We start from the raw sequence: 57671 nt of genomic DNA on the forward strand, positions 1-57671 counted from the left end.
GCGTCGTTCTTCACCCGGACGGTCCCGGGCCAACCGTGACACGCAGCGCACTGTGTGTGGTTCGGTAACGCATGCAACTTTTGCGGGCTGGCGGAGGCTGCGCAACGCCCAGGTGTGATCTGCGAGAATCGGCCGTCTTTCCTATGGATGCCGATCCTCGATGACTGCCGCCACGCCGCTCGCCACGCCCATCAATTCGCCTGCGCGCGTGCTGTTCGCCAGCCTGATCGGCACCACCATCGAGTTTTTCGATTTCTACATCTACGCCACCGCGGCGGTGCTGGTGTTTCCCACGTTGTTCTTCCCGGCCGGCGATGGCGGCGCGGCCATGCTGCAGTCGCTGGCGACGTTCGCGGTGGCCTTCATCGCGCGGCCGGTGGGCTCGGCGGTGTTCGGGCACTTCGGCGATCGTGTCGGGCGCAAGGCCACGCTGGTGGCAGCACTGCTGACGATGGGCATTTCCACCGTGGCGATCGGGCTGCTGCCCAGCTACGCGCAGATCGGCGTGTTCGCGCCGTTGCTGCTGGCGCTGTGCCGGTTCGGCCAGGGGTTGGGCCTGGGCGGTGAGTGGGGTGGGGCGGTGCTGCTTGCGACCGAAAACGCGCCACCCGGCAAGCGCGTGTGGTACGGCATGTTCCCGCAATTGGGGGCGCCGCTGGGCTTTTTGCTCTCCACCGGCACCTTTCTGGGCATGGGTGCGCTGCTGGACGATGCGCAGTTCATGCGCTGGGGCTGGCGCGTCCCTTTCCTGGCCAGCGCCGCGTTGGTGCTCACCGGTCTGTGGGTGCGCCTGAGCATCACCGAAACCCCGGACTTCCAGAAAGCCCTGGATCGCAACACCCGTGTGCGGCTGCCGCTGGGCACGGTGATTACGCAGCACTGGCCGGCACTGATCATCGGCACCTTGGGCGCGTTTGCAACGTTCGTGTTGTTCTACCTGATGACGGTGTTTGCGCTGGGCTACGGCACCAAGACGTTGGGCTACGACAAGGAGCAGTTCCTGCTGCTGCAGATGGCCGGCATCGTGTTTTTCGCGCTTGGGATTCCGATCTCAGCCAAGTTCGGCGACCGCCACGGCGCGCCGCTGGCAATGATGCTGGCCAGCGTGGCGATCGTGGCCTTCGGCCTGGCGTTCGCGCCGTTATTCCAGGCCAATCACCCGCTGCAGGTGCTGGCGTTTTTGTCGCTGGGGTTTTTTTTCATGGGCCTGACTTACGGCCCGTGCGGCACATTGCTGGCCGAGTTGTACCCCACCGAAGTGCGTTACACCGGCGCGTCGTTGTCGTTCAATTTGGCCAGCATCCTGGGCGCGGCACCGGCACCGTATGTGGCCACCCAATTGGCCGCACGCTACGGCGTGCAGGCGGTGGGTTATTACCTCGGCGGTGCGGCGGTGTTGAGCCTGTTTGCGTTGATGCTGGCGCGTCGATCGCGACGCTGAGGTAGGCCCGCGTTTTGCGCGCTTGCGCGCGATGGGCGTTACCGACGACGGTTGGTCGCGCGCGAGCGCGCTCCTACCAGGCTGCTGGTTCTGATTGAAATGATGTGCCGAGAGCGTGCGCGCAGTTGATGCACCGTGGCGCTGAAGAAGATGGGCCACGCTTCCGTAGGAGCGCGCTTGCGCGCGATGGGCGTTACCGACAACGGTTGGTCGCGCGCAAGCGCGCTCCTACCAGGGCTGCTGGTTCTGATTGAAATGATGTGCCGAGAGAGTGCGCGCAGTTGATGCACCGTGGCGCTGACGAAGAGGGGCCACGCTTCCGTAGGAGCGCGCTTGCGCGCGATGCGGCATTACCGATAACGCCCCGTCGCGCGCAAGCGCGCCCCTACGCTGGATCCGCGCGGCAATGCATCAGCGAAACAAGCGCTTGAGCGTTCGTCCGAGCCAGGTGCCGTGTTGATGGGTGCGGCTGAATTGGTCCAGGTGCGCGATCACCTGTGGGGCGTAAGCCTGGTCGTCGCCGCGGATGTGGTTGAACAACCAGCGCGAAAGCATGTTGCGGAGTTCGTCGCTGACATCTTCGCCCGCCTGGAAACGCAGGCGATAGTCGCCAACGCGCTTGGCGAACACGGCGTGCACGCGCTGGTGGGCGTGGCTGAAGGGGTAGCCGGCTTCTTCCATCAGCTCTTCTTCGAAGGCGAAATGCGACAACGTGTAGTCGATCAATTCGTCGATCACGTCCGACACCACCAACCGCTGCAGGCTGGTCTGCGCCACGTACAGGTGATTGATCATCTCCACGATGCGGCGGTGTTGGTGATCGATCACCTCGATCCCGGTGTTGAGCTCGTCCTGCCAGATCAGCAGTGCCATCGATATGCCTTGCCCCATGCGATGGGCGCACGATAGGCATCACGCGCGCCATGCGCGTTGATCTGGATCAAGCCAGCGCTGCGGCTCAGCTGGCCAGGCGCACCTGGTTGCGGCCGCCGGCCTTGGCCAGGTAGAGGTATTTGTCTGCTTCGCCCAGCAGGTGATGCAGCGACTGGTCGCGCTGGGTGGCGATGCACACGCCGATGCTCACGGTCATGCTCAGCGTCTCGTCGCCGATACGCACGCGCAGGGCACTGATGCGCTCGCGCAAGGTTTCGAAATAACCCGTGGCGTTGGCGGCATCCAGCCCCGGAACCAGCAGGCAGAATTCTTCGCCGCCGAAGCGGGCCACCAGATCCTGCGGGCGGGCGTGCCCGGACACCGAGGCTGCCACCGCACGCAGCGCCTGGTCGCCGGCTTCATGGCCCCAGGTGTCGTTGATGTGCTTGAAGTGGTCGATATCCAGCATCGCCGCGGTGACGGTCTGGTCTTCCGAGAGCAACTTGGGAATCACCCGCTGGCTCTGCTCCAGGAAATAGCGCCTGTTGGGCAGGCCGGTGAGGAAGTCACGGGTGGCCAGGTCCTGCAGCGTGCCGATCAGCTCCAGCTGGTCCACGTTCTGCGAGACGCGGCAGAAGAATTCTTCGCGCGAGAACGGCTTGCGCAGGAAGTCATTGGCGCCGTTCTTGAGAAAACGCGGGATCAGCGACGAATCGCTGTTGCCGGAGATGCCGATCACCGCCACCTTGTCGCGCGAGCGGATCGCACGCAGCCGGCGGGTGAATTCCACCCCTTCCATGCCGGGCATTTCCTGGTCGACGATGGTCAGGCGGATGCCGGGGTCGCGTTCGATCGCCTGCAGCCCGGCAGCGCCGTCGGCAGCCAGCACCACGCGGTAGCCATACATCGACAACAACGCCGCAGCATAGGTGCGTGCAGACAACGAGTCGTCCACCACCAGCGCGCCAATGCGGCGGTTGCGCTCCAGACGCTGCACCAGCCAGGCGAGGTATTCGATGCTGCCTGGCGCGTTCTTGAGGACGTAATCGATGATCTGCTGTTGCAGCACGCGCTGGCGCAGGTCTTCGTCGTAGACGCCACTGACCACCACGGTGGGCAGGTTGCGCGAGAGGAAGAACTCCACCACCTTGTCGCGGTCGCCGTCCACCAGCACCAGTCCGGTCAGGACCAGGAACCAGCCACTTTCTTCGTCCAGCACGCGCGCGGCTTCGGCCAGGGTCGATACGACCGTGACCGGCAGCTCCACGCGTTGCTCGATGGCCTCGCGCAGCATGCTGGTGAACGTGCGCGAGTTCTCCACCAGCAGCACGCGCTGCGGCAGGACTTCGCTTTCACTGTTGCGATGTAGGGTGCCTGGGGACATCGGTCAGCCGTCTGGATCGAACCGTCAGGTCAGCTAACGGCTCGGTTCGGCAGAACTTGAGCACTGCGTCGCACTCACCACAGCGCATCGCGCAGCCGGTACCAGCTCATCGCCGCCATCAGCAGCGGGGTACGCAGCAGCCGGCCGCCGGGAAAGGGCGCGTGCGGAATGCGGGCGAACACGTCCAGGCGCTGGCTCTGGCCGGTGATGGCCTCGGCGATGACCTGGCCGGCCAGCCCGGTGGCAGCTACCCCGTGGCCGGAAAAGCCCTGTGCGAAATACAGGTTCGGGGCCAGCCGGCCCCAGTGCGGCGCCCGGTTGGCCGAGATGTCCACGTAGCCGCCCCAGACTGTTTCCAGCGGCACGTCGCGCAGTTGCGGGAATACGGTGTGCATGCGGCGGGTCATCAGCCGCGCCAGCCCCGGTGGGGGCAGCGACGAATAGCTGGCCCGCCCGCCGAACAGCAGCCGGTGGTCGGCACTGAGCCGGTAGTAGTCCAGGGCCCAGTTGGTGTCGGCCACCGCCATGTCGTTGCGGATCAGGCTGCGGGCCCGCGCGGCGCCCAGCGACGGGGTGGCACCGACGTAGGTGCCCACCGGCATGATGCGGCGCTCCAGCGGTGCGGCGACGCCGCGCAACAGCGCGTTGCCGGCAAGCACACCGAACTCCGCCGAGACGCTGCCCTGGTCGGTGTGCAGCACGATCCGCTCGCCCTGCTGCACCCGCTTCACTGCGCTGTGTTCGTAGATGCGCACGCCGGCGGCCAGTGCTGCGCGGGCCAGCCCAAGCGCATAGGCCAGCGGCTGCAGGTGGCCGCTGGCCGGGTCGAACATGGCGCCGAGATAGAGCGGGCTGTCCAGCTCCGCACGCAGTTGGCTGCGGTCCCACCACTGCAGTGGATAGTCATAGCGTTCGGCCATGCGCACGATGCCGCGCTGCAGGGCCTGCACCTGGCGTGGCTTCAACGGCACGTGCGCGTGGCCGTCGCGCCAGTCGCAGGCAATGCCGTGGCGCGCGATGCGTTCGCGCAGCAACCGCATGCCATCGCGCGAATAGTCGAACAGCAGGCGTGCATCGCGGTCGCCGACCAGCGCTTCCAGCGTGTCCTGTTCGCAGCCATAGCCCACGATGGCCTGGCCGCCGTTGCGCCCGGAGGCGCCCCAGCCAATCCGCCGGGCCTCCAGCACGGTGACCTGGTAGCCGGCCTCGGCCAGCGCCAGCGCCGCGGTGAGCCCGGTGTAGCCGGCGCCGAGCACGCAGACATCGCTGCGCTGCGCACCGTGCAGCGGCGCCTGCGCAGGCAAGGGCGGCGTGCTGCGCGCATACCAGCTGTCGGGATACCCGTTGCCCGGTGCGTCGGTCGAGCCGGCGGGCAAGGCGGTGGCCATCAGACCGTCCGCAGATACCGGGCGTAGTCCAGGTCCGGCACCAGCGCCTGATAGTCGAGCAGCTCGCGCTGCTTCTGCTGGCCGAACACATGCTGGAACTGCGTGCCCAATTGGGTGGCGATGAAGTCGCTGCGCAGGAACGCATCCACCGCGCCCTGCCAGGTGCGCGGGGTGAAGGTCGCCTGCGCGTAGGCGTTGCCCTGCACCGGGGCGGTGGGTTCGCCGGGGTGCTGCAAGCCGTCCAGCATCGCGGCCAACACAGCCGCCGCCACCAGGTAGGGGTTGGCATCGGCGCCGGCGATGCGGTGTTCGATACGGGTGTTGTGCGCATCGCTGTGCGGGATGCGCAAGGCCACGGTGCGGTTGTTGAAGCCCCAGCTGGCGTCCAGCGGCACGAACGCATTCGGCACGAAACGGCGATAGCTGTTGGCATGCGGCGCGAACAGCAGCAGCGATGCGTCCGCATGCCGTTGCAACCCGGCAATGGCATGGCGCAGGGCGGCGGCCGGCGCATCTGCTGTGCCGTGCAGCACGTTGTGGCCGGCGGCATCGAGCAGGCTGACGTGCACGTGCAGCCCGCTGCCGGCCTGGCCGGCGAATGGCTTGGCCATGAAACTGGCCAACAGGTGTTGCTGCTGCGCGATCGCCTTGATGGTGCGCTTGAGCAGCAGCGCCTCGTCGCATGCGGCCACCGCATCGGCGCGGTGCTGCAGGTTGATCTCGAACTGCCCGGGCGCGTATTCGGCCACCGCGGTATCGGCCGGAATGCCTTGCTGCCGGCACGCCGCAGTGACGGCATCGGTGAAGCTGCGGTGGTCGTCCAGATCCTGCAATGCATACACCTGGGTGCTGGTGTTGCGCTCGCCGGTGTGTGCATCGCGCGGCGTCTGCGGACGGCCCTGGGCATCGGCCATGGCGTCGAACAGGTAGAACTCCAGCTCCACGGCGATCACCGGCGTCAGGCCCAGCGCGGCGAATCCTTGCACCACGCGCTGCAGCACCGCGCGCGGCGCGACCTCGAACAAGGCACCGTTGGGGGTGTGCATTGCCAGCAACAGCTGCGCCATCGGTTGCGGCGCCCATGGCACCGGGCGGAGCGAGCCGGCGATCGGGCGGCAGATGCGATCGGCATCGCCAATGGCGTAGCCCAGGCCGGTTTCTTCCACCGTATTGCCGGTGATGTCGGTGGCGATCAGCGACATCGGCAGGCACACGCCGTCGCGGTAGACCTTGTCGAGCGCCTCTCGGGTGACACGCTTGCCGCGCAACACGCCGTTGGTATCGGGCAGCAGCAGGTCCACCAGCGCACAGCCCTCGATCGCGGCCAGGGCGGCGGCATCGATGCTGGGCAGGGACGCGACACGGGTTTCGGTTGCCATGGGCCACACCTGTGAAATCGCGGGCCAGCGTAGCAAAGCGGGCGTGAGCAGGCGCAGGAGTTGCGTGCGCACGGTGGCAATGCACCGGGCGGCGCGCTAAGTTCGAAGGACCGCCAGCGGAGTACGTTGATGACCATGGTTCCCCTGGTCGGGTTGCCGACCGACCGCAGCCTGCACGGGCCCCACCCGTTCCTGGCAGCGGGCGAGAAATACGTGCGCGCGGTGGTGGAGGCGGCCGGTGCACAGCCGGTGCTGTTGCCCAGCCTGCAACCGCCGCTGGATGCCGGCGCGTGGCTGCAGCGGCTCGACGGCCTGCTGTTGACCGGGGCGGTCAGCAATGTGGAACCGCATCACTACAGCGACGAACCCAGCTGGGAGGGCAACCCGCACGACCCCGCGCGCGATGCCACCAGCCTGGCGTTGATCCCGCAGGCACTGGCGCGCGGCCTGCCGGTGCTGGCCATCTGCCGCGGGCTGCAGGAGGTCAACGTGGCGCTCGGCGGGCGCCTGCACCAGCGCGTGCACGAAGTGCCGGGCCTGGCGGACCATCGCGAAGACCGCAGCGCGCCGCTGGACATCCAATACGGCCCCGCGCATCCGGTGCAGCTGCAGCCGGGCGGTTGGCTGGCCGGCATGAGCGACACCGCGCAGGTGCAGGTGAACTCGCTGCATGGGCAAGGCATCGCCACGCTGGCCGCGGGGCTGGTGGTGGAAGCCACCGCGCCGGACGGCCTGATCGAGGCCTTTCGCGGCCCTGGCCCGGGGTTTCTGCTCGCGGTGCAGTGGCATCCGGAGTGGCGTGTCACACAGCATCCGTTCTACCGTGCCATCTTCCAGGCCTTTGGCGAGGCCTGTCGCCAGTACGCCGCCCAGCGCGGAAAGTGAGCTCGCATGTCGATCCGTACACGTTCGCGCAAGTCCACGCCCAAGCAGCCGGAGAGCGCGCTGCGCCGGTGGCTCAAGGAGCGCCACATCACCGAAGTGGAATGCCTGGTGCCAGACATCACCGGCAATGCGCGCGGCAAAATCATTCCAGCCGACAAGTTCTCCCATGACTACGGCACGCGGCTGCCCGAAGGCATCTTCGCCACCACGGTCACCGGCGATTTTCCGGACGATTACTACGCGCTGACCTCGCCGTCGGATTCGGACATGCACCTGCGCCCGGATGCCTCCACCGTGCGCATGGTGCCGTGGGCCGCCGACCCCACCGCGCAGGTCATCCACGATTGCTACACCAAGGACGGGCAGCCGCACGAACTGGCGCCGCGCAACGTGCTGCGCCGCGTGCTCGAGGCCTATGCCGAGGTCAAGTTGCAGCCGGTGGTGGCGCCGGAACTGGAATTTTTTCTGGTGCAGAAAAACACCGACCCGGATTTTCCGCTGCTGCCGCCGGCAGGGCGCTCCGGGCGCCCGGAAACCGCACGGCAGTCGTATTCGATCGATGCGGTGAACGAGTTCGACCCGATCCTGGATCTGATGTACGACTATTGCGATGCGATGGAGCTGGACGTGGATACCTTGATCCACGAATCCGGCGCCGCGCAGCTGGAAGTCAATTTCACCCACGCCGATGCGTTGTCGCGCGCCGACCAGGTGTTCCTGTTCAAACGCACCATGCGCGAGGCGGCGTTGCGGCACGGGGTGTATGCCACCTTCCTGGCCAAACCGATGGAGACCGAGCCCGGCAGTGCGATGCATATCCACCAGAGCCTGTTGCATGCCGGCACCGGCAAGAACGTGTTCAGCGGCAAGCGCGAGGGCGGCTTCAGCGACACCTTCGCGCATTATCTGGGCGGGCTGCAGAAGTACATTCCGATGGCGATGGGGCTTTTGGCGCCCAACGTCAATTCGTACCGGCGGCTGATGTTCGGCGAGGTCTCGCCAAGCAATGTGCTGTGGGGCTTCGACAACCGCACCTGCGGGTTGCGGGTGCCGATCGATGCGCCGCAGAACATGCGGGTGGAGAGCCGGTTTGCAGGCTCCGATGCCAACCCGTACCTGGCGATGGCGGCAACCTTGGCATGCGGGCTCCTGGGCATCCGCGAGAAGCTGGAGCCGACTACGCCGATCAGCAGCAACGGCAAGGAGCAGGGCTACGATTTGCCGCGATCGTTGGGGGAGGCGTTGGATGAGTTGGAGGGGTGTGAGGCGTTGAAGGAGATGTTGGGGCCGCGGTTTGTGCGGGCCTATATTTCCGTGAAGCGGAAAGAATACGAGACGTTTTTTCGGGTGATCAGTTCGTGGGAGCGGGAGTTCTTGTTGTTGAATGTGTGAGGTTGGTTGACCGGTTGACCGGTTGACCGGTTGACCGGTTGTTTGGTGGGGTGAGGTGAGTGCAGTTTTTGTGTTTTTGTACGGGCTCCTCGCGGCTGTGTGTTTTCCTTGATGCAAGATTAAGAGCGGCTAACAAAACGTAGCGAGTAGCCTGGCGGCTGCGCAGTAGTTTTGATAGTTGCTCTAAGCAGTAAGCATGGCTTTCACGCCCTACGGGCGCGAGTCACTTTTCTTTGCTTGTGCAAAGAAAAGTAACCAAAAGAAAGCACACCCCGTCCTCGCGCCCGACGCGCTGCGCGCGACGGGTGCGCAAGTCCGGCAGAAATTTTTGTAAGGGACATCCATGTCCCTTACAAAAACGTCGCGCATCCGTGCGCGCCGCCCTGCGGGTTGTATCTGCCGGCCTTGCCGCTGCGGTATGGGGCCCCGGAGGAGCGTGAGCAGGGCAGGGCAAAGCAAAGCGCAGGGCAGCGCAGCGCACAGCCGTGCAAAGCAGAGCAGAGCAGCGGCACATAGCAAAGCAAGGCAACCCTAGGTAGTTCTTACGTCGCCATGCATGCCTGTGCGCTCCATCCATGGCATGGCAACAGTGCGCGGGTATGCTCGTTGTTTCTCATGTCGGAGCGGGTCGTGGATCCTTCTGTGCTCAGGTCCCTGCAGCAACTCGATGCTGCGCATCATCTGCATCCGTTCAATGACAACGCGGCACTGGCTTCCAAGGGCACGCGCATCCTGACGCGGGGGGAGGGGGTGTATGTGTGGGATGCGGATGGCAACAAGTTGCTGGATGCGTTTGCCGGGCTGTGGTGCGTCAACGTGGGCTATGGGCGGGCCGAGCTTGCGCAGGCGGCGGCGCGGCAGATGGAGCAGTTGGCGTACTACAACAGCTTCTTTCAATGCACCACCGAGCCCACTGTGCACCTGGCTGCCAAGTTGGCGGAGCTGGCGCCGGGCGATTTGAATCATGCGTTCTTTGCCAATTCCGGCTCGGAAGCCAACGACACCATCCTGCGGCTGGTGCGGCATTTCTGGGCGGTGCAGGGGCAGCCGCAGAAGCACATCTTCATCGGCCGTCACGATGGCTACCACGGCACCACCATGGGTGGGGCCAGTCTCGGCGGAATGCGCGGGATGCATCGGCAAGGTGGGTTGCCGATTCCGGGGATCGAGCACATCGCACCGCCCAATCATTTTGGCGAGGGTGGCGAGATGGACCCGGACGACTACGGTCTGCTCGCTGCGCGCCGTCTGGAAGAGAAGATCCTGCAGCTGGGGCCCGACACCGTGGCGGCCTTTATCGGCGAGCCGATCATGGGTGCGATCGGGGTCTACATCCCACCCCGCAGCTACTGGCCGGAAATCGAACGCATCTGCCGGCGCTACGACGTACTGCTGGTGGCCGACGAGGTGATCTGCGGGTTCGGCCGCACCGGTGCCTGGTTTGGAGCGGAGTATTTCGGTTTCCAGCCCGATGTGATGACCCTGGCCAAGGGCATCACCTCCGGCTACATCCCGCTGGCCGCGGCGATGTTCAACGACCGCGTGGCCGGTGTGCTCAAGCGTCAGGGCGGTGAACTGGCGCACGGCGGTACCTATGCCGGGCACCCGGTATGCGCTGCGGTGGCGCTGGAAAACCTGCGGCTACTGCAGGACGGGGGCATCGTGGACACCGCACGCACGCAGATTGCGCCGTACCTGGCGCAGCGCTGGGCCGAACTGGGCACGCACCGTCTGGTGGGCGAGGCGCGCATCGCCGGGCTGGTCGGTGCGCTGGAGCTGGTGCCCGACAAGCGCCGCCGTGGTGTGTACTTTCCGGAGCGCGGCCGCGTAGGCGCGCTGTGCCGCGACTTTGCCCTGCGGCGCGGGCTGATCCTGCGGGCCACTTACGACGCCATGCTGCTGTCGCCGCCGTTGATCATCACCTGCGAACAGGTCGATGAGCTGTTCGACAAAACCTGGGCCGCGCTGGACGACACCGCGCAGGCGTTGGGCAAGTAAGCGCGGCGGCAGGCCTCACGCCGCCGAGCTGCGCAGCCACGACGCAGCGAGCGCCACCGCCGCAGTGAGCTTTGCCGTCTCCGACGCTGCCGCGCATCGCAGCCGTCCACCGCCGCCCGGAGGCCGCACGCTGTGCAAACCCGGACGCGGTGGGTAGGCTGGGCGCAGACCGGCCGCGATGCCGGGCCGCCCCACCGCGCTGCCCTGGAGACCCACATGACGCTGCGACTGCTCGCCCTGACCCTGTCCATCACCCTGTTGTCCGGCTGTGGCGGCGGTGGCGCCCCGGGCAAGGCCGATGCACAGGCCAAGGTGCTCAACGTCTACAACTACTCCGACTACATCGCCGAAGACACCATCCCCGCGTTCGAAAAGAGCACCGGCATCAAGGTCACCTACGACGTGTTCGACAGCGACGAAATGGTGGAAACCAAGTTGCTCGCCGGTGGCAGCGACTACGACGTGGTGGTGCCCACGCTCAACTTCTTTGGCCGCCAGATCCAGGCCGGCGTGTTCCTGCCGCTGGATAAAAGCAAGATTCCGAACCTGGCCAATCTCGACCCGGACATCATGCGCCGCATCGCCGCGCAGGACCCCGGCAACACCTATGGCGTGCCGTACATGATCGGCACCACCGGCATCGGCTACAACGTCGACAAGCTCAAGGCAGCGTTTGGCAGCACCGAGATCGCCAACAGCTGGGACCTGATCTTCAAGCCGGAGAACCTGTCCAAGCTCAAGGACTGCGGGGTCACCATCCTCGATACGCCCTCGGACATGATTCCGATCGCGTTGAACTACCTGGGCCTGGATCCGCACAGCACCGCGCCGGCCGAGATCGAAAAAGCCGCCGCGCTGATCAAGACCATCCGCCCCTACGTGCAGAACTTCCACTCCAGCCAGTACGTGACTTCGCTGGCCAACGGCAACACCTGCCTGGCGGTGGGCTGGTCGGGCGACATCATCCAGGCCCGCGACCGCGCGGCCGAAGCCGGCAACACCGTCAAGGTGGCGTATTCCATCCCGAAGGAAGGCGCGCCGCAGTGGTTCGACATGCTGGCCATCCCCAAGGATGCCAAGCACCCGGAAAACGCCTACGCCTTCATCAACTATCTGCTGACGCCCAAGGTGGCGGCCGCCAACAGCAATTTCATCCACTACGCCAACCCGGTCAGCGCCGCCACGCCGCTGGTGGATGCGGCCATTCGCAACGACCCCACCATCTACCCGCCGCCGGAGGTGACCGCCCGGATGTTCACCTACGCGATCAATCCGCCCGAGGTGGACCGCCTGTACACGCGGCTGTGGACCGAGATCAAGACGGGTCGCTAACGCGGGCTCTCTCACATGCCCTGTGCGGCCCGTGCGAGGGCAGGATTAACAAAGTGCCAAAGAGTCACAGCGGCGGCTGACCGGGTCATCACGCAATCTGTACTGGGCGGTTCAAATAATTGTATGGTTGCGCCGCCTCGCCGGGCCCGCTGATGCGGGCATGCCAGCGCGCGCGCCCAGCCCACGACACAGGACGCCCCCTTTGAGCAACCACGATCAGCAGTCCACCGATGGCCAGTCCACAGCAGCGGACGGGCAGGGCAATGCGTCCGGCGACGACGACGCGAAGAAGCCCTCGCCGTTGAAGAATCCCAAGGTGAAGTGGACGCTGATCATCGTCGGCGTGCTGGTGATGGTGCTGCTGGTGATCTGGCTGGCCTACTACCTGATCAAGGGCCGCTACATGCAGGACACCAACAACGCCTACCTACAGGCGGACTCGGTGGCGGTGGCCCCGCGTGTGAGCGGCTATGTCACTCAGGTGATGGTGGGCGACAACCAGATTGTCGACGCCGGCCAGCCCCTGCTGCAGATCGACGACCGCACCTACCAGGCCACGCTGCAGCAGGCCGAAGCCGCAATCGCCGCGCGCGAAGCCGACATCGCCGCCGCCACCGCCAATGTGGCCGCGCAGGAATCGTCGCTGGTGCAGGCGCGCACCCAGGTGGCCTCGGCCGCGGCAAGCCTGCGCTTTGCCCAGGCCGAGGTGAAGCGCTTCGCGCCGCTGGCCGCCTCCGGCGCCGACACCCACGAACACCAGGAAAGCCTGCAGCACGATCTGGAGCGCGCCCGCGCCCAGTACGAGGCCGCACAGGCGCAGGCCAAGGGGGCGCAGAGCCAGATCCAGGCCAGCAGCGCCCAGCTGGAGCAGGCCAAGGCCGGTGTGAAGCAGGCCACCGCCGATGCCGACCAGGCGCGCGTGGCGGTGGAAGACACCCGCCTGACCAGCCGTATCCACGGCCGGGTGGGCGACAAGACCGTGCAGGTGGGGCAGTTCCTGGCCGCCGGCACCCGCACCATGACCATCGTGCCGCAGCAGTCGCTGTACCTGGTGGCCAACTTCAAGGAAACCCAGGTCGGCCTGATGCGCCCCGGCCAGCCGGCCGAGATCGAGGTCGACGCGCTGTCGGGCGTGAAGCTGCATGGCAAGGTGGAAAGCCTGTCGCCCGGCACCGGCTCGCAGTTCGCGTTGTTGCCGCCGGAGAATGCCACCGGCAACTTCACCAAGGTGGTGCAGCGCGTGCCGGTGCGCATCCGCGTGCTGGCCGGTGAGGAAGCGCGCAAGGTGCTGGTGCCTGGCATGTCGGTGGAGGTCACCGTGGATACCCGCTCGGCCAAGGACGCCAAGCAGCGCGCCGAGGAGGAATCGGACCGCGTGCAGGCGCAGGAGCGCGCGCGATGAATGCCGCGGCGGCCACCGGCGAGCGTGCCGGCGGCAGCGCCGGACGCGAGAAAGCCGAACCGGGCGCGTGGCTGGCGGTACTGGCCGGCACCATCGGCTCGTTCATGGCGACGCTGGACATCTCCATCGTCAACGCCGCACTGCCCACCATCCAGGGCGAAGTGGGCGCCAGCGGCACCGAGGGCACCTGGATCTCCACCGCCTACCTGGTGGCGGAAATCATCATGATTCCGCTCACCGGCTGGTTCGTGCGCACGCTGGGCCTGCGTAACTTCCTGCTGATCTGCGCGGTGATGTTTACTGCTTTCTCGGTGGTCTGCGGGCTGTCCACCTCGCTGACCATGATGATCATCGGCCGCGTGGGCCAGGGCCTGGCCGGCGGTGCGTTGATCCCTACCGCGCTGACCATTGTCGCCACACGCTTGCCGCCCAGCCAGCAGACCATGGGCACCGCCTTGTTCGGCATGACCGTGATCATGGGCCCGGTGATCGGCCCGCTGCTCGGTGGCTGGCTGACCGAAAACGTCAGCTGGCACTACGCGTTTTTCATCAACGTGCCGATCTGCGTGGGCTTGGTGGCGCTGTTGCTGCTCGGGCTCAAGCACGAAAAAGGCAACTGGGCCGGCCTGCTGGATGCGGACTGGCTGGGCATCTACGGGCTCACCGCCGGCCTGGGCGGGCTCACCGTGGTGCTGGAAGAAGGCCAGCGCGAGCGCTGGTTCGAATCCAGCGAAATCAACACGCTCAGCGTATTCGCGCTGAGTGGATTTTTGGCGCTGGTGATCTCGCAGTTTCGTCAGCGTGCACCGGTGATCCGGTTGTCGCTGCTGCTGCATCGCAGCTTCGGCGCGGTGTTCATCATGATCATGGCGGTGGGCATGATCCTGTTCGGGGTCATGTACATGATCCCGCAGTTCCTGTCGGTGATCTCCGGCTACAACACCGAACAGGCCGGCTATGTGTTGCTGCTGTCCGGCCTGCCCACGGTGTTGTTGATGCCGATGATGCCCAAGCTGCTGGAGGTGGTGGACGTGCGCATCCTGGTGATCGCCGGGCTGCTGTGTTTTGCCGCGGCGTGCTTCGTCAACCTGTCGCTGACCGCCGACACCGTGGGCATGCATTTTGTCGCCGGGCAGTTGTTGCAGGGCTGCGGCCTGGCGCTGGCGATGATGTCGCTCAACCAGGCGGCCATTTCCTCGGTGCCGCCCGAGCTGGCCGGCGATGCGTCCGGCCTGTTCAACGCCGGCCGCAACCTGGGTGGCTCGGTTGGATTGGCGCTGATCTCCACCTTCCAGGAGCGGCGCATGACCTTCCACACCGAGACCATCGGCAGCGCCGTCACTGCAAACGCCAGCCGCGCGCAGGATTTCCTGGCCGGGTTGAACGCGCAGATGCAGGGCAGCGCCGGTGGCGAGGCGGCGATTCGCGCGGTTGCCCAACTTGCGCGCCTGGTGCAACAGCAGGCGCTGGTGATGACCTATAGCGACCTGTTCTGGATCTTTGGCGTGATCGTGGTCTGCACGATTCCGCTGGCCTTTTTGCTCAAGCCGTTACCCAAGGGGACGCACCTTGCAATGCACTGATTCCCTGCGCCTGGCGCGCATGCCGCTGGCGGCAGCGCTGGCCTCACTGCTGCTGGGCGGCTGCATGCTCGGCCCCAACTACACCAAGCCGCCCGCGGTGGCCGAAACCGCCGTGCAGGCGCCCACGCTGCATCGCGCCAGTGCGGCCGATGTGGTCGCCGCCGCACCACTGAATCACTGGTGGGAAGACCTGCACGATGCGCAGCTGACCCAGCTCGTCACTCAGGCCCTGGCCGACAGCCCCAACCTGCGCGCAGCGCAGGCGCGTCTGCGCGCCAATCGGGCGCTGGCCAACCAGCGCCGTGCCGAGCGGCTGCCCAAGCTCAACGCCAGTGCGCTGTACGCCTATGCCGAGCCGCCGCAGACCATCGTCGACACCCTGGGCGGGCTGCAGAACGGCCAGCAGGGCCAGCCGCCGGCGCAGGGCAGCCAGGCGCTGAACCTGGAAAAGACCGAGCTCTACACCGCCGGCTTCGATGCCAGCTGGGAGCTGGACCTGTTCGGCCGCCGCCGCCGCGCCGCCGAAGGCGCGCTGGCCCAGGCGCAGGCGTCCGAAGCCGAACTGGCCGACGCGCAGGTGCAGCTGGCTGCCGAAGTGGGGCAGGTCTATCTCAACTACCGCGGGTTGCAGGCGCGCCTGGCGATTGCCGACAGCAACCTGGACAAGATCCGTCAGTCGCTGGCCCTGGTGCAGCAGCGCCGCGGCCAGGGTGCCGCCTCGGACCTGCAGGTCGAGCAGATCGCCACCCAGGTGCAGCAGCAGCAGGCCCAGCGCCTGCCGCTGCAGATGCAGCAACAGGAAGCGCTGGACCAGCTGGCGTTGATGGTCGGCCGCGAGCCGGGCGCGCTGGATGCGCAGCTCGCCGCGCCGCAACCGCTGCCGATGCTGCCCACCCAGGTGCGCGTGGACGATGCCGGTGCGTTGATCCGTCGGCGCCCGGACGTGCGCAAGGCCGAGCGCGAGCTGGCCGCGTCCAGTGCGCAGATCGGCGAGGCGTTGAATGGCTACTTCCCGCAGGTCAGCCTGCTTGGCGGCCTGAGCTGGGTGGCCGGCTCGCCCAGCGATTTCAATTCCGATGCGCTGACCAAGCTGGCAGTGCCGATGCTGCGCTGGTCGATCTTCGACTTCGGCCGCACCCGCGCGCAGGTCGAACAGGCGCGTGCCGGCAATGCCGGGCGCGAGGCCGCCTATGAAGGTGCGGTGCTGGCGGCGCTGCAGGACGCCAATACCGCACTGTCGCGGTTTGGCTCGGCACGCCAGCAACTGGTGGTAGCGCGGCAGGCCGAGGCCTCGGCCACGCGCTCTGCCGTGCTCATGCAGCAGCGCCGCGATGCCGGTGCCACCTCCAGCATCGACCTGCTCGATGTGCAGCGCCAGCAGTTGTCCGCGCAGGACGCCGCCGCGCAGGCGCAGGTGCAATTGCTGGTGTATTACGTGGCGCTGCAGAAGAGCCTGGGCCTGGGCTGGAGCGAGCCGCCGCAGGCCGCCGCCCGCTAGAGCCACGCGTGTCGGCGCGCACTGTAGCGCCGGCACGCTTTTGCCATGATGCGTGCACGGCGCCACGGTGGCGCCGGCGCGTTGTTGTCACCGAGAGGATGCATGGCCCTTTCCGAAGCCGTCTTGCCCGCACCTGCCGCCGCCGATGCGGGGTATCTGTCGATCCGCGAGGTCCGCAAGGAGTTCGATGGCTTCGTGGCGGTGGACGATGTCAGCCTGCAGATCCGCAAGGGCGAAATCTTCGCGCTGCTGGGTGGCTCGGGCAGCGGCAAATCCACCTTGCTGCGCTGTCTTGCCGGCTTCGAGCGGCCCACCAAGGGCAGCATCGTGCTCGATGGCCAGCCCATCGACGCGTTACCGCCGTACGAGCGGCCGATCAACATGATGTTCCAGTCGTATGCGTTGTTCCCGCATATGACGGTGGAGCAGAACATCGCCTTCGGCCTCAAGCAAGAAGGCTTGCCCAAGGCGGCAGTGGCCCAGCGGGTGGGCGAGATGCTCGAGCTTGTGCAACTTGCGCGCCTGGCCAAGCGCAAGCCGCATCAGTTGTCCGGTGGGCAGCAGCAGCGCGTGGCACTGGCGCGCTCGCTGGCCAAGCGGCCCAAGCTGCTGCTGCTGGACGAGCCGATGGGCGCGCTGGACAAGAAGCTGCGTTCGCAGATGCAGCTGGAACTGGTCAACATCATCGAAACCTCCGGCGTCACCTGCGTGATGGTCACCCACGACCAGGAAGAAGCCATGACCATGGCCACCCGCATCGCACTGATGGACCACGGCTGGATCCAGCAGGTCGGCACGCCGGATGAAATCTACGAGCAGCCGGCCAACCGCTTCGCAGCCGAATTCATCGGCTCGGTCAATCTGATCGAGGCGGTCATCGCCGAAGACGCGCCGGATTCGGTCAGCCTCACCACCGCGGCATTCGCCGCGCCGATTCGCATCGGCCACGGCATCACCGGGTTCGAAGGGCAGGCTGTGGCATTTGCAGTGCGCCCGGAAAAACTCGGCATCGGCAAGCAGGAGCCGGCGCAGGCCTGCAACAAGGCGCAAGGCGTGATCGAAGACATTGCCTATTTCGGCAGCCACTCGGTCTACCACGTGCGCCTGCCCAGCGGCATCACGCTGATGGCGCATTTCGCCAACCGGCAACGCTGGGCCAGCGAAGCGCTGACCTGGGGCGATGCGGTGTGGGTGGGGTGGGGCGAGGACGACGGCGTGGTTCTCACCGCATGAGGCCGCGCCTGCCAAGAGTGGCCAGCAAAACTACTGCGCAGCCACCAGGGGGGCGCGGCCGGTGCTCGGAATCCTCATGTACCACACGTACACTGCGGTTCCTCCGCGCCGTCCGCGCCCCCCTGGCGACTGCTCGCTACGTTTTGCTAACTACTCTTAGTCGTGGTCTGCCGGGTGCGCGTTGGGGCGTGATCGCCGCACCGTATCTGTGGTTGCTGGTGTTCTTCGCCATCCCGTTCCTGATCGTGCTGAAGATTTCGTTTGCCGAACGCGCTACCGCGATGCCGCCGTACACGCCGCTGTTTGCGTATGCGGCCGATGGCGCAGTCAGCGTCAAGCTGCATCTGGGCAACTACCTGGCCCTGCTGCGCGACAGCCAGTACGTGGCCGCTTACCTGAGTTCGATCAAGATCGCTGCGATTTCCACCGCACTGGCACTGTTGATCGGCTACCCGATGGCATACGTGATCGCGCGCCTGCCGCTGGCCACGCGCAACGTGGCCATGATGCTGGTGGTGCTGCCATCGTGGACCTCGTTCCTGATCCGTGTGTACGCATGGATCGGCATTCTCGATGGCAACGGCCTGCTCAATCAGGCTCTGCTGGCGCTGGGTGTGATCGAGCAACCGCTGCAGTTGCTGTACACGCCGATCGCCGCCTACATCGGCATCGTCTACTGCTATCTGCCCTTCATGGTGCTGCCGCTGTACGCCAACCTGGTCAAGCACGATTCGCGGCTGCTGGAGGCGGCTTACGACCTGGGCGCGCGGCCGTGGCAGGCATTCGTGCGCATCACCTTGCCGCTGTCGCGCAACGGCATCGTCGCCGGCTGCATGCTGGTGATGATTCCAGCGGTGGGCGAGTTCGTGATTCCCGAGATGCTGGGCGGTCCCGGTACGCTGATGATCGGCCGCGTGCTCTGGGGCGAGTTCTTCAATAACCGCGACTGGCCGGTGGCCGCCGCGGTAGCCACGGTGATGCTGGTGCTGCTGCTGGTGCCGATCGTGATCTTCCACCGTTACCAGCAGCGCGAACTGGAAGGGCGGCTGACATGATGCGCGCCGCGCGCGGTGGGCGTGTGCTGGGCGGCAGCGTGCTCGCGCTGGGGTTCGGTTTTTTGTATCTGCCGATCCTGTTGCTGATGGTGTATTCGTTCAACGCCTCGCGCCTGGCCACGGTGTGGGGCGGATTTTCCACCCGCTGGTATGGCGAGTTGCTGCGTGACCGCCAATTGCTGGACGCGGCCTGGGTGAGCCTGGAAGTGGCGTTCTGGACCGCATGCGCGTCCACCGTGCTCGGCACCATGGCGGCGATGGCGATGGTGCGCATGCGGCGGTTTCCCGGCAAAACGCTGTTCGGTGCGCTGATCACCGCACCGCTGGTGATGCCGGAGGTGATCATTGGTCTGTCGATCCTGTTGCTGCTGGTCTCGATGGGCGGCGTGCTCGGCATCGCGCCGCGCGGCGCGGTCGCCATCTGGGTGGCGCATGTCACCTTCACCGTCTCATTCGTGACCGTGGTGATTTCCTCGCGGCTGCAGGAGCTGGACCGCTCGCTGGAAGAAGCCGCCATGGATCTGGGCGCCACGCCACTGAAGGTGTTCTTCCTGATCACCTTGCCGATCATCGCGCCAGCACTTGCGTCGGGCTGGCTGTTGGCATTCACGCTCTCGCTGGACGATGTGGTCATTGCCAGTTTCCTGGCGGGCCCAAGCTCCACCACGCTGCCGATCAAGGTGTTTTCGTCGGTACGCCTGGGCATCAGCCCCAAGATCAATGCGCTGGCCACGGTGATGGTGCTGGCGGTGTCGGTGGCGGCGGTGATCGGGTGGTGGTTGCTGGCGCGCAGTGAAAAACGCCGCCTGCGCGATGCGCAACTTGCGCTGCAGTCTGCTCCCTGAGGACGCGCTGGCGCTGAGGTGGCCAATGACCGCAGCGACCTGCCGCCAGATAGATGCAAACGCTAGAGCCATCGGTGTGTGCGAAAGCTGCAAGTCGATTCCGACCCCGTAGTGCGCAGTCCGGCCGATAAGCGCAACAAGTCGATCGGCGGTGCTTACCTGGCCGAAGGCGTGTATCCGCTGTCCCAGGGCTGTGGCTTGGTCAGGTAGCACTGATACTCGGCCCTGATGTCGTAGCCGCGTTGCTCCACGCTGGATTGTTCGTCGTTGCGGTCCTTGCGGTTGTCCTTGCCGTCGTTCTTGGACTTTCGCTTATCGGGAAAGATCGGGACCATGTTCGGCGACGACCGCGCGGTGATGAGTTGCCGGATGGCAGTGTCCGAGCACGCTTGCAGCGCTTCTTGCTCGCAGGGTTGCGCGGGGTCGGGCTGTAGGCTGGTGCAGCTCACAGTGACAAACCCGGCCGGGCCGGGCCGCGGGTCACGCAGAAGGTCCTGGAGGGCTGTACATCCAGCAAGGCACGCACTGGTGCCAAGTACAACCAGAACAATGAGATTCCGGCGCATCGTGGTGGTCTTCCCTGGGTGGATCAATCTGCCATTGCGGAATGCTAGAGCATTTTGCGCGGTTGCACCGTCGAACAGGGCAGGGCTGCTTTCGTTACCTTGTCTGGGCGCATCATCCCGGCTGCCAGTGATCCGCCAGCTGTGCGGTGGAGGTGCGTCACTGCGCGGTGCGGTAAACACAGCGTTGCAGCGATTTGCAGCGGTTGTGACGCGGCTGCAACTTCCCGGCGACTAGCATGGCGGGCTTGTAACAGGAGACCATCATGTCCTACGACACCGTCAACCCGGCCAATGGCCAGGTCGAACATACCCAGCACACGCTGGACGCCGCCGCCATCGAGGCGCGTCTGGCTGCTTCCGCCAAGGCGTTTCCGAGCTGGGCGGCGCTGCCACTGGCCGAACGCGGCGCCTTGTTGCGGCGGGTGGGCGAGGAGCTGACCAAGCGGCGCGAGGACCTGCAGCGCATCATGACCGCCGAGATGGGCAAGCTGCGTCGCGAAGCTCTGGCCGAGATCGATAAATGCGCACAGGGCTGCGCCTATTACGCCGAGCATGCGGCCGAGTACCTGGCGCCACGCGCCATTCCAACCGAGGCGCAGTCCAGCTATGTGCGCTATGAACCGCTGGGCTGCGTGTTTGCGGTGATGCCGTGGAATTTCCCGCTGTGGCAGGCGTTTCGCTTTCTCGCGCCGGGCCTGATGGCCGGCAATGTCGCGCTGCTCAAACACGCCAGCAACGTGCCGCGTTGCGCCGATGCGATGAAGGAGGTGCTAGACGCCGCCGGCATTCCGCCGGGTGTGTTCGACGTGCTGTATATCGACAACGATCAGGCCGCCGAGGTGTTGCGCGATGACCGCATTGCGGCAGTCACGCTCACCGGCAGCGAACGTGCCGGCCGCTCGCTGGCCGCTAATGCAGGCGATCAGCTGAAGAAGTGCGTGATGGAACTGGGCGGCAGCGATGCCTTCGTGGTGCTCGACGATGCGGATCTGGAGCGCACCGTGCAGTCGGCAGTGCAGTCGCGCTTCGACAACAGCGGGCAGACCTGCATTGCCGCCAAGCGCTTTATCGTGGTGGATGCCATTGCCGACCAGTTCGTGGAGCGCTTCGTTGCCGCCGCCGCGCAGCGTGTGCTCGGCGACCCGCAGCAGGACGCGACCACACTTGCGCCGATGGCGCGTGCGGACCTGCGCGATGAATTGCACAAGCAGGTGCAGGAAAGCGTGTCCAAGGGTGCCAAGGTGTTGCTTGGCGGCGAGCCGGTGGCGGGGTCGCATGCGGGTTACCCGGCCACCATTCTCGACCAGGTCGGCCCAGGCATGCCCGCCTACGAACAGGAATTGTTCGGGCCGGTCGCGGCGGTGATTCGCGTTGCCGATGAGGCCGAAGCGGTGCGCGTGGCCAATGACACCACCTTCGGTTTGGGCGGCAGCGTCTGGACCGCCGATGCCAAGCGGGGTGAGCGCGTTGCGCAGCAGTTGCAGTGCGGTGCGGCGTTCGTGAATTCGGTGGTGAAGAGCGATGTACGGTTGCCGTTCGGTGGGATCAAGCGCTCGGGATTCGGGCGGGAATTGGCCGAGCACGGGATCCATGAGTTCATGAATATCAAAACGATTTATGTGGCTTGAGGGTGGGGAGTTGGGAGTCGGGATTCGGGATTTGCAAGAGCAGCGTTTTCCTTTGCCGTTGGAAGAGGTGCGCGGAGAACAAATGAGGGTGCGTTGCTCTTGCAGTGCTGGTGGTGTGGATGATTCATCCGCTGATTTGTAGGCAACGTCGCTTTGGCCTCTAGCGAATCCCCAATCCCGAATCCCGGGTTGCCGCTCTTCTTGGGACGGAGGCTTCAGGCAAAAGCAAAGGCTTCCGCGCCTGTGGCGCAGGTGACTTTTGTCTTGGCAAAAATCACCAAAACCGTGCTCGCCCGACGCGATCCGGTGCGATGAAGCCGCACCGGTGCTCTGTGCTCTTCGCCACGCGCGGCACGGCGCCCAAACTGGCTACGCTCAGACAAGGGCGCCTCTTCGGCCACGCGTGACTGCGGTGCTTGGCTCGCTTTAGGGCGAAGGAAACTAAAGGCGAACAACGAAAGCGAAGACTCAAGCCAAGAGCAACGGCGAAGAGCTCAAAGCAATTAGCGGCCATGAGCAACGGCCAAGAACAACAACCGGGAACGATGCTCCTCAGCAATGCCCCGGGCAGTCGCAAGTGAAAAGCTCAGCGACCGCCGCTCTACCAATTCCCCATTCCCAACTCCCCATTCCGCCACCGCAACACGGTGGCCCTACAGCCAGCGCGCGCGCTTGAACAGGCGATACAGGACGAGACAGGAGGCAACGATGCCGCCGACCAGCAGCGGGTAAGCGTAGGGTTTGTCGAGTTCGGGCATATGGGTGAAGTTCATGCCGTACCAGCTGGTGATCAGGGTAGGGGCGGCCAGCAGCGCGGCCCAGGCGCCGAGGCGTTTGACGGTTTCGCCCTGCGCCAGGGTCACCATGGAGAGGTTGACGCTCAGCGCGGTGCCCAGCATTTCGCGCAAGGTGTCGATGGCGTCGTTGATGCGCACAGCATGATCCAGCACATCGCGCAGGTAGACGCCGACTTCGCCGTGAATCAGCGAGCCGGGATTGCGCTTGAGGTGCGAGAGCACGTCCTGCAGCGGGGCCACCACCAGCCGCATCTTGTTGAGTTCGCGCTTGAGTTCGTACAGGCGCACCACGGTTTCGCGTTTGTAGTTCTCCGCGAAAATGTCTTTTTCCAAGCCTTCCAGGGTGTCGCGGAACTCGTCCATGATCGGCAGGTAGTTGTCGACCACGAAGTCCAGCACGCCATACAGGCAAAACGCCGAGCCCATGCGCAGCATCGCCGGCTCGCGTTCCACGCGGTTGCGTACCGGCGTGTAGGAGAGCGAGGCGCCGTGGCGCACGGTGAGCAAAAAACGTGCGCCGAGGAAGGCATGCGTTTCACCGTAGCGGATCCGTTCGTTGACCAGCTGCGCGGTGTTGACCACGACGAACAATGAATTGCCATAGCTCTCGGCCTTAGGCCGCTGATGCGCCTTGAGCGCATCCTCGATCGCCAGGTCATGCAGGCCGAACTCTTCCTGCAGTTTGCGCAGTACCGATTCTTGCGGCTCGTACAGACCAACCCAGACGAAGCCGTCCGGGCGCTGTAACTCGTCGCTGATCTGTTCCAGGCTGATGTCGTGGCGCGCGCCGTGGCCGTCGTAATAGGCGCAGGTGATGACGCAGGACGGGTTTTCCGGGTGGCGACGGTTGTTCATGGCCGCATCGTGGATCAGCGCGCACGCACCGGCAAGGCGCGCGAACGCAGCGCGATGGCCAGTGCGGCGTGAATCGGCAGCAGCAGCAACACCCACTGCAGGTTGTCCTGCGCCTGGAACGACAGCCAGTGAATCACCAGCGCCAGCAGCGCGCACGCAGCGACCACCCAGCACAGCACATCGAACCAGCGCCCCGGCCGGCGGCCGCGCAGCAGCGCAATGCCACCCACGCAGAGCAACACGCACAGCGGATTGACCAGCAGCAGATTACGGTTGGCCCATGCAGACTGGTGCGCGGTGAAGCCCCACAAATACACCAGCAGGCCGCCGCCGATGGCGCACAACAGCCAGAACGGCAGCGCCACGCCGGCCAGCAAACGCTGCCTGCGGCGCACTGCCAACACGCCCGCGGCGACCAGCACGCCGGTCAGCAGCCAAGGCCACCAGTGCCGTTGCTGTTCGGCCGGCTCCGGTGCAATGCGATGCGGCAACAGCACCTGGGTGGATTGCACCAGCGGACGTCCGGCGCTGTTGTGCACCTGGGTCAGGCTGTCGGCCAGGCGCATCGGCACGAAGGCTTCTTCCCAACGCGACAGCGGGCGGTCTGCGTACGGCCCCAGGCCCAGGTCAAAGCCCAGCCACATCCAGGGGGCAGGGGAGGCCAGGCGCACCGCTTCGCTGCGGAAGGTGTTGCCGCGAGAGCGGCCGGCCAATTGCGACTTGAGCGCGCCGCCCATGGCACGGTCCAGGGTGTCCCGGACCATCGTGGCGCAGTTGGCAACGAAATAATCGTAGTGGTAGCGCGCGTTTTCCGGCCGGCTGCGCACCGCAAGACCATCGGCCAGGGCCTGCGCCTGTTCCGGTGGCAGATCCAGCCACTGAATGCTCACGCCGCGGCCGCCGTCGCGGTATTGCGCCAGGTCTTCTTCCAGCGGCAGCGCCACCAGGTAATACATCATCTCGCCGCGCGCAAAACGCGGCACGAAGTCGGGCTCACCGGGATCGAAGAAACCGAAGTTGTAGGAAGTCACCTGCTGGGTAACCGGGTCGACCACCACGATGGCGTCATGGCCGAAGCGCTCGAAGAACACTTCGCCCGGCTGCATCGTGGCCACGCCAATGCGCGGCGCCTGCGCCATGGCGCTCTGCAGGCTCAGCAGGGCGAGCAGCAGGAGTGCACTGCAGCCTGCCCACCAGGCGGCGGCGCGGCGTGCCGGCCCGCGCACGGCGGTGCTGCGCTGGCGCAGGTTCAAGCGTCGTCCTGCGGGTCGGGCGGCAGGATGGTGACGTGGAAGGCGTGCACGCGACGCGCGTCTGCCTTGGCCACGCGGAACGCAAACCGGCCCAGGGTCAGCTCCTCGCCGGTTTCCGGCAGATGCCCGATCGCATCGGTGACCAGGCCGCCCACGGTGTCGTATTCGTCATCGGGGAAATCGGCGCCGAAGCGCTCGTTGAAATCTTCGATCGGCGTCAGCGCATCCACCACGTAGCGGCCGTCGGCCTGGATGGCGATCAGTGAATTCTCTTCTTCGGCATCGTCGTGCTCGTCGTCGATCTCGCCGACGATCTGCTCCAGCACGTCTTCGATGGTGACCAGCCCGGCCACGCCGCCGTACTCGTCCACCACGATCGCCATATGGTTGCGCGAGAGGCGAAATTCCTTGAGCAGGACGTTGAGCTTCTTCGACTCGGGGATCAGCACGGCCGGGCGCAGCAGTTCGCGTACGTTGCCCGGGCCATTGTCGGCCACCACGCCGCGCAACAAGTCCTTGGCCAGCAGGATGCCAAGCACTTCGTCCTTGTTTTCGCCGTGTACCGGGAAGCGCGAGTGGCCGGATTCGACCACCTGCTTCATCAGGTCGAGGAAGCGTGCTTCCACCGGCAACGACACCATTTGCGAGCGCGAGATCATCACGTCGCCCACGGTGAGCTCGGACACGGAGATCGCGCCTTCCATCATGCGCAAGGTGTCTGCGGCGATGAGACCGTCTTGTTCGGCGGTGCGCAGCAGGGCGACCAGTTCGTCGCGGGTATGCGGTTCGCCAGAGAAGGCCGCGCTCAAGCGCTCGAGCCAGCTACGGCGTTTTTCCGGGGATTCTGAGGTTTGGCTACTGTCGTCTTCGGACATCTTGACGGGGAACGGCACCCGGCGAACCAGGCGATAGTGCCAAGTCTAGCAGGAAGCCGTGAGTGGTCTGTGGCTGGGGGCTGTGGCTGACCTGGCGCGCAGGGCAGGGTGTGGGTCGGCGCGGCGGTGGGGCCAGCATCCAGGTCGCCGCGACGCACCGCTGCCCTGCGTCCGTCAGGCCATCTACGTCGGGCCGTGTCGGGACCATCCCGTCCCGATAGCACCAGATCGGCGCGGCTCAGCACCGGAGCGCGGAGCTGATTCCAAGTCGAGGCAGACCAGACGCGCGACGCAGCCCGCATGGGCGGGCGAGCGGGGCCGCGCAGCGCTCAGGGCAAGTCGAGGCTGTAACCGCAGCCCACCACGGTCTTGCCGGGGTGCGATTTCACATTCGACACGCTGAGCACGATCGATTCGATCATCACCTCGCCGGTCTTCGGGTTGGTGGTGTCTTCGCTGACCACCTCGCGCCCGTACATCACCTTGTCGGCGTTATCCACACCCAGCTCCAGGTCCAGCTGCTTGGCCAGCGGGCGCGGGTCGGGCAGGTCGAGCAGCGCCATGACGCTGGCACCGGAAAACGCAATATGGTTGGTGCTGTGGCCGAAGACGGTGATCGGCGTGTTGAGCGTGTACTCGGTCATGAACAGGTTGGACTGCGCCTGCGGTGCCCAGCCCAGCGCCACCGCCTTGAGCGGGTCGGCCAGGATCGGTGCCAACGCGGAGAAGTCGCCGATGCGCTGGCGGCACTCGATCAGGGCCGGCAAATCCGGGCGCACCGGCGCGGTCTGCGCCCAGGCCGGGCAGGCAGCTGCCACCAGCAGGCCAATCATCACCCACCGCCGCATCAGCGCTCTCCCGCGTACGGGTCGTCAATGCCGAGTTCGGCCAGGATCTCGCGCTCCAGCTGTTCCATCGCGTCGGCTTCCTTGTCGTCCTCGTGGTCCCAGCCCAGCAGGTGCAAGGTGCCGTGCACGGTGAGGTGCGCGTAGTGCGCGCTCAGTGACTTGCCTTGCTCGGCGGCCTCGCGGGCCACCACCGGCGCACAGATCACCAGATCGCCAAGCAGCGGCATCTTGACGCCCTTGGGCAGGCCCTGAGGCATCTCCGCCGGGAAGCTGAGCACGTTGGTGGCGTAATCCTTGCCGCGGTAGTGATGGTTGAGCGAGCAGCCTTCCTTCTCGTCGACCACGCGTACCGCCAGATCGGCTTCGCGGATCCGCCCCTTCAGCGCGGCCGCCACCCACTTGCGAAAACTCACCGACGACGGTAGCCCGGTGCGCGGCAGCGCATAGCTGACTCCGACGTCGAGGCGGACCGGACCTTTGGTCATGGGGACACCAATCATTCTGATCAGACAGGAGCAACAGTATCGCGCATGTGCTGTTTTACTGCGACTTCCAGTCGCCTGCGTCATACGCGATTTCGACCACATCGGCCGTTCTCGCTGCATCCTCGATCCCTGCCTCCTTGAGCGTGCGATAGCAGTTGAAGCCCAGATGGGTCTTGATCTCGCGCGCCATTGCCACGGCCTGCTCCTCAGGTGTGGCGTCAGCGTCGACGCGAATGCTCGCCTTGGCGCAGCCGCCGATGCTGGTGACCTGAATTGCTGGAACCAGTGTCAGTGCAGCTTGGTCCGCCAACGCCTCGAAAGCGTCCTGAGCCACAGCGTCCTCGTCCGCAGACACACGCACCTTGAAATAATAGAGCTGCTTATAAAACAGATAGCCGTTGGAACGCATCGGCTTGCCGGTCGAGGACAGTTGCGTCCTGAGGCGCAGCTTTTCCCCGACAACCAGCTGGGCATCCGCGATGGCCGCGATGACCTTGGCATCGGTGCCATTGGCGGGCGCGGCGGCAGGCGCATCATTGGTCGGCAGCACAAGCGTGGTCTGGTCCAGCTCGTCCAGGCGCGAATAGCTGCCCTGCGTCATTGCCGACGCGAGGTCTTTGCGAAATGCCGCCATGCCCTCTGCAATGGCTTGCGTCTGATCGCGCTGCCCGAGTGGGTAGACGAATACATCGATCGACAGATCCGGTTGCCCTGACATCGCGTAATGGAAAGCGGCGCCGGCGGCCTTGGCGTCCGGGGTGTAGGCCCTGCGGGCCAGAGAGAACGGGCCTACCGTCCTGGGTGCGATCAGATAGCTGGTTTCGATGTAGGCGCGCGGTGATGTTGGAGCCTCTTTGGGCTTGGCCAACAGTGTCGCGGGCACTGCACTCAGCAAATAGACGCAAAGCAGCAAGCAGTCACGGAACATGGGCACTTCCTGTGCGAAACGTCCTGCTAGTTTACGGCCACTGGGCTGCGGGCCAACACGTGCAGGTCAGTGGCACATCCGTGCTGCAGCGGTCAGATAACGCACTGGATCCTTGTCAGGTGCAGGCCCTCGACCTACTGGGCAACGCTGGCACTGCGAAGCGATGACGTCGCATGGCTAGGGTTGCGCAGATGCCTGCGCCACGCCGACATTGCGACGCACCACCTGGGCGCAGGACACCTGGCGGTGCCTGCATCGGCGTGATTTCAGGCCGCGGGTTCGGCCGGCGTGTGGGCGAGATCGTGCTTTTCGTACGCCGTGACGATGCGTTGTACCAGCGGATGGCGCACGACGTCGCGGGCTTCGAAGAAGGTGAAGCTCACCCCGTCCACCTCGCGCAGCACGTCGATGGCATCGCGCAGCCCGGACTTGACGTGCTTGGGCAGGTCGATCTGGGTGAGATCGCCGGTGACCACCGCGGTGGAACCGAAGCCCAGGCGGGTCAGGAACATCTTCATCTGTTCGATGGTGGTGTTCTGCGCCTCGTCCAGGATCACGTACGCGTCGTTGAGGGTGCGCCCGCGCATGTAGGCCAGCGGAGCGATCTCGATGACGTTCTTTTCCAGCAGCTTGACCACCTTTTCCACGCCCAGCATTTCATACAGCGCGTCGTACAGCGGACGCAGATAAGGGTCGACCTTCTGGCTGAGATCGCCGGGCAGAAAGCCCAGCTTCTCGCCAGCCTCCACCGCCGGGCGCACCAGGATCAGCCGCTGCACGCGCGACTCGTTCAGTGCCTCCACGGCGCTGGCCACGGCCAGGAAGGTCTTGCCGGTGCCGGCCGGGCCGATACCGAAATTGATGTCGTGGGTGGTGATCGCGTGCAGGTACTTGGCCTGGTTGGCGCCGCGGCCACGCACGGTGCCGCGTTTGACCTTGATCGCCACGTCCTGTGGTTCGTACGCGCGCTGCGCCACCTGCTCGACATTGGCATCGTTGAGCCGCAGATGGATGGCGTGGTTGTCGAACGTGGTGGAGGCGGCTTCGTCATATAGCGCGGTCAGCAGATGCTGCGCGGCATCGACCGCAGGCTCCGGGCCGGTGACGCGGAAGATGTTGCCGCGGTTGGCGATCTCCACGCCAAGCTTGAGCTCGATCTGGCGCAGGTGCGCATCGAACGGACCGGCCAGGTTGGCCAGGCGCTCGGTGTCGGCCGGGTCGAGGGTGAAATCGCGGGACGCTGGTGAGTTCATGATTGGATCGGACACCGCAATGCGGCGTCGGTAGGACGGGAGCAAAAGGGTAGCGCGGGGGGCGTGATCCCACCAGCAAACCGGGCGGCGCAGCACCGCGTCGTGCATAGGTGCAGAGCGCAGCCAGGACTTTTCCACACCGGGTGTGGAGCGTCGTACCAGTAACCTGTGGATAGATTCGGTTTGCCTTACTGCCGCAAGGCTCGCACAGTATGTGGCGAAAAAATGACCAGCGTGTGGCAGGTTGTCCACACCGGATGTGGATGGTTCTCGCCAAAGCCTGTGGGTAAGTGACGACGCGCTTACTGCGACAAGGCCTTGCAGTTGCATGGCGAAAAAATGACCATGGCGCGTGGCGCGTGTTTGAGCACGTCGCTGTGATGCTGCACTGGGAGCGATGCATATGGACGTGCATGTCAGCGCGATATCGCTGCGGTGCAGAACCGTGCCACGGCGCGCTAGTCAATGACGCATTGGCCATCCGACAAGAATCGTTTCGCGCTTGCGGGCATTTCTCACGACCACTGCGGCACGTAATGCTTCCGCCATGGCGCAGCACTGCGTCGCCTGCACCATGTCTCGCCACCGTCGTCGGCCTGCACCTGGGCGACCACCACACGCCAACTGCATCAGCGTGTGAGGTCTCCCGGAGGGCAAGAATGCGCGCTGCCCGCTCAGGCCGCGCTGTCGTCCAATTGGATGCGCCCGCGCAGCGAATTGCTCAGTGCTTCGGTGATCAGCACATCCACGAACTGGCCCACCAGGCGCGGATTCCCCGGGAAATTCACCGGGCGCATGTTTTCGGTCTTGCCGGTGAGCTCATTGGCATCACGGCGCGACGGGCCTTCCACCAGCACGCGTTGCACGCTGCCGACCATGCGTTGCGAAATGCCGGCGGCATGCGCGTTGATATGCGCCTGCAGACGTGCAAGGCGAGCCTGCTTCACCGCATCGGGGGTGTCGTCTTCCAGATCCGATGCCGGCGTACCGGGGCGACGCGAGTAGATAAAGGAGAAGCTCTGGTCGAAGCCCACGTCCTCGATCAACTTCATGGTCTTGTCGAAATCGGCGTCGGTCTCGCCCGGAAAGCCGACGATGAAGTCGGAGCTGATCGAGATGTCTGGCCGCACTGCGCGCAGCTTGCGGATCTTGGACTTGAATTCCAGTGCGGTGTAGCCGCGCTTCATCGCCGACAGGATGCGGTCGCTGCCGGCCTGCACCGGCAGATGCAGGTAATTGGCCAGCTGCGGCACATCGCGGTAGGCATCGACCAGCGAATCGGAAAACTCCAGCGGGTGCGAGGTGGTAAAGCGGATCCGGCCAATCCCGTCGATCTGCGCAATGGTACGGATCAGCAACCCCAGATCGGCGTACTGCGCCGGCTCGCCAGCATCGGCACCGTACGCACCGCGATACGCGTTGACGTTCTGGCCGAGCAGATTGATCTCGCGCACGCCTTGTGCAGCCAGCTGCGCCACTTCCACCAGCACGTCCTCGAACGGCCGGCTGACTTCTTCGCCACGTGTATATGGCACCACGCAGAACGAGCAGTACTTGGAACAACCTTCCATGATCGACACGAACGCCGACGGGCCATCGGCACGCGGTTCGGGCAGGCGGTCGAACTTCTCGATCTCCGGGAAGCTGATGTCCACCTGCGACTTGCCGGACTCACGGCGCGCACGGATCAACTCCGGCAGCCGGTGCAGGGTCTGCGGGCCAAACACCAGGTCCACGTACGGCGCGCGCTTGACGATCGCTTCGCCTTCCTGCGACGCCACGCAGCCACCCACGCCGATGATCACCGGCTTGCCGCCGGCCTTGAGCGCCTTCCAGCGGCCCAACTGGCTGAACACCTTTTCCTGCGCCTTTTCGCGAATGGAGCAGGTGTTGACCAGCACCACGTCCGCGTCTTCCGGATTGTCGGTGAGCTCCAGTCCTTCGGACGCGGCAAGCACGTCGGCCATCTTGGCCGAGTCGTACTCGTTCATCTGGCACCCGTGGGTCTTGATGTACAGCTTGCCGCGCACCAGGGCAGGCGCTTGCGGGCGGCCAACGGGCAGGGGCAGCAGGGCGGGCGCGTCCACGGCGGTGGCCGTGGTCGGCAGATCGGAAACGGATGTCCCGGGCATGGCGCTTATTCCAGGCGGGTAGAAGATAGCCGCGCAGTTTACCCGCTCACGCCGCCCCGGTGGCGGTCAGGCGCCGGCATCGACCGCCGCGGCCCGCGCCACCGCTGGCCGCGCGGCCATGCGTGCGATGTAGGCCAGGGTCGGGGCAGGTGCGTCGATCATCTTGAAGCCGGCCATCCAGCCCAGCGCGCTGCCCCACAGCACGTCGGCGGCGGAACAACGCGCGCCGAGCAGATAGTCGCCCTTGGCCAGCTGGGCATCCACCACCGCCAGCACGGTGGGGAAGTCTGCCCATGGCGATAGCGAGCGTGGCGGTGCATCGCGCTTCATGGCCTTGTCGATCAGGGCCGGCTCGAAAGCCGAGCCGTAGAACGCCAGCCAGCGCAAATAGGCGCCGCGGTCCGGGTCGCCCGGCGCAGGCGACAGCCCGGCGTCCGGGTACAGCTCGGCCAGGTATTGGTAGATCGCCGCCTGTTCGGTCACCACGCTGTTGCCGTGCGTGATCGCGGGAATCTTGCCCATCGGGTTGATCGCCAGGAACGCGGCATCGCGCTGGTCGCCGCGCTCCAGATCCAGCCGCTGCAGGCTGTAGTCGGCGCCCAGTTCCTCCAGCAGCACCAGGACTCCGCGCGAGCGCGATTGCGGATTGTGGAACAAGGTGATGTGGCGGTCGCTATGCATCGGAAGCTCCTGGCTGGAAGGAAGGCGAGACATGCAGCCTACTGAGTACTTGCGGACAGTTTCCGTCCGCAATACGGTGCCGGCATGGCCTCCACCGCAGCCCGCCTGCTTCGTCTGATCGCGCTCATGCAGAACGGGCGGGATTGGCCGGGCGCGGCTCTCGCCGAGCGCCTGGGGATTCACCCGCGCAGCGTGCGCCGCGATATGGAGCGGTTGCGCGAGCTGGGCTACCCGATCCGCGCGGTATCCGGCACCGGCGGCGGCTACCGGCTGGGGCACGGCGCGGCGGCCTTGCCGCTGCTGTTCGAAGAAGACGAAGCGCTGACTGTGGCCATCGCGCTGCGCGCGGCCGCGCCGGCCATTGCTGGCCTGGACGACGCGGCCGCGCGCGTGCTGACCAAGCTCGATCCACTGCTGCCGCGCCGCCATCAGCAACGCGCCAGCGCCGCGCATGCCGCCATGGCCAGCCTGCCCACCGCCGCGCCAGGCAGCCTGGTGGACGCGTCGATGCTGACCCTGCTGGCCGGGGCCTGCCGCGATCGCACCACCTTGCAGCTGGAGTACCGGCGCCATTCCGGCGAGCAGATCCGCCGCCGGGTCGTGCCAGCCCTGCTGGTGAACTACGGACGCCGCTGGTACCTGCTGGCCTGGGATTGCGAACGCCAGGATTGGCGCACCCTGCGCGCGGACCGCATCGATCAGGCCCAGCCCACCGGCATGCAGGCGCAAGCCCGCGCGCTGCCAGACGAGCCATTGCAGCTGCTGCGCAAGGCGATCGGCGAGGCGCCGTTTCCGCATCGGGCCCGGGTGCGCCTGCGCGGCAGCCTGCAGGAACTGGCCGCCCGCGTACCGCCCTGGCTGGGCGCGCTGGAGGCGGACGGCACCGACCACTGCTGGCTGGGCCTGGGCGCGCCCAGCCTGCCGGCATTGGCGGCCAACCTGTTGCTGCTCGAGGAGCCGTTCGAGGCGCTCGCGCCAGATCACCTGCGCGCCCCGTTGTGCGAGGCGCTGACGCAGCTGCGGACCCGGCTGGAGCACTTGCCGGCAAGCACCGGCGAGGACACTTGGCAAGTGCCGGGCAAGCTGGGACACTCCGCCGCATGAAGGGGATGTCAAGAATACTGGGGCTCTTGTTTGTCACGTTGGCGGCTGCGCCCGCCAGCGCCGGCACGCTGTACAAGTGTGTCAGCGCCGATGGCATTGCCAGTTACGTCAGCAAGCGCCAGAGCGGCGCCACCTGCAGCATCATCAGCCAGTACACCCCAGACCGCTCGGCCAGCCGGTCGTCTGCTCGCCTGGCCGCCAGCCCGGCGCGTGCTGTGCCCGACATCAACAGCGGTGCCCCGGCCACCATCATCAGCGTGCCGGTCACCGCACGCCGCACGGCCGAGGTCGCCAGCGCGCCGGTGCCGGCGGGCCGCAGCATGCCAGTGTCCGAGAGCGCCATCGCGCCACTGCCGGCAGCGGCTGCAGTCAACCCGCGCCGGGTGGTCAGCGGCCAGGTGTATTCGTATATGAAGGACGGCGTGCGGCACTACACCAGTGCGCGCCCGCGCCAGGTGGCCAGCATCGAAGGCCTGCGCACCATCCATTACAGCTTCATCGAGACCTGCTACGCCTGTGGCGCCAAGCCGGGCGTCAACTTCGGGGCGATCCGGCTCAATACCAGTGCCTACCAGCAGGAGATCGCTGCCGCCGCGCGCGAGTTCGGGGTCGAAGAGTCGATCGTGCGCGCGATCATCCATGCCGAATCCGCGTATGACCCGCTGGCCTTGAGCCGCGCCGGCGCACAAGGTCTGATGCAGCTGATGCCGGGCACCGCGCGCAGGTTCGGGGTCAGCGATGCCTACGATGCGGGGCAGAACATCCGCGGCGGCGTGCAATACCTGTCGTGGCTCTTGAAGCGTTTCAACGGCGATCTCACCCTGGCCGCTGCCGGGTACAACGCGGGCGAGGGTGCGGTGGATCGTTATGGTGGCGTGCCGCCCTACAGCGAGACCCAGCGCTACGTGCAACGCGTCGGCCTGCTGGCTGGCCGCTACCGCGGGCAGGCCTCCACCGCCAATTAGTGCGCCCCTGCGTACAAGCACGCACGCTGCACGACACGGATGCCCAATGATGCAGTGCAATGCGATTGCACGCGTGTGCTGCCTGCATGCGCGCTGTTCCGGCCATGCCTGCATCGCCGCGCGCCGCGCCTTGAGCTGCGCGGTTTCATGGACTGCATCACGCACGCGGCCCACGCGGGTGTGCTGCTGCCATACCCGCCTGCATGCCATTGCACGAGAGGGTTTGCATCGCGCATGCCCGACTGCGTACATTGCATTGTCTGTGCATTAAGCGTTCCGCTACACTGCGGTCGATTCATCGCGGCTGGACCCCCCGCCAGCCGCTGGCAGCCTCACGCTACCTAATCAAGATCGGAGAGCCGGATGGCCAACGATGGGGTTAACGCACCTGCCGACACAGGACGTCGTCGGTTTTTGACCGCGACAACCGCCGTGGTCGGTGCGGTCGGAGCAGGTTTTCTCGCAGTCCCGTTCGTGAAGTCGTGGAATCCCAGTGCACGTGCCAAGTTGGCCGGCGCACCGGTGACCGCCGACATCAGCGCTTTGCAGGAAGGCCAGCGGCTGATCCTGGAATGGCGCGGCCAACCGATCTGGATCGTCAAGCGGTCCAAGGCGATGCTCGATGCATTGCCGTCCCTGGACGACCGGCTCAAGGATCCAAAGTCCGAGAACAAGGACCAGCAGCCGGACTACGTGCTGAAGAACCCCGAGTACCGCTCGATCAAGTCCGACATCTCGGTCCTGGTCGGCCTGTGCACGCACCTGGGGTGCTCGCCGGAGATGGTGGCCGAGATCCGGCCCGAGCCCTACGACCCGCAGTGGAAGGGCGGCTATTTCTGCCCATGCCACAAGTCGCGCTTCGACATGTCCGGTCGCGTCTTCGATGGCGTGCCGGCACCGATCAATCTGCTGGTGCCCCCACACCACTATGTCGATGACAACACGCTGGTGATCGGCGTCGATCCGGACGCAGCCGGCAAGCCGGCCAACAGCACGGGGGCTGCCTGATGAGCAATATCCTGGTTCGCACCGCCAACGGCGTGTTCGAGTGGGTCAACGAACGCGCGCCCGGCCTGATGCCGGTGTATCGCAAGCATGTCAGCGAGTATTACGCGCCGAAGAATTTCAACATCTGGTACTACTTCGGTTCACTGGCCATGGTAGTGCTGGTCAACCAGATCGTCACCGGCATCTTCCTGACGATGCACTACAAGACCAGCGCCGCCGACGCCTTCGCGTCGATCGAATACATCATGCGCGACGTGGAGTGGGGCTGGCTGATCCGCTACATGCACAGCACCGGCGCCTCGCTGTTCTTCATCGTGGTGTACCTGCACATGTTCCGCGGCCTGATGTACGGCAGTTACCAGAAGCCGCGCGAACTGGTGTGGATCCTGGGCATGCTGATCTACCTGGTGCTGATGGCCGAAGCCTTCATGGGCTACGTCCTGCCCTGGGGCCAGATGTCGTTCTGGGGCGCGAAGGTGATCATCTCGTTGTTCGGCGCCATTCCGGTGATCGGCAATGGGCTGACCGAATGGATCATGGGCGATTACCTGCCCGGCGATGCCACGCTCAACCGCTTCTTCGCGCTGCACGTGATCGCGTTGCCGCTGGTGCTGCTGTTGCTGATCGTGCTGCACCTGGGCGCGCTGCATGAAGTGGGCTCCAACAACCCCGACGGCGTGGATATCAAGAAGGGTCCCAAGGGCAACCGCTGGGATGCCCACAAGCCGGCCGATGGCATTCCGTTCCATCCGTATTACACGGTCAAGGATCTGGTTGGCGTCGGCTTCCTGTTGGTCATCGCTGCCTTCATCATCTTCTTTGCGCCGGCCTTCGGTGGCCTGTTCCTGGAGCATGACAACTTCACCGAGGCCAATCGCCTGGTGACGCCGGAGCACATCAAGCCGGTGTGGTACTACACGCCGTACTACGCGATGTTGCGGGTGGTGCCCAACAAGCTCGGTGGCGTGCTGGTGATGTTCTCCGCCATCGCCATCCTGTTCCTGGTGCCCTGGCTGGATCGCGCCAAGGTGCGTTCGATCCGCTACCGCGGCTGGATCTCCAAAGTGGCGCTGGCCGTGCTGGTGGTGTGCTTCGTGTGGCTGGGCGTGATCGGCTCCGGTCCCGGCACCGATGCGCATGAAACCTACGTCGGGCGCGTGTTGACCTTCCTGTACTTCGCGTTTTTCATCACCATGCCGGTGTGGACGCGGCTGGACAAAACCAAACCGGTACCGGAGCGGGTGACCACACATGACTAAGCCCATCGTGAGGTCATGGAAGTCGCAGGTGGTCGCCTTGCTGTGTGGTGTGCTGTTTGCCGGCGGTGCGTTGGCGGCAGAGGGCGGGGCGGTGCAACAGGCCGGCAACGACCTTGGCGACCGCGCATCGCTGCAGCGCGGCGCGCAGTTGTTCATGAACTACTGCTCCGGCTGCCACTCGCTGAAATATCTGCGCTACTCGCGCATGGCCAGCGACCTGGGGTTGAGCGAGGCCGAGGTCATGGCCAACCTCAATTTCACCGGCGCCAAGGTGGGCGAACACATCGAAGGCACCATGCCGCACGATGCGGCCACCAAGTGGTTCGGCAAGGCGCCGCCGGATCTGACCCTGATTGCACGCGTGCGTGGCACCGACTGGGTCTACACCTACCTCAAGTCGTTCTATCTGGATCAGACTCGCCCGCTGGGGTGGAACAATCAACTGTTCCCCAATGCCTCCATGCCCAACCCGCTGTGGGAGTTGCAAGGTCTGCAGCAGGCGCAGTTCGGCCCACCGGACAAGGCCACCGGTGATCGCCCGGTGCAGGCATTGAAGCTCGGCCAGCCCGGGCGGCAGACGCCGGTGGAATTCGATCAAACGGTGCGCGACATCGCCAACTTCCTGGAGTACGCCGGCGAGCCTGCAGCGCTCAAGCGGCAGAGCATGGGCGTGTGGGTGATCCTGTTCCTGGCCCTGCTTACCTTCATCGCGTATCTGCTGAAGAAGGAATACTGGAAGGACGTGCACTGATCACGCCCAAAAGCCGGATACGGCGTGGCCAGTGCGGCGACCGTGTCCTTAGCACTATTGGCTTTTGCGTGACGTGATTGCACACTCGATGGACCGTGGTGACGGTCGGCGTTGGGCCGGCCGCACCGATGCGGCCGGCGGATTCCGGTCGTCGGAGAGCCTTGAATGGCGACGAGTGTGCGTATGCGGAATACCTTGACTTTGTTTTCGTCCAACGATGATGTGTTGTGCCACCGGGTCCGACTGGTCCTGGCGGCAAAAGGGGTGACCTACGACCTGGTGTCAGTCGACCCGCAGAATCCTCCGGAAGATCTGATCGATCTCAATCCTTACCACTCGGTGCCGACCCTGGTCGAACGCGACCTGGTGCTCTACGCCGCCTCGGTGGTCAGCGAATACCTCGACGAACGCTACCCGCATCCGCCGTTGATGCCGGTTGACCCGTTGTCGCGTGCGCGCCTGCGTCTGGCGATGCTGCGCATCGAGCACGATTGGGTGCCGCAGGTGCAGGCGATCCAGCTGGGCAACAAGACCCAGGCCGAAGCCGGGCGCAAGCGCCTGAAGGAACTGCTGACCGCCTCGGTGCCGTTGTTCAAGGCCAGCAAGTTCTTCCTCAATCCTGAAATGAGCCTGGCCGATTGTGCGATGGCGCCAATCATCTGGCGGCTGGATGCGCTGGAGATCAGCCTGCCCAAGGACAGCAAGGCGATCGAGGATTATGGCAACCGCATCTTCCGCAATCCCGGCTTCATCCGCAGCCTGACCGATCAGGAAAAGAAACTGCGCGACATGCCGGGTTGATGGTGCGGCTGTATGCCAACAGACCGAGTTCCGATGGCACCGCCGCCGCTGCGCGTCGTGTGCGGGTAAAATGACGCAATGAGCGAAGATTTCCCCCGCATGACCAGCCACCGCCCGTATCTGTTGCGGGCTTTGGTGGAGTGGATCAACGACAACGGCATGACGCCGCATATTCTGGTCGATGCCGGGCTGCCTGGCGTGCAGGTGCCGGCCAGTGCCGTCAAGGACGGCCGCGTGGTGCTGAACATTGCCGAGCGTGCCGTGGTTGGCCTGAATGTCGACAACGAGAGCGTGCGGTTTACCGCGCGCTTTGGTGGCGTGAGCTATCCGGTGATGGTGCCGATGCCGGCCGTGCTGGCCGTGTATGCGCGCGAGACCGGGCAGGGCATGGCACTGCCGGACGACATCCCGGGCACCAGCACCGAGCCGCCGGATCCCGGTACGCCGTCTCCGCCGAGCCCGCCACCGCCGGACGAGCCGCCGAGCACCGGCAAGCGCCCGCACCTGCGCGTGGTCAAGTAAGCGGTCGCGGACGTTGTCGAGCGCTGCACCGATGCAGGTCTCGCGCGTCCGCCACACCGATTGCAGCGCGCCGGATGCGTCCGGCGAGTACGCGTACGACTACGAATACGACATCTACCACTTCGTGGATGGCGCGATCGGTCTGATTGCGCGTAGCTACACCGACACGCCGGAAGAGGCGCATTTCCTCAACATCGAGGTCGACGGCACGCTGCGCCTGTTGACGCAGGCTGACCTGGCGCAGCCGTTGTTCGCACTGGCGCAGGACTACCTGCGGCAGGAGGGCAAGCGGGAGCTGCGTTGGTTGAGTGGCCGGGGAGATGGTTACGAGCCGCTGCCTGGCGGCATGCCTTCGCGCGCTTGATGTGTCGTCGCGGCACACGACGTCTTGGCGGATTTTGTTGCCGCGGCGCGCTGCCGAGATGGTAGTGCAGTGACGCCACTAGCTAGCCAGCGCCGCTACGGGATCAGTGCCCGTCACTCCAGGCGCTGTTGCTCCGGATGCAATGCCCGCACGGTCGCTACCTGTGGGCCGGTGAAGGCAATCAGCTGCTCACCGCGCAGGATCAGACGGCCGCTGTGGCGGTCCACGCCATCGTGCGAATACTCGAAGCGAAACGTGCGCTCAAATCCCAGCCAGCCGTTGGGCATCCGGCAGATGCGCAGGTTGGTGGAGTGCACGCTCTGGTCCAGCCACTGCACATCGGCTGCACGGCAGGCATTGCGGCCGAGCACCTCGGCGCGTTCGGCTGCGGCACGCGACGCGTTCCAGAACGCATAGAGCGCGGCGCCGGCAATCATGAAGAGAATCAGGCTGGGCATGCCGACAATGTGCCATGCCGCGCGGGCGATGGACAATCGCGGGTGCCGGGCCGCAGCGTTGCGGTGCTGTCGCGTGCAGATGGCGCGAGGCCAGTGATCACAGCGCTCGCAGTCGCCAGGCAAGCGCGAGCGGTGCGCGCAGCCGGCGTGTGTGCTCACGCATTGGGCGTGTTCGCAGGATGCGCACCGAGGACTGCGCTTTACCGAGGGGGCTTGGCTTGCCTGTGCCATGCATGCCCAAGCACAGCGCGATTGCGTTGGTCGCCATTAAATAATTCACCGTGCCCATAGCGGCTGGCTTGTTCTGGCGGTCGGCAAACCCCATCACTAGGATTCTGCCCCTGTCGACGCCGAGTGTCGCACGGCCCTGCCTGGTGCGCCTCGGGCCCCGCCCATGCATCCAGTCCTGCAGCATTTTCATCCCGTGGTCGCCGCCTGGTTCGGGCGTACCTTTGCTGCGCCCACCCCGGCGCAGATCGCCGCGTGGCCGGCGATCAAGGCCGGGCGGCATGCCCTGGTGGCGGCGCCGACCGGCTCCGGCAAGACCCTTACCGCATTTCTGGCAGCGATCGATGCGTTGATCCGTGACGGCCTGGCCCAGGGCGGTGCGCTGCCAGACCAAACGCGGGTGATCTACGTCTCGCCGCTCAAGGCCTTGTCCAATGACATCCATCTGAATCTGGAGGCGCCACTGCAGGGCATCCGTGCGGAGTTGCTGGCGCAGGGCCTGACCGATGTGCCGGTGCGTACGGCGGTGCGAACCGGCGACACGCCGCAGCGCGAGCGGGCCCAGGCGCGTCGTGTGCCGCCGCATATTCTGGTGACCACGCCGGAGTCGCTGTACGTGCTGCTGGGCTCGGCCTCCGGGCGCAACGCGTTGCGCCATGTGCGCACGGTGATCGTGGACGAGATCCACGCAGTGGCAGCCGACAAGCGCGGCAGCCATCTCGCATTGACCCTGGAGCGCCTGCAGCGGTTGGCCGAGCAGCCCATCACGCGGGTGGGTCTGTCTGCCACGCAGAAGCCGATCGACACCGTGGCGCAGTTTCTGGTGGGTGTTGGCGAGGACGGCGCGGCGCCGCCGTGCGAGATCGTGGATATCGGCTACACCCGTCAACGCGATCTGGCATTGGCGCTGCCGCCCACGCCGTTGAGCGTGGTGATGTCCAACGACCAATGGCTGCAGGTGTATGCCGAGGTCGCTGCGCTGGCGCAACAGCACCGCACCACGCTGGTGTTCGTCAACACGCGGCGCATGGCCGAGCGGGCTGCGCGCCACCTGGGCGAGCTGCTGGGCAAGCAGCGCGTGGCAGCGCATCACGGCAGCCTGTCACGCGAGACGCGGCTGCTGGCCGAGCGCCGACTCAAGGCCGGCGAATTGACCGTGCTGGTGGCCACTGCATCGCTGGAACTGGGCCTGGATATCGGCGATGTGGACCTGGTCTGCCAACTCGGCTCACCGCGCTCCATCGCCACCTTCCTGCAACGCGCCGGCCGGTCCGGGCATGCGGTCGGCGGCACACCGAAAGCGCGGTTGTTCCCGCAGACGCGCGACGAGCTGGTCGAATGCGCCGCGCTGCTGGATGGCATCCGCCGTGGCGAACTGGATGCGCTGCGGTTTCCGCTCGCGCCGATCGACGTGCTGGCGCAGCAGATCGTCGCCGAAGCCGCCTGCGAAGATTGGGACGAAGATGCACTGTTTGCGCTGGTGCGCCGCGCCTGGCCATTCGCAACGCTGAGCCGCGCCACCTTCGATGCGGTCGTGCGGATGCTATGCGAGGGCTTCAGCACCCGGTTGGGGCCACGCGCTGGCTATCTGCACCGCGATGCGGTCAATCGCCGCCTGCATGCGCGGCGTGGCGCGCGCATGACCGCTCTCACCTCCGGCGGCACCATTCCCGAAACCGGCGATTACAGCGTGGTGCTGGAGCCACAGGCGGAAAACATCGGCACGGTGAATGAGGATTTCGCGGTCGAAAGCCTCACCGGCGATGTCTTCCAGCTTGGCAATGCGAGCTACCGCATCCTGCGCGTGGATGCGGGCAAGGTGCGGGTTGAAGATGCCAAGGGGGCGCCGCCCAATATTCCGTTCTGGTTGGGCGAGGCGCCGGGCCGCAGCGATGCATTGTCGCTGGCGGTGTCGCGCTTGCGCGAAGAAATTGCCACGCGGCTCGACGGTGCACGGCATGCCGGCGCCCAGGCATGGCTGTGCGATGAGGTTGGGTTGGCCGCAGAGCCGGCGCAGCAACTGGTGGAGTACCTGGCGAACGCCTGTCAGGCATTGGGTGCGATGCCGACCCAGCACTGCCTGGTGATGGAGCGGTTCTTCGATGCCACCGGCGGCACCCAGTTGATCATCCACTCGCCCTACGGCAGCCGGATCAACCGTGCCTGGGGCCTGGCCTTGCGCAAGCGGTTCTGCCGCACCTTCAATTTCGAACTGCAAGCTGCCGCGACCGAGGACGCGATCGTGTTGTCGCTGTCCACCAGCCATAGTTTTCCGCTGGAAGAGGTGGCGCGTTATCTGCATTCCGCATCGGCCGAGCACGTGCTGGTGCAGGCGTTGCTGGACGCACCGCTGTTCGGTGTGCAGTGGCGCTGGAATGCCACCAACGCGATGGCGCTGCCGCGCTTTTCCGGCGGCAACAAGGTTGCGCCGCAACTGCAGCGGATGAAGTCCGAAGACCTGTTGGCCACGGTCTTCCCCGACCAGGTGGCATGTGCGGAGAATCTGGTTGGCGAGCGCGAGGTGCCGGACCACCCGCTTGTGGCGCAGACGCTGGAAGATTGCCTGCATCAATCGATGGATAGCGAGGGTTGGCTGCAGGTGTTGCGCGGCCTGGAATCCGGCGCCATCACCCTGGTGGCACGTGATCTGGCCGCGCCGTCACCGCTGGCGGCGGAAGCCTTGAATGCACGTCCGTACGCCTTTCTCGACGATGCCCCGTTGGAAGAGCGGCGCACCCAGGCCGTGCAGGGCAGGCGCTACACGCCGCAGAGCAGCGATGATTTGGGGCAGCTGGATCCGCAGGCGATTGCCGCCGTGCGCGAAGAAGCCTGGCCGCAACCACGCGATGCCGAAGAGATGCATGAGGCGCTGGTGGGCCTGGGCGTGCTGCCGGTGGAAGAAGCCCTCGATGCACAGTGGCAGGCATGGCTGTCGGCGTTGTCGGCGGCCGGGCGCGCCACCTGCCTGGCAGTCGATGGCGGCGCTGCACTGTGGATCAGCGCCGAGCGCATCGAGTGGTTTACACCGTTGTATCCGCACGCTGTGGCGCAGCCGCCGCTGCAGGCGCCACCGGATTGCCGTGTGGACGACTGGCAGCGCGAGTGGGCGGTGCGCGAGCTGGTGCGCGGGCGCCTGTCGGCGGTGGGGCCGGCGCAGGTGTCTGCGCTGTGCAGCGCAGTGCGCCTGCCGGCAGCGGAGGTCGAACTCGCCTTGATCGGGCTGCAGCGCGAGGGCTATGTCATGGCGGGGCGGTTCAGTGCGCAGGCACTTGAAGAGGAATGGTGCGAGCGGCATCTGCTGGCGCGCATCCATCGCTACACGCTGGGGCGCTTGCGCCGCGAGATCGAACCGGTCTCGCAGCGCGATTACGCACGTTTCCTGTTCGAATGGCAGCACCTGGATGCCGATCACCGCGTGGCCGGGCCGGACGCGCTGGCCGGTATCGTTGGCCAGCTGGAAGGTTTCGAGGCGCCGGCCGCGCTCTGGGAAAGCGAGCTGCTGCCCGCGCGCGTGCGTGACTATCAACCCGTGTGGTTGGACGAACTGTGCACGGCCGGTCGCACGGTATGGGCGCGCCTGCGTCCAGGCGGTGGGCGCAGCGGCAATGCGTTGCGCGGCACGCCAGTCGTGCTGCTGCCGCGGCGTGAAGCGCAGCGCTGGAATGCCCTGGCACGCGCCGACGATGACGCGCCGCTGGGCTCGCGTGCGCAGCGCGTGGTGGAGGTGCTGCAGGAGCAGGGCGCGCTGTTCTTCGACGAGATTGCCGATGCTGCGCGGCTGATGGCCACCGAGCTGGAAGATGTGCTCAGCGAACTGGTGATGCGCGGGCGCGTGCATTGCGACAGTTATGCCGGCCTGCGTGCACTGCTAGTGCCGGCGTCCAAACGCCCCTCGGCACTGTCGCGGCAACGCCGGCGTGCCAGTGCGTTGGGCATCCGCGATGCCGGCCGTTGGGCGCCGGTGCGCAACTTGCCGTCGCTGCCCTTGGCCGAGGCCAGCGAGCGTCACCAGGAAATGCTGGAGCACGTGGCGCGCGCGTTGCTGCGCCGCTATGGCGTGGTGTGTTGGCGGCTGCTTGAACGCGAGGCCGCCTGGCTGCCGCCCTGGCGCGAATTACTGCGTGTGTATCAGCGGTTGGAAGCGCGTGGCGAACTGCGTGGCGGGCGTTTTATTGCCGGCGTGTCCGGCGAACAATTCGCGTTGCCCGATGCCATTGCCGCGATGCGTCGCGTGCGCGCGCAACCGTTGGCGCAACAGTGGATCTGCCTCAGCGCGAGTGACCCGGCCAATCTGCTCGGCAATCTGTTGCCCGGCGAGCGCATCGCGCGCGTGCCCGGCAATCGCGTGGCGTTTCTGGACGGCCTGCCGATGGCCGCGTGTAGCGGCGATCGCTTCCAGCCGCTGCAAGAGCTCTCACACGAGCACGGCGAGCAGGCATTGCGATTGCTGCAACGTGGGCCGGGCGCCGCCGAGCAGACGCCACTGCAGCAATGGCTCGCTCAGTCGCCGGTTACTGATGCGCGTGCGCCGCTCACACGTGGCAGCGGACGCGACAGATAGGCGCTGCCAGGCACAACCCAGCGCCACGGCAATTCCACGGCCTTGCGAATGCCGATGCGCGGGCCGGCAAGCGGTGCCGCTGGTGGCGGAGTGCCGTCGTCCTCGATCCACAAGCGCGCCACGCCAGTGGTCAGGTCCAGTCCGTTATCGACTGCGCTCACGCCAAAGGCTTGCGCCAGGCGGCCTGGACCGGTGGTCAACGATTTGAACGGCGCTGCGCCGCGTGCAGCGTGCATCGCATCGCAGCCGGCCAACGGTTCCAGCGCACGGATCAACACTGCGTGCCCGGGCGCGCCGCCACATACCGCGTTGATTGCCCAGTGCATGCCGTAGATGAAATACACATACAAATGCCCGGGCGCACCGAACATCACCTGCGTGCGTGGGGTCATGCCGCGAAACGAATGCGCAGCGGCATCTTCGCTGCCGCAATACGCTTCGACTTCGGTGATGCGGCCGCGGCGGCCGTCGGCACTCACCAGAACCTTGTTGAGTAGCAGTGGCGCAACGGTGCGCGCATCGGCTGCATAAAAAGCGCGCGGCAAAGGCGAGTGCAATGACATGCGCGCAAGCCTAACGCGGTGGTTGTGATGTCTCTGCGGGACTGTCCCGGACAGCGTGCATAACGCGGGTAGGGATTTTCCGAATGGGGCGCGCGGCAAGCGAGCGAACTGTCACAAATTGGCATATCCGTTCGTGTGAACGGCACATTCAGGCTGAAACCGTCTCAAGCACGTTTTGCTTGCGCCGATAGCCATTAACGATTGGTTTAGCAAGGCACATCAATCGCTGCCCCGATGGTGTCAGCAAGTGCCTGCCGACGCACCGCACTCATGCACGTTCACTCAAGAGACATCCCAATGTTAGGCAACCTCAAAATCGGAACCCGGCTGATCGTGGCGTTTCTGATCGTTTCGGCGATCGGCGCTTGCATTGGCTGGGTGGGGTACTCCAACTCCGGCCGGCTCAATGACCTGTCCACCACGTTGTACGAGCGCGAATTGCTGGGCTTGTCCAACGTGAAGGAAGCCAACATCAATCTGATCTACGCCGGCCGTGCACGCGCAAACCTGCTGCTGGCCAGCAGCGCGGAAGAGCGCCAGTCGCACGTGCAGAACATCGACAAGTACACCGCAAAAGTGGTCGATTACATGACACGTGCGCGGGCCAGCTTCGAAACCGACGAGGGCAAGACCAAGCTGGCGCAGTTTGATCGCGCCTGGCAGAAATACCTGGATGAGCGCGGCCGCTTCATCGAGGCCGCCAACCGCGAAGCACTGCGCGAGGCCAACCCCGAATTGGCCGAGCTGTCACGCGCGGTGCGCGCCAGCTCGGATGAGGTCGATACCTTGATGACCGACCTGAGCAGCTTGCGCGAACGCAGCGCGGCGTCGGCGAACGCCGAAACCGGTGCAATCCACAGCAGCAGTTCCAAATTGCTGATGGCCATTATCTGCGGTGGCGTGCTGTTGGGCGGGGTGCTCGGTGTGGTGATCAGCCGCAGCGTCACCGGCCCGATCCGCCGTGCGGTGGAAGTGGCAAACGGGCTGTCCGAAGGCGATTTGACCATGCGCATCGAGGTGCATGGTCGCGACGAAGCCGCGCAGCTGCTCGAGGCGATGCGCACCATGGTGCAGAAGCTGTCGCAGGTGGTAGGCGAGGTCAACACCAGTGCCGAAACCCTGGCCAGCGCCTCGGAAGAAGTCAGTGCCACTGCGCAGAGCATTTCGCAGGCTGCCAGCGAGCAAGCGGCTGGCGTGGAAGAAACCAGCGCCTCGCTGGAGCAGATGACCGCATCGATCAGCCAGAACACCGAAAACGCACGCATCACCGACGGCATGGCCACCCAGGCCGCGAAGGAGACCATTGAAGGTGGCGAGGCGGTCGTGGCCACCACGCAGGCGATGAAGCAGATCGCACAGAAGATCGGCATCATCGACGACATCGCATATCAGACCAATCTGCTGGCACTCAATGCTGCCATCGAAGCTGCACGCGCCGGCGAGCACGGCAAGGGCTTTGCGGTGGTTGCTGCCGAAGTGCGCAAGCTGGCCGAACGCAGCCAGGTGGCGGCGCAGGAAATTGGTGAGGTCGCCAGTTCCAGCGTCGAGCTCGCCGACCGCGCCGGCCGCTTGCTGGACACCATCGTGCCCAGCATCAAGCGCACCTCCGATCTGGTACAGGAAATTTCTGCCGCCTCTGAAGAACAGTCCTCCGGCGTCAGCCAGATCAACTCGGCGGTAGTGCAGTTGAGCCAGACCACCCAGCAGAATGCCAGCGCCTCCGAAGAACTCGCGGCCACCGCTGAAGAGATGAGCGCGCAGGCCGAGCAGCTGCAGCAGAGCATGGCGTTCTTCCGGCTAGGCGGGCAGGCGCCGGCCAGTACGCCGCCCAAGCGCGGCAAGGCCGTGGCCGCGCGCGCAACCCGCAGCAGTGGCGCACGGACCTGGCGCGGCACTGCCGCACCGGCCTACGCCATGTCCGAGGGCCCGGACGAGGGCCAGTTCGCACGATTCTGAGGACGACCGATGGATGCGTTGACACCCGATGCGCTGCTGGGCGATGCCGATGCGGCAGCCCAGTATCTGACCTTCCAGCTGGACGGCGAGACCTTTGCCACCAGCATTCTCGGCATTCGCGAGATCATCCAGTACCGTGCACCCACGCCGGTGCCATCGATGCCGGCCTGCGTACGCGGGGTGATCAACCTGCGCGGCGCAGTGGTGCCGGTGGTGGATCTGCAGGCACGGCTGGGACGTGCCGACAGCAGCATCGGCAAGCGCAGTTGCATCGTGATTCTGGCCACCGAGCAGGCGCAGGGGCCGCAGGTGATCGGCGTGCTGGTGGACGCGGTCAATGCGGTGATCGAGCTGGCCGATCACGACATCGAAGCAGCGCCGTCGTTCGGCACGCACATCCGCCGCGATCTGCTGCGCGGCATGGGCAAGGTGGGCGAGCGCTTCGTCGTGCTGCTGGAGATGGAGCAGGTGTTGCGAGTGGACGAGATTGCTGGCGAAACCGACGTGCTGGCGGCCTGAAATCCGCGAAACGAAGCGCCTGCGGCGGTGGCGCGTTGATCAGCGGTCGGTCTGCCAACCATCGAAGCGCTGGACGCAATTGCGCCCCGCACGCGCGGCACCGAGCAAGGCGTGGCGGGCACGCGCCATGAGGACATGGCTGTCCAATGGCTCGCCAGGCGCGACGCAGACCAGCCCGGCGGTGATGCTGATGGTGTCGGCTGGCCAGCAGGCAGCGGCGATCGTGGTTTGCAGGCGCTGCACGCTCGCCAGTGCCTGCGCGCTGTCTGCGCCGGGCAGCACCATGCAAAAGTGCGCTGCGCCGATGCGCGCGACACCGCCGGGTTCCTGCGGCTCGGTCTCGATACAACGTGCGGCCTGCACGAGTGTTGCGTCGGCAGCGTCGCTGCCGAACTGCAGCTTCAGCCGTTTGAAGCCGTCGATCTCGATCAGCACGAATGCCAGGCCGTGCAGCTTTGCCACCGGCGCGGCGTCTTCCAGCATGTGTTCCAGACCCTCCCGGTTCCACAGATCGGTGAGCGGGTCGCGTAGGGCATCGCCTTCCAGCAGACGCGCGGCCTGGCGCAGTTCGATGGTGGTGACGACTTGGCGGGCTAGCGCCTGCAATGCAGTGCGCTCGGCGTCCGACAAGGTGCGCGGGGCGCGATCTAGCACGCACAAGGTACCCAGCGCCACGCCGTCGGACGTCAGTAGCGGTGCACCGGCGTAGAAGCGGATCTGTGGCCCGCCTGTCACCAGTGCGTTGCGCGCGAAGCGTGGGTCCACAAACGTGTCGCCCACTTCCATCATCTGGTCGGGCTGCAGGATGGCGTGCGCACAGAACGCCAGGTCGCGCGGTGTTTCGGCGGGCTGCATGCCCACGCGCGACTTGAACCACTGGCGGTCCTGGTCGATCAGCGAGATCAACGCCATCGGCGTGCGGCAAAGCTGCGCGGCCGCTGCGGTGATGTCGTCGTAGAGCGGCTCCGGCGCGGTGTCGAGAATGTTGTAACTGTGCAGCGCGGCCAGACGGTCGTCTTCGTTGGCCGGTGGCGGTGCACCCAAAGCAGCCAGCGCATTGCCGGACAGCAGCGTGGCGTGGGCCAGGTTCAGCGACGGCGCGTCGGGGGTCTGCATCGAGCGTGGTACCGGCAGGGGCCCGCAGGGGCGCGAATAGGAACGGCTGGTTGTCATCGGGCGGCAAGCGCTGGCGCGCGCGGTGCTGCTAGCCGATCTTGCCACACTCGTTGGCTTGCACGTGGCGCCGCGTGGGCATTTGCTGGCTTGAATGTGGCCTGCGCACCGCGCAGTGTGAAACGGGAGCTCGCGCCATGCACAGGCATTGCTTTCGATCGACTTCAAACCGCGCCAACAGGCGCCGTCCGTCGTGGCGCGCGCATCACGGGCGCAGCGCTAACGTTCGTTTGCAATCTTTCAACGGAGTCGCCCAGATGATGCCCGACCACACACCGCGTGAAAACGAACCCGACAGTCAGCATGGCGAACTGGAAGGCCAGCAGGATAGAAAGCAGGACGAAACCGCCAAGCAGCGCCCTGGGCAGACCGATCAGCAGATCCGCGATACCGAAAGCCGCCGCCCCAAGCCCAGCGACGAGCAGGGCACATAGCTGTACATCGATCTGGCTGCGCGGCAGGTTGTGAGCCATGCGCCGCGAGGCGCGCTGCTTCATACCGCCAGCGTTGCTAATCGACTGCGGTATGTAGCGATCGGCTGCAGTGCAATAGGTGGACGACAGGTGCAGTCCTGCTGCATCGTTGTGATGCGCGGGTGTAGTGAATCCCATGCACTCATGAAGCCGCTTCTGGACTGCCGATAACGCCCGAGTATTCCAGGGCAGTTGGCCATCGGCGCTGCGGGTGCGCGGCATGTCGGGCACGTAACCTCGCTGTGCCTTCAGTGCATCTAATGGGCGACCAGCGCTCTTCGCTTGCAGCAGCATGTTTGGGACGTCGCCTGCAGCGCCGCACTGAGGGGTTGACGCAAGTCAGATGCATCGACATCAGTAGGTGACGGGCATCCCGTTCAAGGTGCCCTGCAAGATCGCGGCCGGCCGCCGCTCACATGTGGGTGCTGAAGCGAGGACTGTGTTGAGGCACTCGCGGCGCGGCTAAATCGCTGGCGATTGCCCCGCCACCGAGTAACGCAGTTCCATCGCAAATTCAAAGGTGTTCATCCGCTGGCGCGCTGACGGGTTGATCGAGCGACACGCTGTAAGAAAAATAGCAACTGGGCCATACCACCCTTGTTCTATGCCATTGCACGGCTACGTCGGTCTTTTCCGAGTGACTACGGTCGAAACCAAACGCCTGGGCGCCAACGAATGGATGTCCACCGCGTACATCCACCACGGTGATGAGGCCGAGGCGATCCGGATCTTACCCGATGTGGGCTGTAGTGCTGATCGCATGGAGGCGCGCCGCCAGGGAATGCAGGCGGGCGTACAGGCAGCGCAGTTGCTGCATGCTGGTGTCCGCAAGAGGCAAGAGCCGCCACGCTGGCGCAATGTCTAACAGCGCGCTGTCGATGCGACTGCACGCGGTCATGCGTCAGCCCACACGTGCTCGTCAGATGCGCGCTGCGATACTGCACCGCATGAAACAGCGCACCCTACAACGCACCGTGCTGCATGGTCATTGCGGCGAGTTCCGCGTGGAAACGGTCGAGTTCCAGGCGCCGGGCGACCCGCAGTGGAGCTCCACGGCGTATGTCTACCATCGCGATCTGTCATCGGCGGTCGCCACGATTGAAGAAGCTGGCAAGGCCGGCTATCGCGGCGATGCGCGGGCCCAGGCAATGCAGCTTGGCCGCTGCCTGGCGGAGTTCCTGGATCCGGCGGGTTACCGCGTGGCGTGACGCGATTCGGTATTTGCAGTGCGCGCTAGCATCGGCGCCAGCGTCACCCCGAGTGCCGGATTCTTCTTGCCACAGAATCGATATTCCAGTCGCTACTAGCGGCCGCCGGCCGCCGGCCGCCGGCTGCTGGTAGCTCCAGATACGGTCTGCCAACACTCTCGTGGTCTTCAGCGCCAAGTTGGCGCGACAAAGAGAGAAGTCAAAGAGTGGCGGCATTTAAATCTGAGTTGGGTTACAAGTGCCCCCCAAATATGCCCCCACTGTCTCGCGCGTTTCAACGAAACGATCCGCTCCGGCCAAAAATGCAGAAGGCCGGTCAACCCATCCTACAGCAGGGTTTCCGGCCTTCTTCCATCCCGTTCGGGATGCTATCTGGTGGAGCGGAAGGGGATCGAACCCTCGACCTTCGCGATGCGAACGCGACGCTCTCCCAGCTGAGCTACCGCCCCACGTGACTCGATTCTAACCACATGCCACGCGGTTCGCCAAGGGCTGCCTGCGTGGCTGGCCGCATCGGGGGATGCGGCCGGTGGTCTGATTACTCGCGAATCAGCGGGAACTTGAGGTCGGGGTTCTTGGCTTTCCATTCCTTGTACGACTCCGTGCCTTCCCATGCGGCGAAGGCCTTCGGCGTGCGTCCGCGGCCAGACCAGGTCTCGCCGGTGCCGGGAAGCTCGTACTTCGGGCGCACTTCGCTGCGGCCGGTCTTCACCACGTCCTTGCGGGCAGCGGTGGTGGTGCCCAGGTACGCGGCAATGTCGTTGCGCTGCTTGGTGTTGAAGTGGCCGGCAAACTGCTCGAGCAGCGACACGATGGTGGCATGTGCAGAGGATGCCTCACTGGCGCGCTCGGTTTTTTCCTGTTCTTCCAGCTTCTGCAGCTCGTCCAGCAGCTTGGCTTTGGCTTGCGCGATGGAATCCAGTTTCGAAGAAGTATTGCTCACAGAGGTATGGCCTCGGAATAAGAGTGGAGACACCGCCCGATGGGCGCGCGCCATTATGGCACTGGTCTGTGGATGGTCGTTGCACGGACACGGCTTTACACATGCGCTAAACGGGCCGTTCACGGGGTCTGGCCGGGTGCTTTCGCATTGTCGTGCTGCGCCTGCTGCAAGACGCCATCGCGTCTGCTGGCAGGCCCAACCGCAACAATACAGGAGCATGCCATGAGTGATGACACCCGCAATGTCGGCACGCCGGATCGTGACCGGATCAATGTGCACGAAGCCTACGAACTGCAGTATTGGACCAAGGCCCTTGGCGTGAGCGCCGACGAACTACGCGCGGCCGTGGATGCGGTGGGGCCGGTGGCCGCCAAGGTGCGCCAGCACCTGGGCAAATAGGCCCAGCTTGCATGAGCCTGAGCGAATACCGCCGCAAGCGCAGCTTCGACAAGACCCGCGAGCCGGAGCCAGGCAAGCTGCTGCCGCAGGGGCAGCGGGCGATCTTCGTGGTGCAACTGCACCACGCCAGCCGGCGCCACTACGATTTCCGCTTGCAGGTGGGCGATGCGCTCAAGAGCTGGGCGGTTCCGAAGGGGCCAAGCTACGATCCGGCAGTCAAGCGCATGGCGGTAGAGGTGGAAGACCACCCGGTGGACTACGCCAGCTTCGAAGGCGAGGTTCCCAAGGGCGAATACGGCGGTGGCCACGTGGCCCAGTTCGATCATGGGGTCTGGGCCACCGCCGGTGACCCGGAAGCACAGCTGGCCAAGGGCCACCTGCGCTTCGAGTTATTCGGCAGCAAGCTCAAGGGCGGCTGGCACCTGGTGCGCTCGAGCAAGCCGGCCCGCCAGCCGCAGTGGTTGCTGTTCAAGGAAGACGACGCCTATGCCGGCACGCTGGAAGCCGACGATCTGCTGGCCGATGTGGCTGCCGCGCCAGCAGAGGATGTACGTCGCGCCGGGGCTGGCAAGGCCCAACGCAAGGCACTCACTGCCGTGCCTGTGCCACGGGCGCGTGCACGTAACGCCTGGACCAACGCCGCGTTGAAACTCACGCACGCGCGGCGCGGCGACATCACCGATGCCGCTTTCGCACCGCAGCTGGCCAAGCTCGGGCAGGCGCCGCCGGAAGGGGCGCAATGGGTGCATGAAATCAAGTGGGACGGTTATCGCATCCTGGCCACGGTGACCGATGGTCAGGTACGGCTGTGGTCGCGCAATGCGCTGGAATGGACCGACAAGATTCCCGATCTCCGCGATGCGATCCAGGCGCTCAACCTGCGCTCGGCACGGCTGGATGGCGAGCTGATCGCCGGGCGTGGCACCAAGGAGGATTTCAACCTGCTGCAGGCGACCTTGTGGGGCGAACGCCAGGTGCCGCTGGCGCTGGCGGTGTTCGACCTGCTGCACATCGATGGCGTGGAGATCAGCGAGGCGCCGCTGCGCGAACGCAAGCAGCTCTTGCAGCAGGTCCTGGCGAATGCGCCCGCCGGCCATCTGGCCTACAGCTCGCATGTGGAGGGCGATGGGCTGGAGGCGTTCCGGGTCGCCGGTGAGCAGCACTTCGAAGGCATCATTTCCAAGCGTGCCGACCGGCCGTACCGCGGCGGTCGCAGCGATGATTGGCGCAAGACCAAGCAACTGGCCAGCCAGGAATACGCGGTCGTCGGCTATACCGCGCCCAAGGGCAGCCGTACCGGCTTCGGCTCGTTGCTGCTGGCCACGCCGGACCCGCAGCACGGCTGGTTGTATGTGGGGCGGGTTGGTTCTGGCTTTTCGGATACGTTGATGCAGGAGGTGACCCAGCACCTGCACCGGGGCGGCAAGCGGCCCACCGCGCATATCCCCACCGAGGACACCGATCTGCGCGGCGCCACCTGGTTCGCGCCGCGGTTCGTGGTGGAGGTGTTCTATCGCGGCATCGGGGGGCAGCAGCTGTTGCGCCAGGCCTCGCTCAAGGCGGTGCGTCTGGACAAAGACATCGCCGACCTGGCCGACAGCGATATGGGGGATGTCAGTCCCGCGCAGGCCGACGTGGCCGACACTCCAGCACGCGGGCGCAAGCGTGCAAACAAGCAAGCGCCCGCGCAGGGCGAGCCCACGTTGTCCAGCCCGACCAAGCTGATCTACCCGGACATCCGCGCCACCAAGGGCGATGTCTGGGACTACTACCACGCGGTGATGGATCACCTGCTGCCAGAGATCGTGGGGCGGCCGTTGTCGATCATCCGTTGCCCCAATGGCGCGGAAAAGCCGTGTTTCTTCCAGAAGCATCACACCGCCGGGCTGGAGCGGGTGAGCTCGGTGCGGTTGAAGGAAGAGACCGGCAGCAATGCCTACTATCTGGTGGTCGAAGATGCGCCCGGGCTGCTGGAACTGGTGCAGTTCAATGCGCTGGAATTCCACCCCTGGGGCTCGCATGCCGCGCGGCCGGACATGGCCGATCGCGTGGTGTTCGATCTGGATCCGGGCCCGGATGTGCCATTTGCCGAGGTCAAACGGGCCGCCACCGATATCCGCAAGCTGCTGGCGCAGCTGGAGCTGGAATCGTTTCTGCGCGTCTCCGGTGGCAAGGGCCTGCACGTGGTGGTGCCCTTGAATCCGGGCTGCGATTGGGAGTTGACCAAGCGCTTTGCCAAAGGCTTTGCCGACGCATTGGCGCAATCCGAGCCGGACCGCTTTGTGGCGACGGCAACCAAGCGCTTCCGCAACAAACGCAGCTTTGTCGATTATCTGCGCAACGGGCGTGGGGCCACCGCAGTGGCGTCGTACTCGCTGCGCGGCCGCCCGGGCGCACCGGTGGCATTGCCGCTGCCGTGGTCAGATTTGGCCAAGCTACATCGCGCCAACGCCTTCACCCTGCGCGATGTCCCAGACAAGTTGCGTCGCCGCCGCAAGGACCCTTGGGCAGACATCGCGCAGATTCAACAGAACCTGGCGCGCTGGGCGGACCAGGGCTGAGGCACGTACTGCCTCTCACACAAGCACGCCGGATGCGTTCTTGCCGCACGCCGCCGCAGTCACGCGGCAAACGTGCGCAACACGCCGCTCAGGGCGTTGCCGCATCCAGCAGCGGCAGCAGATCTGCTTCCAATGCGTCGCGTCGCCACTGCCCGAGCGCGGCCGGCCAGCCGCGCTGTTCGATCAGGGTTTCCAGATGGCGGCGCGAGGCGAGGATGCCATCCGGCAGCTCGAGCTCGCGGCTGCGCTGCGCCACTGCATCCTGCAGGCGCTTGAGCGTGGCCTTGTTGCCATCGGTAGAGGCCTGCGCCAGCGGGGCGTGGTCTTCATCGGGCAAGGGCGTGTTGAGCGCCTCCCAGACCGCGTTGGCGAGCTTGCGCGGGGACTTGGGAAATTTGTCGAACTGGCGCATCAGTGCGTCCAGATCCGCTGGCGGGAAGCGCGCCAGCTGGCTGGCCAGTTCGTTGTCCAGGATCCAACTGCGTGGGCGATCGCTCTGCCGTGCCTGCAGGTCGCGCCAGCGCAACAGGCGCAGCAGGCGGCGCTGTGCGGCCGGTTCCAGAAACTGTGCGGTGCGCAGGCTCACGTGCGGCCAACGGTCGCCATCGTCGTGCTCCACTGTGCCGAGCAAGCGCTCGCCATCTTCGGCCAGCCAGCCCAGGCGGTCCTGTGCGGTCAGCTTGGCGGTGAGCGCGTCGTGGATGGCAAACAGGTAGCGCACGTCGTCGGCGGCGTATTCCAGCTGTGCGGGCGAGAGCGGGCGGCGCATCCAGTCCGAGCGGGTCTCGCCCTTGGTGAGCAGGGTGCCGGTGATTTCCTGCACCAGTTTCTGATAGCCCATGCCGCCACCGACGCCGGCCAGTGCGGCCGCGATCTGGGTGTCGAACAACGGCCGCGGCAGCACGCCGCAGGCACACTTGAAGGTGACCAGATCTTCGCTGGCGCTGTGCATCACCTTGACGATGTCCGGCGCGATCAGCCAGTCCTTCAGTGCATCGGTCATGCCCGGAATCAACGGGTCGATCAGCAGGATCTCCTCACCGATCGCCATCTGCACCAGCGCCAGTTGCGGCCAGTAGGTGCGCTCACGAATGAATTCGGTATCCAGGCCAATGCGGGACGGACGCAATTGCAGACGTTCGGTCAATTCGGAGGGGTGGGTGATCCAATGGGGCACGTGATTTCCGTCGACAGCAAGGGTTTGCGTAGAGCGCGCAGAATAGCCTAACGTCGCGATCGCCTGCCGAAGGGGCAGTGCCGGGCAAGGAGTGGGTGTGGGTCAGTGCGGCAATCGGATCGCAGCATGGGCGCTGGTCGCGCTCTGTGCCGGCGCGTGCTCGCGCGAGCCGACACCTACGCCTGCGGCGGTTACCGAGCCGCGCGTGGCCGCCACTTCCAGCGCAGCGCCGGCCACCGCACCGCGTGTGTCCATTGGTGGCGAAGAATCCGCCGAGACCGTTACGCAGTGGCAGCCACCACCGGTGGACCTGGGCGAGACGCCGCTGGCGCAAGTGCGCCAGCGCGCCGCCGAGGCGTTGAAGGAAGACCGCCTCTACCGCAGCGCCGACGATGCCATTCCGCTGTATCTGGCGATCCAGCAACGCAGCGAGGGCAAGGATGCGGTCAGCCGACGTGGCCTGGAGCAGGCACGGCGGCGTCTGCTTGAGCGCGGCCATGCGCTGGTCGAGCAGACCGACCGCCAGGACAACGCACTGGAGCAGGCGCGCGAACTGGCGATCGTGGCACTGGCCCTGGCGCCGGAAGATCCCAAGGTGCGCGCGCTGCAGCTCGAAGTGGAAACGGCCCAGCGCGTGCTCGGCTTCAATCGCGCCGGCGAGGACGATCTGCGCAACGGGCGCCTGGGCGAAGACGGCAACGGCGCGCTGGTGAACTTCCGCGATGCCGCCCAGCTGGACCCAGACAACCCGCGCACACGCCAGGGCCTGGCCGCAGTGGAAAGCGCCTTGCTGCGGCGTGCCGAACAGGCCGCCGAGACTGCCAACTTCGTGGCGGCGCGCTACTGGCTGCAGATGGCCGGCCAGGTGCGCGAGCGCGCGCCGACCATTGCCGATGCACGTGCGCGTGTCGAGCGCATGCGGCGCGCGCAGATCGCCGCGCTGCGCGATGCCGGCCTGCGTGACCTGACCACCCCGCGCGGGCTCAAGCCGGCCGGCGAGAAACTGGCCGAGGTGCTGCGCATTGCCGATCCCGGCGACCCGGTGGCTGGCGATCTGCGGCGGCGGCTGGAACTGGCCACGCACTACGGCAGTTTTCGTCCCGGCCAGGTCTTCACCGATGGCCTGAAGGTCGGCGGCCGCGGCCCGCAGATGATCGTGGTGCCACATGGTGCGTTCCGCATGGGCGCAGGCGACTACGAGCCGGGCGCATCGGACAACGAACGCCCGGCGCATTACGTGCGTTTTGCGCGCGGGTTCGCGATGTCCATCACCGAAGTCACCGTGGCAGAGTTCCGCCAGTTTGTGGAAGCGACCAAGGCGCGGCCGCGCGCAACCCGGCGCGGCCATTCGGTTGTCTACGACGAGCGCAGCGGCAACTTTATTCGCCGTAGCGGGGTGGACTGGCAATCGGATTACAACGGCGCCCAGGCCGCCCCCAACAGCCCGGTGATGCACGTGAGCATCCGCGACGCCGAGGCCTATGCGACGTGGCTGTCCGAACAGACCGGCCGCCACTACCACCTGCCCAGCGAAGCAGAGTTCGAATACGCGCTGCGTGCCGGCACCACCGGCCGCTATCCGTGGGGTAACCCGGGCGTGCCGCCGCCTGATGCGGGCAACTTCACCGGCGGCAACGACGTCTCGCGCAGCGGGCGGCACTGGAACAACGGCTTTGTCGGCTATGGCGATGGCTTCTGGGGGCCGGCGCCGGTGGGCAGTTTCCGCGTCAATGCTTGGGGCCTGCACGACATGGGCGGCAACCTGAGCGAGTGGGTGGCCGATTGCTGGCACGCCAGCTACCGGCGCGCACCGGCCGACGGCGCCGCGTGGTTCAACCCCGGTTGCCGGCAGCGCCTGGTACGTGGTGGCAGCTGGGCCAATTCGCCGCTGCAGACACGCGCGGCCTGGCGGCTGTCGCAAGAGTCCGACACCACCAGTGCGCGCATCGGCTTCCGCCTGGCACGCGGCATCTAGGCCGGCGCGGCGGCAGGCTTAACCACGCAAAACGGCGCCACTGCATGGATGGAACCGGGCGCGGCCTGCGCCGGTCCAAGCCGCAGCGTTTTCAAGGACCGCCGCGATGACCTGGGGTATCAAACTGTTTCGCTGGATCGTGGCGCTGCTGTTCATTGCAGGCAGCGGCTATGCCGTTGCCCGGCATTTGCAGGACGGCAACACCGCCGGCAACTACGGCGCGGTGGAAGTGGTGCGCCCGGAAGGTACGCCCAAGGCGATGGTGGTGCTGCTGCCGGACAGCGCACACGCCGAGCAGGGGCAGCAACTAGCCGACCTGCTCAGCGACGATGGCGCGCTGGTCGCGGTGGTCGACACCGCGCGGTACCGTATCCGTGCGCGCAGCCGGCATGCTGCCTGCAGTGCGCTCGCCGACGACGCCGAGCGGCTCGGCAAGAAATTGCTGCGCGCCGAGCACGTGGATGCCTTCCTGCCGCCGGTGCTGGTCGGGCAGGGCGATGGCGCGCTGCTGGCGCGTCAGGCGGTCGCCAACGCTGCGCCGGATGTGCTCGGCGGCGTCGTGGTGGCCGATGGCGACGCCACCGACACCGACACCGGGTTGGCGTGCCTGCACGACGTGCCCGACCCAAACCAGGGCTTCCTGGATGCCCAGGTGGAAGATGCCAGCCCGGCACAGATCGCCGCCGCCACGCGCGGCCATTTCCAAACCGCACA

General features: G+C 65.7%; 49 protein-coding genes, 1 tRNA gene and 1 other RNA gene (1 of these 51 running past the window's edge). 30 read left to right on the forward strand and 21 right to left on the reverse strand.

Going from position 1 to position 57671, the window contains the following annotated elements; genetic code table 11:
• Window positions 1-160: 160 nt before the first annotated feature.
• Window positions 161-1441, forward strand: a complete 1281-nt coding sequence (locus ACCQ09_RS09310) for an MFS transporter (RefSeq protein WP_011037495.1) — start codon at window positions 161-163, stop codon at window positions 1439-1441.
• 411 nt (window positions 1442-1852) lie between these two features.
• Here the strand turns inward: ACCQ09_RS09310 and ACCQ09_RS09315 are convergent, their stop codons facing one another.
• The 4 genes from ACCQ09_RS09315 to ACCQ09_RS09330 all read right to left on the reverse strand — a co-directional run bounded on the left by ACCQ09_RS09315 (window position 1853) and on the right by ACCQ09_RS09330 (window position 6465).
• Window positions 1853-2314, reverse strand: coding sequence for a bacteriohemerythrin (locus ACCQ09_RS09315; protein ID WP_040942296.1), 462 nt, complete (start codon window positions 2312-2314; stop codon window positions 1853-1855).
• A gap of 85 nt (window positions 2315-2399) precedes the next feature.
• Window positions 2400-3698 carry a diguanylate cyclase gene (locus ACCQ09_RS09320; RefSeq protein WP_019237577.1) on the reverse strand — a complete coding sequence of 433 codons (1299 nt, stop codon included), beginning with the start codon at window positions 3696-3698 and terminating at the stop codon, window positions 2400-2402.
• Between the two features lie 74 nt (window positions 3699-3772).
• Complete coding sequence (locus ACCQ09_RS09325; RefSeq protein WP_040941169.1) at window positions 3773-5086, reverse strand: NAD(P)/FAD-dependent oxidoreductase; 1314 nt, start codon at window positions 5084-5086, stop codon at window positions 3773-3775.
• Window positions 5086-6465: a glutamine synthetase family protein gene (locus ACCQ09_RS09330; protein ID WP_040941170.1), complete on the reverse strand. Its 1380-nt coding sequence runs from the start codon at window positions 6463-6465 to the stop codon at window positions 5086-5088. Before ACCQ09_RS09330 ends, ACCQ09_RS09325 begins: the two co-directional genes overlap by 1 nt.
• Before the next feature lie 129 nt (window positions 6466-6594).
• Between ACCQ09_RS09330 and ACCQ09_RS09335 the strand changes: the two genes are divergently transcribed.
• From ACCQ09_RS09335 to ACCQ09_RS09385, 11 genes are all read left to right on the forward strand, one after another.
• Window positions 6595-7350, forward strand: coding sequence for a gamma-glutamyl-gamma-aminobutyrate hydrolase family protein (locus ACCQ09_RS09335; protein WP_040941171.1), 756 nt, complete (start codon window positions 6595-6597; stop codon window positions 7348-7350).
• Window positions 7351-7356: 6 nt separating this feature from the next.
• Window positions 7357-8742 (forward strand): glutamine synthetase family protein, encoded by a 1386-nt coding sequence (locus ACCQ09_RS09340; RefSeq protein ID WP_040941172.1) that lies wholly within the window; start codon window positions 7357-7359, stop codon window positions 8740-8742.
• Between the two features lie 630 nt (window positions 8743-9372).
• Window positions 9373-10740 carry an aspartate aminotransferase family protein gene (locus ACCQ09_RS09345; protein WP_040942297.1) on the forward strand — a complete coding sequence of 456 codons (1368 nt, stop codon included), beginning with the start codon at window positions 9373-9375 and terminating at the stop codon, window positions 10738-10740.
• A gap of 216 nt (window positions 10741-10956) precedes the next feature.
• Window positions 10957-12072, forward strand: a complete 1116-nt coding sequence (locus tag ACCQ09_RS09350) for a polyamine ABC transporter substrate-binding protein (protein ID WP_040941173.1) — start codon at window positions 10957-10959, stop codon at window positions 12070-12072.
• A 202-nt stretch (window positions 12073-12274) separates the two neighbouring features.
• Entirely contained in the window at window positions 12275-13474 is a 1200-nt protein-coding gene (locus ACCQ09_RS09355; protein WP_040941174.1) for an HlyD family secretion protein, read from the forward strand.
• A complete protein-coding gene (locus ACCQ09_RS09360; RefSeq protein ID WP_012438104.1) occupies window positions 13471-15057 on the forward strand; it encodes an MDR family MFS transporter in 1587 nt (528 codons plus the stop codon). The genes ACCQ09_RS09355 and ACCQ09_RS09360 overlap by 4 nt, the downstream gene beginning before the upstream one ends.
• 4 nt (window positions 15058-15061) lie before the next feature.
• Window positions 15062-16555: an efflux transporter outer membrane subunit gene (locus ACCQ09_RS09365; RefSeq protein WP_040942298.1), complete on the forward strand. Its 1494-nt coding sequence runs from the start codon at window positions 15062-15064 to the stop codon at window positions 16553-16555.
• A 102-nt stretch (window positions 16556-16657) separates the two neighbouring features.
• Window positions 16658-17788: an ABC transporter ATP-binding protein gene (locus ACCQ09_RS09370; RefSeq protein WP_040941175.1), complete on the forward strand. Its 1131-nt coding sequence runs from the start codon at window positions 16658-16660 to the stop codon at window positions 17786-17788.
• A gap of 76 nt (window positions 17789-17864) precedes the next feature.
• A non-coding RNA gene (locus ACCQ09_RS09375) (sX9 sRNA) lies at window positions 17865-17940 on the forward strand.
• Window positions 17932-18843, forward strand: a complete 912-nt coding sequence (locus ACCQ09_RS09380; protein WP_052844668.1) for an ABC transporter permease subunit — start codon at window positions 17932-17934, stop codon at window positions 18841-18843. Before ACCQ09_RS09375 ends, ACCQ09_RS09380 begins: the two co-directional genes overlap by 9 nt.
• Window positions 18840-19688, forward strand: coding sequence for an ABC transporter permease subunit (locus ACCQ09_RS09385; RefSeq protein ID WP_012438108.1), 849 nt, complete (start codon window positions 18840-18842; stop codon window positions 19686-19688). The genes ACCQ09_RS09380 and ACCQ09_RS09385 overlap by 4 nt, the downstream gene beginning before the upstream one ends.
• A gap of 155 nt (window positions 19689-19843) precedes the next feature.
• Here the strand turns inward: ACCQ09_RS09385 and ACCQ09_RS09390 are convergent, their stop codons facing one another.
• Window positions 19844-20023 carry a hypothetical protein gene (locus tag ACCQ09_RS09390; RefSeq protein ID WP_225041615.1) on the reverse strand — a complete coding sequence of 60 codons (180 nt, stop codon included), beginning with the start codon at window positions 20021-20023 and terminating at the stop codon, window positions 19844-19846.
• A gap of 494 nt (window positions 20024-20517) precedes the next feature.
• On the opposite strand from ACCQ09_RS09390, the gene ACCQ09_RS09395 reads away from it, so the two are divergent.
• The gene (locus ACCQ09_RS09395; RefSeq protein ID WP_228427820.1) at window positions 20518-21882 is read left to right on the forward strand and encodes an NAD-dependent succinate-semialdehyde dehydrogenase; all 1365 of its coding nucleotides are present in this window, start codon (window positions 20518-20520) and stop codon (window positions 21880-21882) included.
• Between the two features lie 653 nt (window positions 21883-22535).
• Here the strand turns inward: ACCQ09_RS09395 and ACCQ09_RS09400 are convergent.
• The 9 genes from ACCQ09_RS09400 to ACCQ09_RS09440 form a co-directional block, all read right to left on the reverse strand.
• Entirely contained in the window at window positions 22536-23534 is a 999-nt protein-coding gene (locus tag ACCQ09_RS09400) for a magnesium and cobalt transport protein CorA (RefSeq protein ID WP_040942300.1), read from the reverse strand.
• A 14-nt stretch (window positions 23535-23548) separates the two neighbouring features.
• Window positions 23549-24787 (reverse strand): lipoprotein N-acyltransferase Lnb domain-containing protein, encoded by a 1239-nt coding sequence (locus tag ACCQ09_RS09405; RefSeq protein ID WP_040941179.1) that lies wholly within the window; start codon window positions 24785-24787, stop codon window positions 23549-23551.
• The gene (locus tag ACCQ09_RS09410; protein WP_011037476.1) at window positions 24784-25662 is read right to left on the reverse strand and encodes a CorC family transporter; all 879 of its coding nucleotides are present in this window, start codon (window positions 25660-25662) and stop codon (window positions 24784-24786) included. Before ACCQ09_RS09410 ends, ACCQ09_RS09405 begins: the two co-directional genes overlap by 4 nt.
• A gap of 329 nt (window positions 25663-25991) precedes the next feature.
• On the reverse strand, window positions 25992-26510 hold the full coding sequence (locus ACCQ09_RS09415; protein ID WP_011037475.1) for a hypothetical protein: 519 nt from the start codon (window positions 26508-26510) through the stop codon (window positions 25992-25994).
• Complete coding sequence (ybeY, locus tag ACCQ09_RS09420; protein WP_011037474.1) at window positions 26510-26995, reverse strand: rRNA maturation RNase YbeY; 486 nt, start codon at window positions 26993-26995, stop codon at window positions 26510-26512. The genes ACCQ09_RS09415 and ybeY overlap by 1 nt, the downstream gene beginning before the upstream one ends.
• A gap of 55 nt (window positions 26996-27050) precedes the next feature.
• Complete coding sequence (locus tag ACCQ09_RS09425; RefSeq protein WP_100097318.1) at window positions 27051-27923, reverse strand: hypothetical protein; 873 nt, start codon at window positions 27921-27923, stop codon at window positions 27051-27053.
• A gap of 266 nt (window positions 27924-28189) precedes the next feature.
• Window positions 28190-29176 carry a PhoH family protein gene (locus tag ACCQ09_RS09430; RefSeq protein ID WP_011037472.1) on the reverse strand — a complete coding sequence of 329 codons (987 nt, stop codon included), beginning with the start codon at window positions 29174-29176 and terminating at the stop codon, window positions 28190-28192.
• Between the two features lie 674 nt (window positions 29177-29850).
• The gene (gene miaB, locus ACCQ09_RS09435) at window positions 29851-31308 is read right to left on the reverse strand and encodes a tRNA (N6-isopentenyl adenosine(37)-C2)-methylthiotransferase MiaB (RefSeq protein WP_011037471.1); all 1458 of its coding nucleotides are present in this window, start codon (window positions 31306-31308) and stop codon (window positions 29851-29853) included.
• 66 nt (window positions 31309-31374) lie between these two features.
• The gene (locus ACCQ09_RS09440) at window positions 31375-31989 is read right to left on the reverse strand and encodes a glutathione S-transferase family protein (protein WP_228427819.1); all 615 of its coding nucleotides are present in this window, start codon (window positions 31987-31989) and stop codon (window positions 31375-31377) included.
• A gap of 84 nt (window positions 31990-32073) precedes the next feature.
• Here ACCQ09_RS09440 and ACCQ09_RS09445 point away from each other — a divergent pair, with 84 nt between their 5' ends.
• The 8 genes from ACCQ09_RS09445 (at window position 32074) to ACCQ09_RS09480 (ending at window position 38763) form a co-directional block, all read left to right on the forward strand.
• Entirely contained in the window at window positions 32074-33093 is a 1020-nt protein-coding gene (locus ACCQ09_RS09445) for a helix-turn-helix transcriptional regulator (RefSeq protein ID WP_011037469.1), read from the forward strand.
• Window positions 33090-34058, forward strand: coding sequence for a lytic transglycosylase domain-containing protein (locus ACCQ09_RS09450; RefSeq protein ID WP_011037468.1), 969 nt, complete (start codon window positions 33090-33092; stop codon window positions 34056-34058). The genes ACCQ09_RS09445 and ACCQ09_RS09450 overlap by 4 nt, the downstream gene beginning before the upstream one ends.
• A gap of 363 nt (window positions 34059-34421) precedes the next feature.
• The gene (gene petA, locus ACCQ09_RS09455) at window positions 34422-35066 is read left to right on the forward strand and encodes a ubiquinol-cytochrome c reductase iron-sulfur subunit (protein ID WP_011037467.1); all 645 of its coding nucleotides are present in this window, start codon (window positions 34422-34424) and stop codon (window positions 35064-35066) included.
• The gene (locus tag ACCQ09_RS09460) at window positions 35066-36325 is read left to right on the forward strand and encodes a cytochrome b (RefSeq protein WP_011037466.1); all 1260 of its coding nucleotides are present in this window, start codon (window positions 35066-35068) and stop codon (window positions 36323-36325) included. The genes petA and ACCQ09_RS09460 overlap by 1 nt, the downstream gene beginning before the upstream one ends.
• Window positions 36318-37076 (forward strand): cytochrome c1, encoded by a 759-nt coding sequence (locus tag ACCQ09_RS09465; RefSeq protein ID WP_040941180.1) that lies wholly within the window; start codon window positions 36318-36320, stop codon window positions 37074-37076. Before ACCQ09_RS09460 ends, ACCQ09_RS09465 begins: the two co-directional genes overlap by 8 nt.
• 165 nt (window positions 37077-37241) lie before the next feature.
• Entirely contained in the window at window positions 37242-37877 is a 636-nt protein-coding gene (locus tag ACCQ09_RS09470; RefSeq protein WP_011037464.1) for a glutathione S-transferase N-terminal domain-containing protein, read from the forward strand.
• 78 nt (window positions 37878-37955) lie between these two features.
• Window positions 37956-38399 carry a ClpXP protease specificity-enhancing factor gene (locus tag ACCQ09_RS09475; protein ID WP_011037463.1) on the forward strand — a complete coding sequence of 148 codons (444 nt, stop codon included), beginning with the start codon at window positions 37956-37958 and terminating at the stop codon, window positions 38397-38399.
• Window positions 38400-38430: 31 nt separating this feature from the next.
• Window positions 38431-38763 (forward strand): hypothetical protein, encoded by a 333-nt coding sequence (locus ACCQ09_RS09480; RefSeq protein WP_040941181.1) that lies wholly within the window; start codon window positions 38431-38433, stop codon window positions 38761-38763.
• A 113-nt stretch (window positions 38764-38876) separates the two neighbouring features.
• Here the strand turns inward: ACCQ09_RS09480 and ACCQ09_RS09485 are convergent, their stop codons facing one another.
• Window positions 38877-39221, reverse strand: coding sequence for a DUF3301 domain-containing protein (locus tag ACCQ09_RS09485; RefSeq protein WP_050912576.1), 345 nt, complete (start codon window positions 39219-39221; stop codon window positions 38877-38879).
• A 394-nt stretch (window positions 39222-39615) separates the two neighbouring features.
• Between ACCQ09_RS09485 and ACCQ09_RS09490 the strand changes: the two genes are divergently transcribed.
• The gene (locus ACCQ09_RS09490; protein WP_228427818.1) at window positions 39616-44010 is read left to right on the forward strand and encodes a DEAD/DEAH box helicase; all 4395 of its coding nucleotides are present in this window, start codon (window positions 39616-39618) and stop codon (window positions 44008-44010) included.
• On the opposite strand, the gene ACCQ09_RS09495 is transcribed toward ACCQ09_RS09490, so the two are convergent.
• A complete protein-coding gene (locus tag ACCQ09_RS09495; protein WP_011037459.1) occupies window positions 43950-44573 on the reverse strand; it encodes a DNA-3-methyladenine glycosylase in 624 nt (207 codons plus the stop codon). The genes ACCQ09_RS09490 and ACCQ09_RS09495 overlap by 61 nt on opposite strands.
• A 297-nt stretch (window positions 44574-44870) precedes the next feature.
• On the opposite strand from ACCQ09_RS09495, the gene ACCQ09_RS09500 reads away from it, so the two are divergent.
• Together ACCQ09_RS09500 and ACCQ09_RS09505 are read left to right on the forward strand one after the other, a co-directional pair.
• The gene (locus ACCQ09_RS09500; protein ID WP_011037458.1) at window positions 44871-46529 is read left to right on the forward strand and encodes a methyl-accepting chemotaxis protein; all 1659 of its coding nucleotides are present in this window, start codon (window positions 44871-44873) and stop codon (window positions 46527-46529) included.
• 9 nt (window positions 46530-46538) lie between these two features.
• A complete protein-coding gene (locus tag ACCQ09_RS09505) occupies window positions 46539-47048 on the forward strand; it encodes a chemotaxis protein CheW (protein WP_011037457.1) in 510 nt (169 codons plus the stop codon).
• Between the two features lie 39 nt (window positions 47049-47087).
• Here the strand turns inward: ACCQ09_RS09505 and ACCQ09_RS09510 are convergent, their stop codons facing one another.
• Together ACCQ09_RS09510 and ACCQ09_RS09515 are read right to left on the reverse strand one after the other, a co-directional pair.
• Window positions 47088-48164: a GGDEF domain-containing protein gene (locus ACCQ09_RS09510; RefSeq protein ID WP_029216996.1), complete on the reverse strand. Its 1077-nt coding sequence runs from the start codon at window positions 48162-48164 to the stop codon at window positions 47088-47090.
• Between the two features lie 221 nt (window positions 48165-48385).
• Window positions 48386-48988, reverse strand: a complete 603-nt coding sequence (locus ACCQ09_RS09515) for a hypothetical protein (protein ID WP_162866337.1) — start codon at window positions 48986-48988, stop codon at window positions 48386-48388.
• Window positions 48989-49331: 343 nt separating this feature from the next.
• Between ACCQ09_RS09515 and ACCQ09_RS09520 the strand changes: the two genes are divergently transcribed.
• Window positions 49332-49559, forward strand: a complete 228-nt coding sequence (locus ACCQ09_RS09520; protein ID WP_227970979.1) for a hypothetical protein — start codon at window positions 49332-49334, stop codon at window positions 49557-49559.
• A gap of 82 nt (window positions 49560-49641) precedes the next feature.
• Window positions 49642-49902 (forward strand): hypothetical protein, encoded by a 261-nt coding sequence (locus ACCQ09_RS09525; protein WP_040941188.1) that lies wholly within the window; start codon window positions 49642-49644, stop codon window positions 49900-49902.
• Between the two features lie 373 nt (window positions 49903-50275).
• Here the strand turns inward: ACCQ09_RS09525 and ACCQ09_RS09530 are convergent.
• Window positions 50276-50351 (reverse strand) — tRNA-Ala (locus ACCQ09_RS09530).
• An 89-nt stretch (window positions 50352-50440) separates the two neighbouring features.
• Window positions 50441-50845, reverse strand: coding sequence for an H-NS histone family protein (locus tag ACCQ09_RS09535; protein ID WP_040941192.1), 405 nt, complete (start codon window positions 50843-50845; stop codon window positions 50441-50443).
• 222 nt (window positions 50846-51067) lie between these two features.
• On the opposite strand from ACCQ09_RS09535, the gene ACCQ09_RS09540 reads away from it, so the two are divergent.
• Entirely contained in the window at window positions 51068-51244 is a 177-nt protein-coding gene (locus tag ACCQ09_RS09540; protein ID WP_014507988.1) for a DUF3606 domain-containing protein, read from the forward strand.
• Between the two features lie 11 nt (window positions 51245-51255).
• On the forward strand, window positions 51256-53805 hold the full coding sequence (gene ligD / locus ACCQ09_RS09545) for a DNA ligase D (protein ID WP_040941193.1): 2550 nt from the start codon (window positions 51256-51258) through the stop codon (window positions 53803-53805).
• 88 nt (window positions 53806-53893) lie between these two features.
• On the opposite strand, the gene rnd is transcribed toward ligD, so the two are convergent.
• A complete protein-coding gene (rnd, locus tag ACCQ09_RS09550; protein ID WP_040941194.1) occupies window positions 53894-54982 on the reverse strand; it encodes a ribonuclease D in 1089 nt (362 codons plus the stop codon).
• 97 nt (window positions 54983-55079) lie between these two features.
• Here rnd and ACCQ09_RS09555 point away from each other — a divergent pair, with 97 nt between their 5' ends.
• Both ACCQ09_RS09555 and ACCQ09_RS09560 read left to right on the forward strand, forming a co-directional pair.
• Window positions 55080-56957, forward strand: a complete 1878-nt coding sequence (locus ACCQ09_RS09555) for a formylglycine-generating enzyme family protein (RefSeq protein WP_040942303.1) — start codon at window positions 55080-55082, stop codon at window positions 56955-56957.
• A 106-nt stretch (window positions 56958-57063) separates the two neighbouring features.
• Window positions 57064-57671 carry the beginning of a virulence factor gene (locus ACCQ09_RS09560; RefSeq protein WP_228427817.1) on the forward strand. It continues 646 nt past the right edge of the window, so the window shows 608 of its 1254 coding nt (coding positions 1-608); it begins with the start codon at window positions 57064-57066; its stop codon lies beyond the right edge, outside the window.

This window comes from Xanthomonas sp. NCPPB 2586 (assembly GCF_041475775.2).
GTDB lineage: Bacteria > Pseudomonadota > Gammaproteobacteria > Xanthomonadales > Xanthomonadaceae > Xanthomonas > Xanthomonas campestris.

Bases quoted from the DNA above. Each gene is read 5' to 3' on its own strand.
- ACCQ09_RS09320 (WP_019237577.1), bottom strand. From the start codon at position 3,698: ATGTCCCCAGGCACCCTACATCGCAACAGTGAAAGCGAAGTCCTGCCG.
- ACCQ09_RS09395 (WP_228427820.1), top strand. From the start codon at position 20,518: ATGTCCTACGACACCGTCAACCCGGCCAATGGCCAGGTCGAACATACC.
- ACCQ09_RS09440 (WP_228427819.1), bottom strand. From the start codon at position 31,989: ATGCATAGCGACCGCCACATCACCTTGTTCCACAATCCGCAATCGCGC.
- ACCQ09_RS09480 (WP_040941181.1), top strand. From the start codon at position 38,431: ATGCAGGTCTCGCGCGTCCGCCACACCGATTGCAGCGCGCCGGATGCG.
- ACCQ09_RS09410 (WP_011037476.1), bottom strand. From the start codon at position 25,662: ATGTCCGAAGACGACAGTAGCCAAACCTCAGAATCCCCGGAAAAACGC.
- ACCQ09_RS09485 (WP_050912576.1), bottom strand. From the start codon at position 39,221: ATGCCCAGCCTGATTCTCTTCATGATTGCCGGCGCCGCGCTCTATGCG.
- ACCQ09_RS09450 (WP_011037468.1), top strand. From the start codon at position 33,090: ATGAAGGGGATGTCAAGAATACTGGGGCTCTTGTTTGTCACGTTGGCG.
- ACCQ09_RS09525 (WP_040941188.1), top strand. From the start codon at position 49,642: ATGAAACAGCGCACCCTACAACGCACCGTGCTGCATGGTCATTGCGGC.
- ACCQ09_RS09495 (WP_011037459.1), bottom strand. From the start codon at position 44,573: ATGTCATTGCACTCGCCTTTGCCGCGCGCTTTTTATGCAGCCGATGCG.
- ACCQ09_RS09315 (WP_040942296.1), bottom strand. From the start codon at position 2,314: ATGGCACTGCTGATCTGGCAGGACGAGCTCAACACCGGGATCGAGGTG.
- ACCQ09_RS09505 (WP_011037457.1), top strand. From the start codon at position 46,539: ATGGATGCGTTGACACCCGATGCGCTGCTGGGCGATGCCGATGCGGCA.
- ACCQ09_RS09385 (WP_012438108.1), top strand. From the start codon at position 18,840: ATGATGCGCGCCGCGCGCGGTGGGCGTGTGCTGGGCGGCAGCGTGCTC.
- ACCQ09_RS09400 (WP_040942300.1), bottom strand. From the start codon at position 23,534: ATGAACAACCGTCGCCACCCGGAAAACCCGTCCTGCGTCATCACCTGC.
- ACCQ09_RS09470 (WP_011037464.1), top strand. From the start codon at position 37,242: ATGGCGACGAGTGTGCGTATGCGGAATACCTTGACTTTGTTTTCGTCC.
- ACCQ09_RS09510 (WP_029216996.1), bottom strand. From the start codon at position 48,164: ATGCAGACCCCCGACGCGCCGTCGCTGAACCTGGCCCACGCCACGCTG.
- ACCQ09_RS09370 (WP_040941175.1), top strand. From the start codon at position 16,658: ATGGCCCTTTCCGAAGCCGTCTTGCCCGCACCTGCCGCCGCCGATGCG.
- ybeY (WP_011037474.1), bottom strand. From the start codon at position 26,995: ATGACCAAAGGTCCGGTCCGCCTCGACGTCGGAGTCAGCTATGCGCTG.
- ligD (WP_040941193.1), top strand. From the start codon at position 51,256: ATGAGCCTGAGCGAATACCGCCGCAAGCGCAGCTTCGACAAGACCCGC.
- ACCQ09_RS09540 (WP_014507988.1), top strand. From the start codon at position 51,068: ATGAGTGATGACACCCGCAATGTCGGCACGCCGGATCGTGACCGGATC.
- ACCQ09_RS09490 (WP_228427818.1), top strand. From the start codon at position 39,616: ATGCATCCAGTCCTGCAGCATTTTCATCCCGTGGTCGCCGCCTGGTTC.
- ACCQ09_RS09335 (WP_040941171.1), top strand. From the start codon at position 6,595: ATGACCATGGTTCCCCTGGTCGGGTTGCCGACCGACCGCAGCCTGCAC.
- ACCQ09_RS09330 (WP_040941170.1), bottom strand. From the start codon at position 6,465: ATGGCAACCGAAACCCGTGTCGCGTCCCTGCCCAGCATCGATGCCGCC.
- ACCQ09_RS09425 (WP_100097318.1), bottom strand. From the start codon at position 27,923: ATGTTCCGTGACTGCTTGCTGCTTTGCGTCTATTTGCTGAGTGCAGTG.
- ACCQ09_RS09325 (WP_040941169.1), bottom strand. From the start codon at position 5,086: ATGGCCACCGCCTTGCCCGCCGGCTCGACCGACGCACCGGGCAACGGG.
- ACCQ09_RS09465 (WP_040941180.1), top strand. From the start codon at position 36,318: ATGACTAAGCCCATCGTGAGGTCATGGAAGTCGCAGGTGGTCGCCTTG.
- ACCQ09_RS09350 (WP_040941173.1), top strand. From the start codon at position 10,957: ATGACGCTGCGACTGCTCGCCCTGACCCTGTCCATCACCCTGTTGTCC.
- ACCQ09_RS09390 (WP_225041615.1), bottom strand. From the start codon at position 20,023: ATGGTCCCGATCTTTCCCGATAAGCGAAAGTCCAAGAACGACGGCAAG.
- ACCQ09_RS09360 (WP_012438104.1), top strand. From the start codon at position 13,471: ATGAATGCCGCGGCGGCCACCGGCGAGCGTGCCGGCGGCAGCGCCGGA.
- ACCQ09_RS09415 (WP_011037475.1), bottom strand. From the start codon at position 26,510: ATGCGGCGGTGGGTGATGATTGGCCTGCTGGTGGCAGCTGCCTGCCCG.
- ACCQ09_RS09460 (WP_011037466.1), top strand. From the start codon at position 35,066: ATGAGCAATATCCTGGTTCGCACCGCCAACGGCGTGTTCGAGTGGGTC.
- ACCQ09_RS09310 (WP_011037495.1), top strand. From the start codon at position 161: ATGACTGCCGCCACGCCGCTCGCCACGCCCATCAATTCGCCTGCGCGC.
- ACCQ09_RS09475 (WP_011037463.1), top strand. From the start codon at position 37,956: ATGAGCGAAGATTTCCCCCGCATGACCAGCCACCGCCCGTATCTGTTG.
- ACCQ09_RS09445 (WP_011037469.1), top strand. From the start codon at position 32,074: ATGGCCTCCACCGCAGCCCGCCTGCTTCGTCTGATCGCGCTCATGCAG.
- ACCQ09_RS09430 (WP_011037472.1), bottom strand. From the start codon at position 29,176: ATGAACTCACCAGCGTCCCGCGATTTCACCCTCGACCCGGCCGACACC.
- ACCQ09_RS09515 (WP_162866337.1), bottom strand. From the start codon at position 48,988: ATGCTGCTGCAAGCGAAGAGCGCTGGTCGCCCATTAGATGCACTGAAG.
- ACCQ09_RS09500 (WP_011037458.1), top strand. From the start codon at position 44,871: ATGTTAGGCAACCTCAAAATCGGAACCCGGCTGATCGTGGCGTTTCTG.
- ACCQ09_RS09340 (WP_040941172.1), top strand. From the start codon at position 7,357: ATGTCGATCCGTACACGTTCGCGCAAGTCCACGCCCAAGCAGCCGGAG.
- petA (WP_011037467.1), top strand. From the start codon at position 34,422: ATGGCCAACGATGGGGTTAACGCACCTGCCGACACAGGACGTCGTCGG.
- miaB (WP_011037471.1), bottom strand. From the start codon at position 31,308: ATGCCCGGGACATCCGTTTCCGATCTGCCGACCACGGCCACCGCCGTG.